General features: G+C 72.8%; 51 protein-coding genes and 1 pseudogene (1 of these 52 cut by a window edge). 30 read left to right on the top strand and 22 right to left on the bottom strand.

All coding sequences use genetic code 11. The features are described from left to right. Positions 1–117 precede the first annotated feature (117 nt). The 3 genes from ACSU6L_RS16540 to ACSU6L_RS16530 all read right to left on the bottom strand — a co-directional run bounded on the left by ACSU6L_RS16540 (position 118) and on the right by ACSU6L_RS16530 (position 3,357). Positions 118–621, bottom strand: coding sequence for a nuclear transport factor 2 family protein (locus ACSU6L_RS16540; RefSeq protein ID WP_437057585.1), 504 nt, complete (start codon positions 619–621; stop codon positions 118–120). Next, entirely contained in the window at positions 618–1,478 is an 861-nt protein-coding gene (gene folP, locus ACSU6L_RS16535; protein WP_437057583.1) for a dihydropteroate synthase, read from the bottom strand. The genes ACSU6L_RS16540 and folP overlap by 4 nt, the downstream gene beginning before the upstream one ends. 67 nt (positions 1,479–1,545) lie before the next feature. Further along, the gene (locus ACSU6L_RS16530; RefSeq protein WP_437057581.1) at positions 1,546–3,357 is read right to left on the bottom strand and encodes a phosphatidylglycerol lysyltransferase domain-containing protein; all 1,812 of its coding nucleotides are present in this window, start codon (positions 3,355–3,357) and stop codon (positions 1,546–1,548) included. 340 nt (positions 3,358–3,697) lie between these two features. On the opposite strand from ACSU6L_RS16530, the gene ACSU6L_RS16525 reads away from it, so the two are divergent. Next, complete coding sequence (locus ACSU6L_RS16525) at positions 3,698–4,972, top strand: hypothetical protein (protein WP_437057579.1); 1,275 nt, start codon at positions 3,698–3,700, stop codon at positions 4,970–4,972. Between the two features lie 57 nt (positions 4,973–5,029). On the opposite strand, the gene ACSU6L_RS16520 is transcribed toward ACSU6L_RS16525, so the two are convergent. Next, positions 5,030–6,364 carry a PH domain-containing protein gene (locus ACSU6L_RS16520; RefSeq protein ID WP_437057577.1) on the bottom strand — a complete coding sequence of 445 codons (1,335 nt, stop codon included), beginning with the start codon at positions 6,362–6,364 and terminating at the stop codon, positions 5,030–5,032. Continuing rightward, the gene (locus tag ACSU6L_RS16515; RefSeq protein ID WP_437057575.1) at positions 6,361–6,864 is read right to left on the bottom strand and encodes a PH domain-containing protein; all 504 of its coding nucleotides are present in this window, start codon (positions 6,862–6,864) and stop codon (positions 6,361–6,363) included. Before ACSU6L_RS16515 ends, ACSU6L_RS16520 begins: the two co-directional genes overlap by 4 nt. A 31-nt stretch (positions 6,865–6,895) precedes the next feature. Here ACSU6L_RS16515 and ACSU6L_RS16510 point away from each other — a divergent pair, with 31 nt between their 5' ends. Further along, positions 6,896–8,047 (top strand): NADH-quinone oxidoreductase subunit D, encoded by a 1,152-nt coding sequence (locus ACSU6L_RS16510; RefSeq protein WP_437057573.1) that lies wholly within the window; start codon positions 6,896–6,898, stop codon positions 8,045–8,047. Positions 8,048–8,076: 29 nt separating this feature from the next. On the opposite strand, the gene ACSU6L_RS16505 is transcribed toward ACSU6L_RS16510, so the two are convergent. Beyond that, on the bottom strand, positions 8,077–9,090 hold the full coding sequence (locus tag ACSU6L_RS16505) for an SAM-dependent methyltransferase (RefSeq protein ID WP_437064923.1): 1,014 nt from the start codon (positions 9,088–9,090) through the stop codon (positions 8,077–8,079). A gap of 199 nt (positions 9,091–9,289) precedes the next feature. Between ACSU6L_RS16505 and ACSU6L_RS16500 the strand changes: the two genes are divergently transcribed. Beyond that, positions 9,290–10,492 (top strand): sensor histidine kinase, encoded by a 1,203-nt coding sequence (locus ACSU6L_RS16500; RefSeq protein ID WP_437057572.1) that lies wholly within the window; start codon positions 9,290–9,292, stop codon positions 10,490–10,492. 72 nt (positions 10,493–10,564) lie between these two features. Continuing rightward, positions 10,565–11,236, top strand: a complete 672-nt coding sequence (locus ACSU6L_RS16495; RefSeq protein WP_437057570.1) for a response regulator — start codon at positions 10,565–10,567, stop codon at positions 11,234–11,236. 54 nt (positions 11,237–11,290) lie between these two features. On the opposite strand, the pseudogene ACSU6L_RS16490 reads toward ACSU6L_RS16495, so the two are convergent. Then, positions 11,291–12,393: pseudogene (locus ACSU6L_RS16490) on the bottom strand (DUF5937 family protein). A gap of 162 nt (positions 12,394–12,555) precedes the next feature. On the opposite strand from ACSU6L_RS16490, the gene ACSU6L_RS16485 reads away from it, so the two are divergent. Continuing rightward, the gene (locus ACSU6L_RS16485; RefSeq protein WP_437057568.1) at positions 12,556–12,765 is read left to right on the top strand and encodes a hypothetical protein; all 210 of its coding nucleotides are present in this window, start codon (positions 12,556–12,558) and stop codon (positions 12,763–12,765) included. A gap of 14 nt (positions 12,766–12,779) precedes the next feature. On the opposite strand, the gene ACSU6L_RS16480 is transcribed toward ACSU6L_RS16485, so the two are convergent. Continuing rightward, positions 12,780–14,012: a threonine aldolase family protein gene (locus ACSU6L_RS16480; RefSeq protein ID WP_437057566.1), complete on the bottom strand. Its 1,233-nt coding sequence runs from the start codon at positions 14,010–14,012 to the stop codon at positions 12,780–12,782. Between the two features lie 276 nt (positions 14,013–14,288). On the opposite strand from ACSU6L_RS16480, the gene ACSU6L_RS16475 reads away from it, so the two are divergent. The 10 genes from ACSU6L_RS16475 to ACSU6L_RS16430 all read left to right on the top strand — a co-directional run bounded on the left by ACSU6L_RS16475 (position 14,289) and on the right by ACSU6L_RS16430 (position 22,963). Continuing rightward, a complete protein-coding gene (locus tag ACSU6L_RS16475) occupies positions 14,289–15,221 on the top strand; it encodes a Rossmann-like and DUF2520 domain-containing protein (RefSeq protein WP_073943313.1) in 933 nt (310 codons plus the stop codon). A gap of 86 nt (positions 15,222–15,307) precedes the next feature. After that, on the top strand, positions 15,308–16,228 hold the full coding sequence (panC, locus tag ACSU6L_RS16470; RefSeq protein ID WP_437064922.1) for a pantoate--beta-alanine ligase: 921 nt from the start codon (positions 15,308–15,310) through the stop codon (positions 16,226–16,228). Beyond that, positions 16,225–17,955 (top strand): L-aspartate oxidase, encoded by a 1,731-nt coding sequence (locus tag ACSU6L_RS16465; RefSeq protein ID WP_437057563.1) that lies wholly within the window; start codon positions 16,225–16,227, stop codon positions 17,953–17,955. Before panC ends, ACSU6L_RS16465 begins: the two co-directional genes overlap by 4 nt. 5 nt (positions 17,956–17,960) lie before the next feature. Then, complete coding sequence (nadC, locus tag ACSU6L_RS16460; protein ID WP_437057561.1) at positions 17,961–18,941, top strand: carboxylating nicotinate-nucleotide diphosphorylase; 981 nt, start codon at positions 17,961–17,963, stop codon at positions 18,939–18,941. Between the two features lie 17 nt (positions 18,942–18,958). Further along, positions 18,959–19,756, top strand: a complete 798-nt coding sequence (locus tag ACSU6L_RS16455) for a type III pantothenate kinase (protein ID WP_073943316.1) — start codon at positions 18,959–18,961, stop codon at positions 19,754–19,756. A 643-nt stretch (positions 19,757–20,399) separates the two neighbouring features. Then, positions 20,400–21,035 (top strand): hypothetical protein, encoded by a 636-nt coding sequence (locus ACSU6L_RS16450; protein ID WP_437064921.1) that lies wholly within the window; start codon positions 20,400–20,402, stop codon positions 21,033–21,035. Between the two features lie 46 nt (positions 21,036–21,081). Continuing rightward, entirely contained in the window at positions 21,082–21,267 is a 186-nt protein-coding gene (locus ACSU6L_RS16445) for a hypothetical protein (protein ID WP_437057559.1), read from the top strand. 139 nt (positions 21,268–21,406) lie between these two features. Beyond that, positions 21,407–21,847, top strand: a complete 441-nt coding sequence (locus ACSU6L_RS16440) for a BlaI/MecI/CopY family transcriptional regulator (protein ID WP_365513750.1) — start codon at positions 21,407–21,409, stop codon at positions 21,845–21,847. Further along, positions 21,844–22,404, top strand: coding sequence for an amino-acid N-acetyltransferase (locus tag ACSU6L_RS16435; RefSeq protein WP_437064919.1), 561 nt, complete (start codon positions 21,844–21,846; stop codon positions 22,402–22,404). Before ACSU6L_RS16440 ends, ACSU6L_RS16435 begins: the two co-directional genes overlap by 4 nt. Positions 22,405–22,627: 223 nt before the next feature. After that, entirely contained in the window at positions 22,628–22,963 is a 336-nt protein-coding gene (locus ACSU6L_RS16430; protein WP_073943321.1) for a histone-like nucleoid-structuring protein Lsr2, read from the top strand. Here the strand turns inward: ACSU6L_RS16430 and ACSU6L_RS16425 are convergent. Next, complete coding sequence (locus ACSU6L_RS16425; RefSeq protein ID WP_437057557.1) at positions 22,942–23,592, bottom strand: SCO3374 family protein; 651 nt, start codon at positions 23,590–23,592, stop codon at positions 22,942–22,944. The genes ACSU6L_RS16430 and ACSU6L_RS16425 overlap by 22 nt on opposite strands. 430 nt (positions 23,593–24,022) lie before the next feature. On the opposite strand from ACSU6L_RS16425, the gene ACSU6L_RS16420 reads away from it, so the two are divergent. After that, positions 24,023–26,551, top strand: a complete 2,529-nt coding sequence (locus ACSU6L_RS16420; protein ID WP_437057555.1) for an ATP-dependent Clp protease ATP-binding subunit — start codon at positions 24,023–24,025, stop codon at positions 26,549–26,551. A gap of 64 nt (positions 26,552–26,615) precedes the next feature. On the opposite strand, the gene ACSU6L_RS16415 is transcribed toward ACSU6L_RS16420, so the two are convergent. Together ACSU6L_RS16415 and ACSU6L_RS16410 are read right to left on the bottom strand one after the other, a co-directional pair. Then, positions 26,616–27,251 (bottom strand): HAD family acid phosphatase, encoded by a 636-nt coding sequence (locus tag ACSU6L_RS16415; protein ID WP_437057553.1) that lies wholly within the window; start codon positions 27,249–27,251, stop codon positions 26,616–26,618. 139 nt (positions 27,252–27,390) lie between these two features. Continuing rightward, complete coding sequence (locus tag ACSU6L_RS16410) at positions 27,391–30,540, bottom strand: NACHT domain-containing protein (protein ID WP_437057551.1); 3,150 nt, start codon at positions 30,538–30,540, stop codon at positions 27,391–27,393. 384 nt (positions 30,541–30,924) lie between these two features. Between ACSU6L_RS16410 and ACSU6L_RS16405 the strand changes: the two genes are divergently transcribed. Beyond that, a complete protein-coding gene (locus ACSU6L_RS16405; protein ID WP_437057549.1) occupies positions 30,925–31,632 on the top strand; it encodes a M23 family metallopeptidase in 708 nt (235 codons plus the stop codon). A gap of 108 nt (positions 31,633–31,740) precedes the next feature. Here ACSU6L_RS16405 and cseC read toward each other — a convergent pair whose 3' ends face one another. From cseC to ACSU6L_RS16380, 5 genes are all read right to left on the bottom strand, one after another. Continuing rightward, positions 31,741–33,177 carry a two-component system sensor histidine kinase CseC gene (cseC, locus tag ACSU6L_RS16400; RefSeq protein ID WP_437057547.1) on the bottom strand — a complete coding sequence of 479 codons (1,437 nt, stop codon included), beginning with the start codon at positions 33,175–33,177 and terminating at the stop codon, positions 31,741–31,743. A gap of 18 nt (positions 33,178–33,195) precedes the next feature. After that, positions 33,196–33,900 carry a two-component system response regulator CseB gene (cseB, locus tag ACSU6L_RS16395; protein WP_437057545.1) on the bottom strand — a complete coding sequence of 235 codons (705 nt, stop codon included), beginning with the start codon at positions 33,898–33,900 and terminating at the stop codon, positions 33,196–33,198. 38 nt (positions 33,901–33,938) lie between these two features. Beyond that, positions 33,939–34,598 (bottom strand): hypothetical protein, encoded by a 660-nt coding sequence (locus ACSU6L_RS16390; RefSeq protein ID WP_437057543.1) that lies wholly within the window; start codon positions 34,596–34,598, stop codon positions 33,939–33,941. Continuing rightward, positions 34,586–35,125: a SigE family RNA polymerase sigma factor gene (locus ACSU6L_RS16385; protein WP_437057541.1), complete on the bottom strand. Its 540-nt coding sequence runs from the start codon at positions 35,123–35,125 to the stop codon at positions 34,586–34,588. Before ACSU6L_RS16385 ends, ACSU6L_RS16390 begins: the two co-directional genes overlap by 13 nt. Before the next feature lie 264 nt (positions 35,126–35,389). Then, complete coding sequence (locus ACSU6L_RS16380) at positions 35,390–36,337, bottom strand: A/G-specific adenine glycosylase (protein ID WP_437057540.1); 948 nt, start codon at positions 36,335–36,337, stop codon at positions 35,390–35,392. Positions 36,338–36,570: 233 nt separating this feature from the next. On the opposite strand from ACSU6L_RS16380, the gene ACSU6L_RS16375 reads away from it, so the two are divergent. Further along, entirely contained in the window at positions 36,571–37,416 is an 846-nt protein-coding gene (locus ACSU6L_RS16375; protein ID WP_437057538.1) for a hypothetical protein, read from the top strand. A 64-nt stretch (positions 37,417–37,480) separates the two neighbouring features. Here ACSU6L_RS16375 and disA read toward each other — a convergent pair whose 3' ends face one another. Beyond that, on the bottom strand, positions 37,481–38,605 hold the full coding sequence (gene disA / locus ACSU6L_RS16370) for a DNA integrity scanning diadenylate cyclase DisA (protein WP_437057536.1): 1,125 nt from the start codon (positions 38,603–38,605) through the stop codon (positions 37,481–37,483). A gap of 81 nt (positions 38,606–38,686) precedes the next feature. Continuing rightward, entirely contained in the window at positions 38,687–40,096 is a 1,410-nt protein-coding gene (gene radA, locus ACSU6L_RS16365) for a DNA repair protein RadA (RefSeq protein ID WP_437057534.1), read from the bottom strand. 216 nt (positions 40,097–40,312) lie between these two features. On the opposite strand from radA, the gene ACSU6L_RS16360 reads away from it, so the two are divergent. Continuing rightward, positions 40,313–42,046 (top strand): BACON domain-containing protein, encoded by a 1,734-nt coding sequence (locus ACSU6L_RS16360; RefSeq protein ID WP_437057532.1) that lies wholly within the window; start codon positions 40,313–40,315, stop codon positions 42,044–42,046. 11 nt (positions 42,047–42,057) lie between these two features. On the opposite strand, the gene ACSU6L_RS16355 is transcribed toward ACSU6L_RS16360, so the two are convergent. Further along, complete coding sequence (locus tag ACSU6L_RS16355) at positions 42,058–42,936, bottom strand: hypothetical protein (RefSeq protein ID WP_437057531.1); 879 nt, start codon at positions 42,934–42,936, stop codon at positions 42,058–42,060. A gap of 95 nt (positions 42,937–43,031) precedes the next feature. On the opposite strand from ACSU6L_RS16355, the gene ACSU6L_RS16350 reads away from it, so the two are divergent. The 4 genes from ACSU6L_RS16350 (at position 43,032) to ilvD (ending at position 47,529) form a co-directional block, all read left to right on the top strand. Continuing rightward, positions 43,032–43,964, top strand: coding sequence for a Ppx/GppA phosphatase family protein (locus ACSU6L_RS16350; protein ID WP_437057529.1), 933 nt, complete (start codon positions 43,032–43,034; stop codon positions 43,962–43,964). Positions 43,965–44,066: 102 nt separating this feature from the next. Beyond that, positions 44,067–44,891: a sugar phosphate isomerase/epimerase family protein gene (locus ACSU6L_RS16345; RefSeq protein ID WP_073943339.1), complete on the top strand. Its 825-nt coding sequence runs from the start codon at positions 44,067–44,069 to the stop codon at positions 44,889–44,891. Beyond that, complete coding sequence (locus ACSU6L_RS16340) at positions 44,888–45,499, top strand: TetR family transcriptional regulator (protein WP_437057528.1); 612 nt, start codon at positions 44,888–44,890, stop codon at positions 45,497–45,499. Before ACSU6L_RS16345 ends, ACSU6L_RS16340 begins: the two co-directional genes overlap by 4 nt. A 176-nt stretch (positions 45,500–45,675) precedes the next feature. Then, positions 45,676–47,529: a dihydroxy-acid dehydratase gene (gene ilvD / locus ACSU6L_RS16335; protein ID WP_437057527.1), complete on the top strand. Its 1,854-nt coding sequence runs from the start codon at positions 45,676–45,678 to the stop codon at positions 47,527–47,529. 64 nt (positions 47,530–47,593) lie between these two features. On the opposite strand, the gene ACSU6L_RS16330 is transcribed toward ilvD, so the two are convergent. Further along, a complete protein-coding gene (locus tag ACSU6L_RS16330) occupies positions 47,594–49,942 on the bottom strand; it encodes a serine/threonine-protein kinase (protein WP_437057525.1) in 2,349 nt (782 codons plus the stop codon). Positions 49,943–50,127: 185 nt separating this feature from the next. On the opposite strand from ACSU6L_RS16330, the gene ACSU6L_RS16325 reads away from it, so the two are divergent. From ACSU6L_RS16325 to proC, 6 genes are all read left to right on the top strand, one after another. Next, a complete protein-coding gene (locus tag ACSU6L_RS16325) occupies positions 50,128–50,469 on the top strand; it encodes an SH3 domain-containing protein (RefSeq protein ID WP_437057523.1) in 342 nt (113 codons plus the stop codon). A 55-nt stretch (positions 50,470–50,524) separates the two neighbouring features. After that, a complete protein-coding gene (locus ACSU6L_RS16320; RefSeq protein ID WP_437057522.1) occupies positions 50,525–51,055 on the top strand; it encodes an EamA/RhaT family transporter in 531 nt (176 codons plus the stop codon). Between the two features lie 66 nt (positions 51,056–51,121). Then, a complete protein-coding gene (locus ACSU6L_RS16315; protein WP_437057521.1) occupies positions 51,122–51,973 on the top strand; it encodes a class I SAM-dependent methyltransferase in 852 nt (283 codons plus the stop codon). A gap of 32 nt (positions 51,974–52,005) precedes the next feature. Then, positions 52,006–52,824 carry an ABC transporter ATP-binding protein gene (locus tag ACSU6L_RS16310; RefSeq protein ID WP_437057520.1) on the top strand — a complete coding sequence of 273 codons (819 nt, stop codon included), beginning with the start codon at positions 52,006–52,008 and terminating at the stop codon, positions 52,822–52,824. Beyond that, positions 52,821–53,606: an ABC transporter permease gene (locus ACSU6L_RS16305; protein WP_437057519.1), complete on the top strand. Its 786-nt coding sequence runs from the start codon at positions 52,821–52,823 to the stop codon at positions 53,604–53,606. Before ACSU6L_RS16310 ends, ACSU6L_RS16305 begins: the two co-directional genes overlap by 4 nt. Positions 53,607–53,702: 96 nt before the next feature. After that, entirely contained in the window at positions 53,703–54,512 is an 810-nt protein-coding gene (proC, locus tag ACSU6L_RS16300; RefSeq protein ID WP_073943348.1) for a pyrroline-5-carboxylate reductase, read from the top strand. A gap of 18 nt (positions 54,513–54,530) precedes the next feature. Here the strand turns inward: proC and ACSU6L_RS16295 are convergent, their stop codons facing one another. Next, positions 54,531–55,115, bottom strand: coding sequence for a cysteine hydrolase family protein (locus ACSU6L_RS16295; RefSeq protein WP_437057518.1), 585 nt, complete (start codon positions 55,113–55,115; stop codon positions 54,531–54,533). 75 nt (positions 55,116–55,190) lie between these two features. Here ACSU6L_RS16295 and ACSU6L_RS16290 point away from each other — a divergent pair, with 75 nt between their 5' ends. Then, positions 55,191–56,198, top strand: coding sequence for a GlxA family transcriptional regulator (locus ACSU6L_RS16290; protein WP_437057517.1), 1,008 nt, complete (start codon positions 55,191–55,193; stop codon positions 56,196–56,198). On the opposite strand, the gene trpS is transcribed toward ACSU6L_RS16290, so the two are convergent. Then, positions 56,120–56,470: the 3' end of a tryptophan--tRNA ligase gene (gene trpS / locus ACSU6L_RS16285; RefSeq protein WP_437057516.1), read on the bottom strand. Its footprint extends 693 nt past the window's final position; 351 of the gene's 1,044 nt are visible here — the last part of the coding sequence; the start codon falls outside the window, past its right edge; it ends in the stop codon at positions 56,120–56,122. The two genes, ACSU6L_RS16290 and trpS, sit on opposite strands and share 79 nt — an antisense overlap.

Genomic DNA, 56,470 nt, shown 5'->3' with positions numbered 1-56,470 from the left:
GGCCGGTGGCCGCCTCTGCCCGGGCGTCCGTGATTCCAACCACTCCTTGGTTCCTTCGGGCCCCTTCCGGTGCGCGAACCGGTGTGGGCACCGGCTTCCGCAGGACCGCCTACCCACTCAGGCGGGGGTGTCGTCGCCTTCTTCGTCGTCGCTTTCGGTCAGGACCGGGGAAGCGTGGTGCGACCAGAGCTTCCACCCCTCGGGCGTGCGCCGGTACACATTGGTGGCGACCACGAGCTGCCCCACGAGCGGGCCCAGCTCGTCGCCCTCCGCCGGGGCGGGGCCGCCGCTGAGGATGTTCTCGGTGCAGGTGACCAGGGCGGTGTCGCCGGTGACGGAGACGTGCACGTCGGTGAGGAAGAACTGGATGTAGTCGGTGTTCGCCATGATCAGCGCGTACGAGCGCAGGACCTCGCCGCGGCCGGTGAGGACCGGCCAGCCGGGGTGCACGCAGGAGACCACGCCGGTGTCCGCCGGGTCGTGGTAGGTCTCGTCGACGCCCAGGTCGGACGGGGTGAGCCAGATCCCGGAGACGGCTTCGAAGTCGCCGCGTTCCAGTGCTTCGTAGAAGGCGGTGTTGGCGAGCTCGACCTGCTCGACGTCGGTGTGCGGGGCGCTCACCGCGCTCCTTCCACGGCGCGCGCGACCCGTACCGCGTCCGCCGTCGCGCGCACCTCGTGCACGCGCACCGCCCACGCGCCGGCGTGCGCCGCGAGCGCCGAGACGGCGGCCGTCGCCGCGTCGCGCTCCCGCGCGGGCGGTGGGGCGGCCTCCGGGCCGGCGAGCACCCGCCCGAGGAACCGCTTGCGGGAGGCGGCGACGAGCAGCGGGTGGCCGAGGTCGCGCAGCCGGTGCAGGTGGGCGAGCAGGGCCAGGTCGTGATCCGCGTCCTTGGAGAACCCGAGGCCCGGGTCGACGACGATCCGGTCGGCGGCGATCCCGCCCTCCATGACGGCCTCCACGCGCGCGTGGAGCTCGTCCACGACCTCGGTGACGACGTCGTCGTAGACGCCCCGGACGTTGCCGCCCTCCAGGAAGCCGCGCCAGTGCATGACGACGAAGGGCGCACCGGCGTCCGCCACGACCGGGATCATCGCCGGGTCGGCGAGGCCGCCGCTGACGTCGTTGACGAGCGCGGCGCCGGCCGCGAGGGACTGCTCGGCGACCGAGGCGCGCATGGTGTCGACGGAGATGACGACGCCCTCGGAGGCCAGGCCGCGGACGACGGGGATGACGCGGCGCAGCTCCTCCTCCTCGTCCACCCGCGTGGCGCCGGGGCGGGTGGACTCGCCGCCGACGTCGACCAGGTCGGCGCCCTGGGCGACCATCTCCAGGCCGTGCTTGACCGCGGCGGTGGTGTCGAACCAGCGGCCGCCGTCGGAGAAGGAGTCGGGCGTCACGTTGACGACGCCCATGACCGCGCAGCGGTCCCATTCCGGAAGGCCCGCGATGTGTCCGCGTCCGCTCTGGTTGCTCATACGTTCAGCGTAGGCCCCGACGGCTCGCGCCTCTCCACGCGGAGTACGGCCGGGCCCGGCCGGGGCGTCACGCCGCGCGGACGTTCCTTTCCGGCAGGGCGTGGGCGCACGGGCGCGGCGCGGGCCGGCGGTGGCGCAGCCGGCGCGGCAGCAGCCGGGCCGGGTCCAGGAAGCCCTCGGCCTGCATGGCCGCGAAGCCGATGCGCGGCAGGTCGGCGGGCGCGCGGTAGACGACGAAACGCGGCTCCCAGCGCGGTCGGAACTTCGCGTTGAACTTGTACAGCGACTCGATCTGGAACCAGCGGGACAGAAACACCAGCAGCCCGCGCCAGGCGCGCAGCACCGGCCCCGCGCCGATCTTCTCGCCGCGCGCCAACGCGGCACGGAACATGGCGAAGTTGAGGGACACGCGCGTGATGCCGAATTTCGGCGCGGCCTGGAGGGCGGCGACGATCAGCAGTTCGTTCATGCCGGGGTCCGCCGCGCGGTCGCGGCGCATCAGGTCCAGGGAGACCCCGTCGGTGCCCCAGGGCACGAAGTGCAGGACGGCCATCAGGTCGCCGTACGCGCCCGGCTCGGCGTCGGCCTTGTGCGCGGTGGCGATCAGGCAGTCGCCGTCGGCGCTGTCGCCGATGCGGCCCAGTGCCATGGAGAAGCCGCGCTCGCTGTCGGTGCCGCGCCAGTCGTCGGCGGCGCGGCGGATCCGCTCCAGCTCGGCCTCGCCGAGGTCACGGACATGTCGTACCCGGGTCTGGTAACCGGCGCGCTCGATGCGCTTGACCATCTGGCGCACGTTGCGCATCGCGCGGCCGGCGAGGGAGAAATCCGCGACGTCCACCACCGCCTCGTCACCCAGTTCGAGGGCGTCGAGGCCGGTCTCGCGGGTCCACACCTCACCGCCCGTCTCGGAGCAGCCCATGACGGCGGGGGTCCAGGAGTGGGCGCGGGCCTCGTCCATGAAGCGCTCGATGGCGCCGGGCCAGGCCTCGACGTCGCCGATCGGGTCACCGCTGGCGAGCATCACGCCGGACACCACGCGGTAGGTGACCGCGGCCTTCCCGCTGGGCGAGAAGACGACGGCCTTGTCGCGGCGCAGCGCGAAGTGGCCGAGCGAGTCGCGGCCGCCGTGCTTCTCCAGCAGGGCCCGCAGCCGGGTCTCGTCCTCCTCGGTCAGCCGCGCGGCGGGGTGTTCGGGCCGCAGGGCGAGATAGACGGTGGTTACGGCGGTGAGCAGACCCAGGGCGCCCAGGGAGAAGGCGACCGTCCAGGAGGTGCTGCCGCGGTAGCCGACGGGGCCCTCCAGGCCGAACAGGCCGTACAGGACGTGGGCGATGCGGTCGGCCAGGCTCGGGTCGCCGACGATACGGCCGGGGTGGGCGCTGACGACGACCAGTCCGAGGGCGAGCGAACCGGCGCCCATGAGGACGAAGTTGGCGAGGGCGCGCCACCGGCTGCGCGGGTCGGGCAGGGCCGCGAACTGGTCGCGGTGCCGCAGCAGGAACGTCAGCAGGGCGAGCGAGATGACCACGCCCAGCAGGGAGTGCCGGTAGGTGAACTGGGCGACCGCGCCGACCGGCAGCAGCCCGACGGCGGCCCGCCAGGCGCGCCGCTTGTGCCGCCTGAGGCCGTGGGCGAGCAGCAGCAACAGCACGCCCGCGCTGAGCGAGAGCGCGGCCGCGAACGGCCCGAGCGCGCCGGGCAGCACTTCGGCGAGGGCGTGCATACGGCTGTGCCTGAAGCGCGGGAACACACCCGCGGCGATGTCCAGGAGCCCCACGAGGGCGCAGGCCCTGGCGACGAGGGCCGGTACGGACTCCGGTCGCGGCCCGCGCGGGAGTCGCCGCGTGCGCTTCGGCCGGCCCGGAACCCGGCCCGGCACTTCCCCATCTTCCCTGACAGACATCGCATCCCGTAGTTCCGCGCGAGACCTCGACTCCGGTGCCGATTCGGGCATCCGGCGACATTGCGCCCTCTAGGACGGTGTCTTGGGGAGGGAGGTTCACTCCTTACGGCAAGCGCGTTCAAAGGACTCCGGGGCGGAAATGATCTTGTGGAATTCGGAGACGGGGGCATTCACTCCCCGCCGGGTTTCCTGATGCGATGTGAACCCTTCCGCTTGGCTTTCTTTTTGCGGCCCAGGGCACCACGATTCGCCTACGCGCGGTAAGTTTCTGGCCATGCCACGTGGACGTCACCGCCATTCCCCTCCTTTGCACAGGATGCTTCCTCCCTCGGCGATCGCAGGCGTCTCCTTCGTCTGCGCCCTCGGCCCCTGGGTGTTCACGGAACCGATGGTGCTGCGAGGGCTTGCCGCGGCCGCCGCGGTGACGGCGGCGGTCGGCGCGGTCGTCATGCGGCGCTGGGACACCCAGGCGGGCAAACGCGTCGCCGACCTCACGCGCGCGCGGGCGAGCGACGAGTGGCGCTTCGAGGAGCGGGTCGCCGAACTGGAGGCCGATCTCGACGAGTCGCGCGAGCTGCGCCGCAAGCTGGAGCAGCGGCTGCGCGCCAAGCGCACCGAACTGGCCGGTCTGCGCAACGAGCACGCCGCCCTGCTGCGTCGGTACGCCACGGCCGAGACCGAGCGGGCGAGCGCCCTCGAAAACCGACGGCTGCTGGAACTGGAGGCCGCGGTGCCCGCGCGGGCGCTGCCGCCGGTGCCGGTGCGCGAGTCGGAGCCGGAGCGGGCGGAGACGGCGGAGCAGGCGGCGGAGGCCGCCGAGGAGAAGCCGGGCGTGCCCGCGCTCTTCTCCCCGGAGGGCTCCCGGCTGTTCGCGCGGGCCGGCGCGGCACTGGCCCGGCTCGACGCCGATGCCGACGTGGCGGCCGAGGACAAGGCCAAGGACGCGCCCAAGGGTGTTGCTGAGGACACGGCCAAGGACGCGGCCAAGGGTGTTGCTGAGGACACGGCCAAGGACGCGGCCAAGGCTGACTCGGCTTCTGATTCCGGTACCAAGACCGACCCGGCGACGGCTTCCGACCGGTCCGGTGCCTCCGTGCCGCGGCAGGCCGCGGCGCCGGACGCCGCGCGCCCCACCGAGACGGAGGCCGCGCCGGAGGACGAGGCACAGGGGAAGCCCGAGGCGGCCGCCGGGCAGGAGCACGCGGCCGCCGCCTCCACGGACCCGGCCGCCGAACCGCCCGCCGGGCAGCAGCCCGCGGGGCACTTCACCGTGCCGACCGCGGTCGCCGTCGTACCGGCCGCTCCCGCGCGGCGGCCCGCGATCGAGGGCGGGTTCGACTTCTTCGGCACCAAGGACAAGGCCGCCGGCTCCGCCGCTCTGGAGGCCGTGCAGAACGAGGACCTGGCCGACGTCGTCGGCCGCGAGGCGCTGGACGAGCACAGGACCGAGGCCGGGGACGCGTCCGAGGACGGTTCCGAGCCGGCCGCTGCCGCCGCCGCCGAGCCCGCCGTCGGTCACGTCATCGACCTCACGGCGCACGACGAGACGGAGCAGATCGACCTGCAGGGGCTGCGCAGCGCGGCCTCCTGAGGTCACCGCCGCCGGAGGGGCGTTCGGGCGCCGACGGAGGGCCGGCCCCGGAGGGCGTTACGCCATCCACCGGTCGGGCCGCGCGTCCTTCCGGCCCGTCCGTGACCTCTCCGCCTGCTCCTGCAGGAGTCGTGTCGCCTCCTCGGCGTCCCTCAGGCGCGCTGTGACGGTGTGCCCGGCGCCGGTGTCCACCCGCACGTCCGCGAGGCCCCACACGCGCTCCCAGGGCCCTTGGGTGAGCCGTACGCTCTGCACCTTCGCGTGCGGGACGAGCGCGAGGCTGCGGCCCAGCAGTCCGCGCCGGGCGGCGAAGACGGCGTCGGTGACCGTGAAGCCGTAGCCCCGCCACCACAGCGGCAGGCAGCGGCCCGCGCGGCGCGGGGAGCCCGACAGCTCCGGCCCGCGCGGAACGGTCACCCCGGGGAGCACGCGTTCGACCAGGGACTCGGCGACCTCGCGCGGGGCCACCGGCAGCAGCGCGGAGTTCGACGACCCGGCCACGTCCAGCTCCACCCGGACCCAGCCGCGCCGCCGCCACAGCAGCGGTTCCACGATCCGCACGGTCTGCACGCGCCCCGGCGGCACCGTCTCGTGGACGCGGTCGAGCAGTCCGCGGTCGACCCGCAGTCCGTCCGGGGACTCGGCGACCGTCCAGTCGTAGTCGGCGACGAACCGCCCCACGCTGGTCGCGCCCGCCGCGCCGAGCAGCGGCAGCGCGGTCGCGAGGACCGTCCACAGGTTGTGGGTGGCGAACCACAGGACCGGCGGAACGACAAGCGCGGCGGCCAGCGAGCCCCAGGTGGCGCCCGTCAGCACCAGGGAGAGCGCGAGGACGCCGGGCGGCACGCGCAGCAGCTGACGCGCCGGCGCCTCGCCGACCTCGTGCGCCGTCTGGGGCGCGAAACCGGCCGCCCGCGCGAGCAGCTCGGCGCGCAGGGCACGCGCCTCGCTCTGGCCCAGGAAGGCGAGTTCGTCCTTCTTGCCGGTCCCGACGACGTCGAGTTTGAGCTTCGCGACGCCCGCCACGCGCGCGAGGAGCGGCTGGGTGACGTCGACGGCCTGGACGCGCTCCAGCCGGATGTGCGCGGTGCGCCGGAAAATCAGGCCGGTGCGTATGCGCAGCTCCGTCTCGGTGACCGCGAAGTGCGTGAACCACCAGGTGAGGAAGCCGTACAGGGCGGCGGCCGGGATGAGCACGGCGAGCGCGATCAGCAGCGTGGTCGTGGTCAGCCGGGCCAGCTGGCGCTGCGCCTGGTCCGGGTCGTGCGCCGCCCAGCCGAGCAGCACGGCGACCGGCGCCCACGCCCGCCGCAACGGCGTCACGGGGTGCAGCCGCCGCTCGCTCACGGTCTGGTCGCGGCGTACGGCGTCGTCGGTGTCCGGCGTGCTCACAGCCCCGCCGATCGGGCCTCGCCCAGCTCGGTGAGCCGGTCGCGCAGCCGTTCCGCCTCGGCCGGGTCCAGGCCGGGGATGGTCGCGTCGGTGGCGGCGGCCGCAGTGTGCAGTTGCACGCTGGCCAGCCCGAAGTGCCGCTCCAGCGGGCCGGAGGTGACCTCCACGAGCTGCATGCGCCCGTACGGCACGACCGTCTCCTCACGCCACAGCACGCCCCGGCTGATCAGCAGGTCGTCGGCGCGCTCGGCGTACCGCCAGGAGCGCCAGTTGCGGGCGGCCAGGTCCCAGCCCCACGCCATCAGGGCCAGCGGCAGCAGCGCGAACGCCGCCCACGCGGGCCCCACCAGCAGCCAGAGCGTCAGTCCGCCGCCCAGCGCCAGCACTCCCAGCCACACCACCAGCAACAGGCGCCGCATCCGCAGCAGCCCCGGAGGCAGACCGGTCCACACCGGCTCGGCCCCCGTCACCTCCGTGCCCCGTGGGCTCCCCGTTTCCATGAGGCCAGCGTACGTAGGGGAGACTGGGGCCATGACTCCTACGACGGAGACCACGGTCGGGATCGGCGGCGCCGCGGAGAGCACCGACATGGTGCTCAACATCGGGCCTCAGCACCCGTCCACGCACGGTGTGCTGCGACTGCGGCTGCTCCTGGACGGCGAGCGCATCACGAGCGCGGAGCCGGTGATCGGCTACATGCACCGGGGCGCGGAGAAGCTGTTCGAGGCGCGCGACTACCGCCAGATCATCATGCTCGCCAACCGCCACGACTGGCTGTCGGCGTTCTCCAACGAGCTGGGCGTGGTCCTGGCCGTCGAGCGGATGCTCGGCATGGAGGTGCCTGCGCGCGCGGTGTGGACGCGCACGCTGCTCGCCGAGCTGAACCGGGTGCTCAACCACCTGATGTTCCTCGGCTCCTACCCCCTGGAGCTGGGCGGCATCACGCCGGTCTTCTACGCGTTCCGGGAGCGCGAGGTCCTCCAGAACGTCATGGAGGAGGTGTCCGGCGGGCGTATGCACTACATGTTCAACCGCGTCGGCGGCCTCAAGGAGGACCTGCCGGCCGGCTGGACCGCACGCGCGCGTGCCGCCGTCGCCGCGGTGCGCTCACGCATGGACGTCTACGACGACCTGGTGCTCGGCAACGAGATCTTCCGGGGGCGCACGCGGGGCGTGGGCGCGCTCACCCCCGAGGCCGTGCACGCCTACGGCGTGAGCGGCCCCATCGCGCGCGCCTCGGGCGTCGACTTCGACCTGCGCCGCGACGAGCCGTACCTGGCCTACGGCGAGCTCCAGGACACCCTCAAGGTCGTCACCCGGCGGGAGGGCGACTGCCTCGCCCGCTTCGAGTGCCTGCTGGAGCAGACCCACAACGCGCTCGACCTCGCCGACGCCTGTCTCGACCGGCTCGCCGAGCTGCCGCCCGGGCCGATCAACCAGCGCCTGCCCAAGGTGCTGAAGGCGCCCGAGGGGCACACCTACGCGTGGACCGAGAACCCGCTCGGCATCAACGGCTACTACCTCGTCAGCAAGGGCGAGAAGACGCCGTACCGGCTGAAGCTGCGCTCGGCCTCGTACAACAACATCCAGGCGCTCACCGAGCTGCTGCCGGGCACGCTGGTGGCGGACATGGTGGCGATCCTGGGGTCGATGTTCTTCGTGGTCGGGGACATCGACAAGTAGGCACGCAGGACGGGCGGGACGGTGGACGGTCAGCGCTCGTCCGCCGCCGTCCCGGTCAGTGGGTCCGGGATCCCGACCGGCTGCACCAGCCAGCCGAAGTCGCCGAGGCCGCCCGGCGCGGTGAGCTCCGCCGCCTCGCCGGCGCTCGTGAGGGCGCGCACGTAGGCCGCGGGGTCCGTGGAGGCGAGCGTGAGCGGGGGGCGTGCGCCTGCGACCCCCAGGGCGTGCAAGGCGTCGCGTTGTCGCAGTACGCGCCCCCCGGGGAGCGTGCACGCGTCCAGCGCCACATGCGCCGTGATGTCGCACGACCCGTCCGGCACCGGCGCCGTCTCCCGTCCCTCCCGGAAGCCGGTGAGCGTCCCGAACGGGGGGCGCGTGTCCGCCGTGTGCGCGTAGTCCACGGCCACCGCGAGCCCCCGCTCCACACAGGAGACGGCCGACGCCCACGCAGTGTCCCTGGGGAGCCCGATCTCCGCCCGCAGCCCCTCCTCGCCCGGCAGCGGCCACCACCGCTCCAGCCACGCCGCCTCCGCGCCCGCGACCGGCTCCCCGAGCCGTTCCGTCCCGTCCGCCCGCACCAGCACCCGCCGCGGCACCCCCGCGCGGTCGGTCTCGACGACCTCCACGGGCACGTTGTCCAGCCACTCGTTGGCGAACAGCAGCCCGGTGAGCCCCGCGGGCGGCTCGGACCGCCACTCGATGCGGTGATCGAGCCCGTCCGGACGGTCGGCGATCTCGACGGCGTACGCGCGCGTGCGGGCGGCCACCTCGGCGGGCAGCGCGGCCAGCACACCGGTGACGAGTTCGCCGCGCCCCGCCGCCATGTCCACGAAACCGAGCGCCGCCGGGCGGCCCAGCGCATCGTCGACCCGGCACAGCAGCGCGGCCACCGCCCGCGCGAACAGCGGCGACGCGTGCACGGACGTACGGAAGTGCCCGGCGGGGCCCTCGGGCCTGCGATAGAAGCCGCCCGGCCCGTACAGCGCCGCCTCGGCCGTCGCCCGCCACCCCTGCCGGCCGTCACCCGGCGCCCCGGCCGTCACGCCGGTCGCATCGCCAGTCACAAAGCGGGGCTCGTCGCCGGTCGTATCGCGGGGCTCGTCACCGGTCACATCGTGCGTCACATCGCCAGGCTAGGCGCACAGGAGAACGGCTCCTCCACCTTGGGGAGTACGCGGGCCCGCTCCGTATCGATCCTCCGGTTGACCCCCGCACGCATCACGCTTCCCTACGCTGGGTTACGTGCAGCGCCTCTATGACTTCCTCCGCAGGCACCCGACATGGGTCGACGGCTTCTGGGCCGTGATCCTCCTCGGGATCTCCCTTGTGGGCGGACAGGTCGAGCAGGAGAACCGGGGCACGGATCTGCCGGTCCTGTGGGTGCCCGTCGTGGTGCTGCTCAGCATGGTGGTCGCGCTGCGTCGCCGGATGCCGGAGAAGATGCTGCTGCTGGCGGCCGCGGTGGGCGTGGCGCAGCTGGTGCTGGACGTCGCCACGACACCCGCGAACTTCGCCATGCTGGTGATCGTCTTCACGGTGGCCGCGACGGGGGCGCGCTGGGCCTCCCGGTTCGCGCTGATCGCCGCGCTGGTCGCGGCGCCGCTCGCGCAGCTGCGCTGGCCGTCCCCCGACGGCGGCACGGCGGGACACATCGTGGGCACGGTCTTCACGACCGTGCCGTTCGCGCTCGCCTGGGTGCTCGGCGACTCGATCCGCACCCGCCGCGCCTACTTCGCGCAGCTCGAGGAGCGCGCCGCCCGCCTGGAGAAGGAGCGCGAGGCACAGTCCAAGGTCGCCGTCGCCGCCGAGCGCGCCCGGATCGCCCGCGAGCTGCACGACGTCGTCGCGCACAACGTGTCGGTGATGGTGGTGCAGGCCGACGGCGCCGCCTACGTCCTCGACGCCGCGCCCGACCAGGCGAAGAAGGCCCTGGAGACCATCTCCTCCACCGGCCGGCAGGCGCTCGCCGAGATGCGCCGGCTGCTCGGCGTGCTGCGCACCGGCGAGCACCAGGAGGGCGGGGAGTACGTCCCGCAGCCCGACGTCGAGCAGATCGAGGACCTGGTCGAGCAGTGCCGGGTGTCCGGGCTGCCGGTCGACTTCAAGGTCGAGGGCACCCCGCGCCCGCTGCCCAGCGGCGTGGAGCTGACCGCCTACCGCATCGTGCAGGAGGCGCTGACCAACACCCGCAAGCACGGCGGCCCGAACGCGGGCGCCAGTGTGCGTCTGGTCTACTTCGACGACGGCCTCGGCCTGCTGGTGGAGGACGACGGCAAGGGTGCCCCGCACGAGCTGTACGAGGAGGGCGGCGCCGACGGACAGGGCCACGGCCTGATCGGCATGCGCGAGCGGGTCGGCATGGTCGGCGGCACCCTGGACGCCGGGCCCCGCCCCGGCGGAGGATTCCGCATCAGCGCCCTGCTGCCGCTCAAACCGGCGCACTGACGCCCGCGCACGCCCCCTGTTGACACCTGTCACACCCCCCCCGCAACGACCATGGACACGGAAGAGGCCCCGATGACGATCCGCGTGATGCTCGTCGACGACCAGGTGCTGCTGCGCACCGGGTTCCGGATGGTGCTCGCCGCCCAGCCGGACATGGAGGTCGTCGCGGAGGCGGGGGACGGCGTCGAGGCCCTTCAGGCGGTGCGCTCGACCGCGGTCGACGTCGTGCTGATGGACGTCCGCATGCCCAAGCTCGACGGCGTGGAGGCCACCCGGCGCATCTGCTCGGAGCCGGACCCGCCGAAGGTGCTGATCCTGACCACCTTCGACCTCGACGAGTACGCCTTCTCCGGGCTGAAGGCGGGCGCCTCCGGGTTCATGCTCAAGGACGTGCCGCCCGGCGAGCTGCTCGCCGCGATCCGCTCGGTGCACAGCGGCGACGCCGTGGTGGCGCCCTCGACCACCCGGCGGCTGCTGGACCGGTTCGCGCCGATGCTGCCCAGCGCCGGCAAGGAGCCCCAGCACAAGGAGCTGGAGCGGCTGACCGACCGGGAGCGCGAGGTCATGATGCTGGTGGCGCAGGGCCTGTCCAACGGCGAGATCGCCGCCCGGCTGGTGCTGTCGGAGGCGACCGTGAAGACGCACGTCGGACGCATCCTGACCAAGCTCGGGCTGCGGGACCGGGTGCAGGTCGTCGTCCTGGCGTACGAGACGGGACTTGTACGGGCCGGCGGACACGGCTGACGGAGCCCAGGACTCGCTCGCCTGGGCCGGCCCCGGCACGGGCTCCCCGCGCGGTCAGCGCAGGACGCCCTCGATGAAGTCGCTGCCCAGGCGGGCCACCGCCGACAGGTCCAGCTGGTGCTGCGCGTAACGGCCGCGGCGGCGCGTGGTGATCAGACCGGCCTTCTTCAGCACGCTCAGGTGCCGGGATATCTCGGGCGCCGACATGCCGTGCGCGTCGGCCAGCTCGCTGGTGGTGTGCGGGGCGCGGGCCAGATGACGGCACAGCCGCATCCGCACCGGGTGCGCCAGCGCGTCCAGCCGGCGGGTGAGCTGTTCGACGGACGGGGCCTGCGGCGCGGAACCGCTGACCGGGTAGGTGATCGCGGGCTGCCAGCCGTACCGGTGCAGCACCATCACATGCGGCCAGCCCAGGCTCGTCGGGACCAGGACCAGGCCGCCGTCCCCCGTGGCGGTGCGGCCCACGATCAGCTTGTCGACCGTGACGAGCCCGGCCTCCTCGTCCAGCGACACCGCCGAGGACACCGCGGCCAGGGCGTCGCCGAGACCCTTGTGGCGCAGCAGCTCCGTCTTGTGCCGGGCGTCGGCGGCCAGCTGCGGCTGGACCCGGGCCCAGACGTCCGCGAAGAAGGCCTCGTCGCAGTCCAGCATCAGCTGGCGGAACCAGGCGCGCACGGCCGGCGGGTCATCGAGCAGCCGCCGGGTGAACCGCTCCTGCACACAGCCCCGCGCGGCGGCCATGTCCAGTGCGCGCCGGCGCACGGTCTCGTCCTGCAGCGGGCCGGCGCTCTCGGTGTCGTAGCTGATCTGGCAGGTGAACTCCAGGGCCGCGTGCACGAACTGCTGGTCGGTCAGCTTGTCCAGCAGGTCCAGTTCCTCGGCGAGCGTGCCGCCCGGAAGCGTGTGCGTGCCGGGGAGACCGGCGAAGGGCGCGAAGACGTCGGAGAACGTCGTGCGCCAGAGGAAGTCCGCCTCGCACAGCCGGTCCGCGAGGCCCGGATCGAGCTGCGAGGAGACCGCCGTCGCCCAGCCCTGGAGCCCCGGATGGTGCCCGGGCTCGGCGAGCGCGTGCAGGGCCATGCCGAGTCGGCCAGCGGCGACGGCACGAAGGAGATCCGCTCCTGGGGCAGCCCGGTGATGTCGATGCTCACGCTCATGCCCCCATGGTGCACCCGGCCACCGACAACGCCCCGTCGATTGACGGGAGCTGCCAATCGGCGGGACACGCCGCCCCGCCGGGCGCAGGCTGAGCACACCGGGGCAGCCGCGGAGCCTTCCGGAATCCCCTCTGTCCCGACGTCCCGAAGAGGCGAACCGTCATGAGCGTCACCCAGCAGTACTTCCTCGACACCTACCGCGCCCAGCGCCTCGGCGAGACCTTCCCGCCGCAGCCCGGCGCCCACGACTGGCAGGTCGTGCGCGAGTGGCGCGACCGCCGCGAGTTCCGGGCCGTCCTCGCGGGCCGCCCCGTCCACGGGCGGACACGGCGGGTCCTCGGCAGGTGGCTGCGGCTGCGGCCGCGCTTCTAGTCCCGCCCTGCCGTTCAGGTCCGGGCCTGGGCGCCCGCCCCGCCGGCGGCCTCCTCGGCCAGCCGTGCCGCGAAGTCCGCGACCGCGGACCGCACGTCGGCCGCCGTCCACTCCAGGCCGGTGGCGCGGACGTAGACCTCCGTCATGGCCAGGCCGGGGCCCTTCCGGTCCCAGGCGTTGGCGAAGAGGACCGTGCCGGTCTCCTCGGCCGCGCGCACCGCCGCCTCGGCGACGACATCGGCGTCGTACGGCAGCCAGACCTGGAACTCGTTGGTGTGCGGCACCTCGGGGTGGACGCGCGACCACGGCACCCCGGCCGCCGCGAGGCCCTCGCGCAGCGCGGCGGCCACCACGCGCGCGTGGGTCACGTACGCGGGCAGCCGGGGCAGTTCCCGCTCCAGGCCGACGAGTGCCGACAGCACGGTGGGGAACTGCTGGAAGACCGTGCCGCCGTACCGGTGCCGCCAGGTCTTCGCCTCCTCCACCAGCGTCGCAGGCCCGGCCAGCGCGGCACCGCCGAAGCCGTCGAGGGACTTGTAGAACGAGACGTACACGCTGTCCGCGAGGCCCGCGATCTCCTCCAGGGGGCGGCCGAAGTGGACGGTGGACTCCCACAGGCGCGCGCCGTCGAAGTGCACCACCGCCTCGCGTTCGCGCGCCGCCGCCACGGTCTCGGTCAGCTCCTCCCACGAGGGCAGCACGAAACCGGCGTCCCTGAGGGGCAGTTCCACCATCAGCGCGCCGAACGGTTCCGCGAGCCCGCGCACCTCGTCGGCGCTCGGCAGTCGCGGCTCGCCGGTCACATGGACCGGTCGCAACCCGCCGACCTGGCTGAACGCGTGGCGTTCATGCACTTCGGGGTGGGCGAGCGGATGCAGGGCGACGGCCGTGTTCCCGGTGCGGCCCGCCCAGCAGCGCAGCGCCACCTGCTGCGCCATCGTGCCGGTCGGGAAGAACGCGGCGGCCTCGGTGCCGAGCAGTCCGGCGACCTTCTCCTCCAAGGCCTCGACCACGCCGTTGCCGTAGAGGTCGACCGGCTCGTCCAGGTCGTACACCTCTGCCGCGGTGTCCAGCAGCGCGAGGCGCTCGCGGAGGGTGAGCAGATAGCTCGGGCGCGCGAGTATGCGCCGGGCGCTCCGGCTCGCGCCGAGGCGCCGCTCCCGGCGCCGCTTGCGCTGCTCTTCGTCCGTCAGGATGTCCTCGTCCGTCAGGGTGTCCGGTGTGCCTCGGTCGGCCGTGTCGCTCATGGACGCGATGATCGCGCGCGGCGCCCCGCGCGGGCACACGCTTTTCCCTCACGCGCCGTCTGGGAACCCCGAGTCCGCGGGGACCCCCGGAGACACTGCGAGACCCTCGGAACCGGTCGGGGAGCCTCTGGTCCGCCGGGCCCCCGGCCCCCGTCCGAACCCCGGACGGAAACCCACAGCCTGTGGGCAACCGGACGCCCCTCGAACCGATCGCGTTAACATGACGAGAAATCGTCCGGTACCCAGAGCGGACTGGAACGGGAAGGCCGCCGTCGCGTGAGTACAAGCCAACAGCCAGATCCCAGGGACCGCCCCGCGCGGCTCACCGTCGGCGTCGTCGGCGCCGGCCGCGTGGGACCCGCGCTCGCCGCGTCCCTCCAGCTCGCCGGGCACCGCCCGGTGGCCGTCTCCGCGGTCTCCGACGCCTCCCGGCGCCGGGCCGCGACGCTGCTGCCCGACGTACCGGTGGTGCCGCCCGCCGAGGTGCTGGAGCGCTCCGACCTGGTGCTGCTGACCGTCCCCGACGACACCCTGCCCGGCCTGGTGACCGGCCTCGCCGAGACCGGCGCCGTCCGGCCGGGCCAGCTCCTCGTGCACACCTCCGGACGCTACGGCGCGAAGGTCCTGGACCCCGCCCTCCGCGCGGGCGCCCTCCCGCTGGCCCTGCATCCGGCGATGACCTTCACCGGCACCCCCGTGGACGTCCAGCGGCTCGCCGGCTGCTCCTTCGGCGTCACCGCCCCCGACGAACTGCGCCTCGCGGCGGAGGCCCTCGTCATCGAGATGGGCGGCGAACCCGAGTGGATCGCCGAGCGGAACCGGCCGCTCTACCACGCGGCCCTCGCCCTCGGCGCCAACCACCTGGTCACCCTCGTCGCCCAGTCCATGGAACTGCTGCGCACGGCCGGCGTAGAGGCCCCCGACCGGATGCTCGGCCCGCTGCTCGGCGCCGCCCTCGACAACGCCCTGCGCTCCGGCGACGCCGCCCTGACCGGCCCCGTCGCGCGCGGGGACGCGGGCACCGTCGCCGCGCACGTGGCCGAGCTGCGCGCCCACGCCCCGCAGACCGTCGCCGGCTACCTGGCGATGGCCCGCGCCACCGCCGACCGGGCCCTCGCCCACGGCCTGCTGAAGCCGGAACTCGCCGAAGACCTGCTGGGTGTGCTCGCCGACGGCGCGGCCCTGCCCGAGAACGGGGAAGACCAATGAGCCGCGACTTCGAACTCGTCCCCACCCTGGACGACCTCGGCTACGCCCTGGACCACTTCTCGGTGCCCGGCCGCACCGCCGTCGTGATGACCATGGGCGCGCTGCACGAGGGGCACGCCACGCTGATCCGGGCCGCGCGGGAGCGCGTGGGCCGCGACGGCTACGTGGTCGTCACCGTCTTCGTGAACCCCCTCCAGTTCGGCGCCGGCGAGGACCTGGACCGCTATCCGCGCACCCTGGAAGCCGACCTGAAGACCGCCGAGCAGGCCGGCGCGGACATCGTGTTCGCCCCGTCCGTCGACGAGGTCTACCCGGCGGGCAAGCCCGAGATCACCCTCCACGCGGGAGCCATGGGAGAGCGCCTGGAGGGCGCCTCCCGCCCCGGCCACTTCGACGGCATGCTCACCGTCGTCGCCAAGCTGCTCCACCTCACCCGCCCCGATGTCGCGTTCTTCGGGCAGAAGGACGCCCAGCAGCTCGCCCTGATCCGGCGCATGGTGCGGGACCTGAACTTCGGCGTGGAGATCGTCGGCGTGCCGACCGTCCGCGAGGAGGACGGCCTGGCCCTGTCCAGCCGCAACCGCTACCTCGCCCCCCAGGAGCGGCGCACCGCCCTCGCGCTGTCCCGCGCCCTGTTCGCGGCACAGGACCGGCACGTGGCACTGGAGGCACTGCGCGCACGTGCCCGGGAAGTGCCCTCCACGCGGGCGCGCGCCGAGGCGCTGAGCGCCATAGGGGAGTCCCGCGCGGCCGCCGACGCGCACGCCGTCGCCAAGGCCGCCCCCGGCGGCCCGGCGGAGGTCCGCGCGGCGGCCCGGCTCGTCCTCGACGAGGCCGCCCGCCTCGACCCGCCGCTCGCCCTGGACTACCTCGCGCTGGTCGACCCCTCCGACTTCACGGAGGTCCCGGACGACTTCACCGGCGAGGCCGTCCTCGCCGTCGCGGCCCGGGTCGGCGCGACCCGGCTGATCGACAACGTCACCCTCACCTTCGGAGCCGCCTCGTGACCAGCACAGGCATACGACTGCACGCGCCCGCTCCGGGCTGGTCCATCGACGCGGACGTGGTGGTCGTCGGCTCCGGCGTCGCCGGCCTGACCGCTGCCCTGCGCTGCGAGGCCGCCGGCCTGAACACGGTCGTCGTCACCAAGGCCCGCCTCGACGACGGCTCCACCCGCTGGGCCCAGGGCGGCATCGCCGCGGCCCTCGGCGAGGGCGACACCCCGGAGCAGCACCTCGACGACACCCTGGTGGCGGGCGCGGGCCTGTGCGACGAGGAGGCGGTACGGATCCTCGTCACCGAGGGACCCGACGCCGTACGCCGGCTCATCGAGACCGGCGCCCAGTTCGACGAGTCCGTCGAAGGGGGCCTCGCGCTCACCCGTGAGGGCGGCCACCACCGCCGCCGCATCGCCCACGCGGGCGGTGACGCGACCGGCGCGGAGATCTCCCGCGCGCTGGTGGAGGCGGTCCGCGCGCGGGGCGTGCGCACCATCGAGAACGCACTCGTACTGGACCTGCTGTCGGACGCCGACGGCCGTACCGCGGGCGTGACCCTGCACGTGATGGGGGAGGGCCAGCACGACGGCGTGGGCGCCGTGCACGCCCCCGCGGTGGTGCTCGCCACCGGCGGCATGGGCCAGGTCTTCTCCGCCACCACCAACCCCTCGGTCTCCACCGGCGACGGCGTGGCCCTCGCGCTCCGCGCGGGCGCCGAGGTGAGCGACCTGGAGTTCGTCCAGTTCCACCCGACCGTGCTGTTCCTCGGCCCCGACGCGGAGGGCCAGCAGCCGCTGGTCTCCGAGGCGGTCCGCGGCGAGGGCGCCCACCTGGTCGACGCCGACGGCGTGCGCTTCATGGCCGGCCAGCACGAGCTGGGCGAACTCGCGCCCCGCGACATCGTCGCCAAGGGCATCACGCGGCGGATGCAGGAGCAGGACGCCGAGCACATGTTCCTCGACGCCCGGCACTTCGGCGCCGAGATGTGGGAGCAGCGCTTCCCGACGATCCTCGCCGCCTGCCGCGCCAACGGCATCGACCCCGTCCAGGAGCCCATCCCGGTCGCCCCGGCCGCCCACTACGCCTCCGGCGGCATTCGCACCGACTCCCACGGCCGGACCACCGTCCCCGGCCTGTACGCGTGCGGCGAGGTCGCCTGCACGGGCGTGCACGGCGCCAACCGGCTCGCCTCCAACAGCCTCCTCGAAGGCCTGGTCTACGCCGAGCGCATCGCCGCCGACATCGCGGCGGCCCACGCCGAGAGCGGCCTCCACGCGCGTGTGCCCGAACCGGTGCCCTACCCGGAGGTGCCCGCCCACCCGCTGCTCGCCCCCGAGGCCCGCTTCACCATCCAGCGGATCATGACCGAGGGCGCCGGCGTACTGCGCTCCGCCGACTCCCTCACCCAGGCCGCCGACAGGCTCCAGCAGCTGCACGCCGAGGCCCGGGACGCGCTCACCGAGAACGGCAAGACCGCCGAGCCCGGCGTCGACACCTGGGAGGCCACCAACCTGCTGTGCGTGGCCCGCGTCCTGGTCGCCGCCGCCCGGCTGCGCGACGAGACCCGCGGCTGCCACTGGCGCGAGGACCACGCCGACCGCGACGACACCGCGTGGCGCCGCCACATCGTCGTACGGCTGAATCCGGACCGCACGCTCGCCGTGCGCACCACGGACACCCCACACTTTCCCCCGACCCGGCCGAACCCGCCGGCGTACCGTCCCCAGGAGCAGTGAGAGCAGTGAGCACCCCCGACCTTCCCCTTGCCGGCAACGGCGGCTGCGGCGACGGCTGCGCCTGCGGCGCGGACACCGACGGCGACGCCTACCTGGAGTGCGGCCTCGACCCCGCGCTCGCCCAGCTGCTGGCCGAGGCCGGCCTCGACCCCGTGGAGGTCGAGGACATCGCCAACGTCGCCATCCAGGAGGACCTGGCGGGCGGCGTGGACGTGACGACGGTCGCGACCATCCCCGAGGACGCCGTGGCCACCGCCGACTTCGTCGCCCGCGAGGCGGGCGTGGTGGCCGGCCTGCGGATCGCCGAGGCGGTCGTGTCGATCGTCTGCGAGGACGAGTTCGAGGTGGACCGCCACGTCGAGGACGGCGACCGCGTGGAGGCGGGCCAGAAGCTCCTCTCCGTCACCACCCGCACCCGCGACCTCCTCACCGCCGAGCGCAGCGCCCTGAACCTGCTGTGCCGTCTCTCCGGCATCGCCACCGCCACGCGCGCGTGGGCGGACGTTCTGGAGGGTACGAAGGCACGCGTGCGTGACACCCGTAAGACGACCCCCGGTCTGCGCTCGCTGGAGAAGTTCGCGGTCCGCTGCGGCGGCGGCGTCAACCACCGCATGTCGCTCTCCGACGCGGCCCTCGTCAAGGACAACCACGTGGTCGCCGCGGGCGGCGTCGCCCCGGCCTTCCAGGCGGTCCGCGAGCGCTTCCCCGACGTGCCCATCGAGGTCGAGGTCGACACGCTGCACCAGCTGCGCGAGGTCGTCGACGCGGGCGCCGACCTGATCCTGCTGGACAACTTCACGCCGGGCGAGTGCGCGGAGGCGGTGGCCCTCGTGCACGGCCGCGCGGCGCTGGAGGCCTCCGGCCGGCTCACCCTCGAGAACGCCAAGGCGTACGCGGACACGGGTGTCGACTACCTCGCCGTGGGGGCCCTGACCCACTCCTCGCGGATCCTGGACATCGGCCTGGACCTGCGAGCGGCGGAGTAGGGGGACGGGGGCCGGCCATGCTGCTGACGATCGACGTAGGCAACACGCACACCGTGCTCGGACTGTTCGACGGTGAGGACATCGTCGAACACTGGCGCATCTCCACCGACGCCCGCCGCACCGCCGACGAGATGGCGGTGCTGCTCCAGGGCCTGATGGGCATGCACCCGCTCCTCGGGGAGGAACTGGGCGACGGCATCGACGGCATCGCGATCTGCGCGACCGTGCCGTCCGTCCTGCACGAGCTGCGCGAGGTGACCCGCCGCTACTACGGCGACGTCCCCGCCGTCCTCGTCGAACCCGGCGTCAAGACGGGTGTGCCGATCCTCACCGACAACCCCAAGGAGGTCGGCGCGGACCGCATCATCAACGCGGTCGCCGCGGTCGAGCTCTACGGAGGCCCCGCGATCGTCGTGGACTTCGGTACGGCGACGACGTTCGACGCGGTGTCCGCGCGGGGCGAGTACGTCGGCGGCGTCATCGCCCCCGGCATCGAGATCTCCGTCGAGGCGCTCGGCGTCAAGGGCGCCCAGCTGCGCAAGATCGAGGTGGCCCGGCCGCGCAGCGTCATCGGCAAGAACACGGTCGAGGCGATGCAGGCGGGCATCGTCTACGGCTTCGCCGGCCAGGTCGACGGCGTCGTCAACCGCATGGCCCGCGAGCTCGCCGACGACCCCGACGACGTCACGGTCATCGCGACGGGCGGCCTCGCACCGATGGTCCTGGGCGAGTCATCGGTGATCGACGAGCACGAGCCGTGGCTGACACTGATCGGGCTCCGCCTGGTCTACGAGCGGAACGTGGCGCGCATGTAGCACGGCCCGGCTCGGGCTGGGCGCGGTTGCCCGGAGCGGGCCTGATGCGGGTGTGCGCGTCGGCTGGGGTGCGCCACGGTGTGGCTGCCCGGAGCCGGGGCCGACGCAGGCGGGTGCGTGGGCCTGGTGTGCTGGGCGCGACCGCCTGCCTCGCCGACCGCGACGCACAGCGCCGCGCGCGGGGGCGGCACCAGCCCGCAGCCGCGTCGGCTCCGGGGCGCCGGGAGGGCCTGACCGCAGCCCCGCCACAGGCGGGTGCGTCGGCCGCGGTGCGGCGGGGCGCGACTCCCGCATCCGCCCCGGCGCAGCCGCACACGCCCGCGCAGTGCAGCCAGCACGCCCCGCCCGCAGCAGGTCGGCGCAGGCACGCCCGCCCCAGGCGCCTACGTCCGCCGCCGTGCACCCCGGACGCCCCGCCCGCCACCAGTACGATCGTCACCGCGAACGGACCCGCCGCGGTCGGCCCCGTGACGCTGGCCAGCCCAGCCCAGCCCAGCCGAGCCCAGCCCCGGCCGCGCCCCCGCCCCGCGACGCACGCGCATACGGGTGGCTCCCCCCACGCCACACCCATTCGCTATGCGAAGTTTGTCCGATTAGCGCGTATCGTCGCCGCATGCCCACGCCATACGGATCCCGCGGCGGCATGGCGTTCGGCGTGGAGGAGCTGCGTGTGCTCCGCCGCGCCCTCGCCCTCGCCCTTCACCCCGGCCAGGCCCGCACCGAGGACGTCCAGGACTGTCTTCGCCTGGCCGACTCGCTCGACGAGGCGATGCGCGAGGGTGCCCGCCTGCGGGCCTTCCTCGTGGCCGACCTCGCCCGCTACCGCGCCGCCCTCCCCGGGACCGCGGCCGGCTACCTCCCGCTGCTGGAGGAGGCCTTGAGTGCCGGCCACCGACCCACCCCGGACGACCTCGCGGCGCTGCGCGCCCTGCGCGGCAACCCGGCGGCAGCGGCCCTCCTCGACCGCTGCCAGGCCCTCGCCGAGCAGGACGTCCGCGCCGGCCTCGCCGGCCGCGCCCCCGAGGCCGCGCGGGCCAACCCCCTCGTCCCGGTGTCCCGCACCCGCCTCCTCGCCATTCCCGGCGGCCGCGGCGCCGACGAGCGGCCCGCAGGGCAGCCGGAGCGGAAGCCCGCGGAGAAGCCCGCCGGGCCGGCGCCCTCGCCGTCCGCCCCGCAGCCCCCGTCCCGCCGCCCGATCCCGACCCCGGGCGAGGTCTTCCCCCGCCGCAAGCCGCCACAGGACCCCGCGAACCCCCCGCAGCAGCTGGCCGTCGGCTGAGGCCCCCCGCCCCGGGTCCGCGTTCCCCCACGATTACCCTGGAGCCATGGACTACGTCTCCGCGCTTCTGCCCCCGGTGGTCATGGCCGTGTTCTTCATCAGCGTGATCAGGGTGATCGTGAAGACCCAGGGCGGGGCCAACAAGGCCAAGGAGGACGCGGCCGTCGACGCGGCGCTCGCCCGCGCGGAGGCCGCCCGCCAGCCTTCCACGTCGCCCTCCGCGGAGGCCTGAGCCGCCGCTCGCCCCGCTGCTTCATCATTCGCCCGCGCACACGCGCGGGCGTCCTTTTTGCTCCTGTTTGCAGGGAAAGGGCCAGTCCGGCACGCCAATGCCGGGATCTCCCACTATTGTTCAAGCTGTGCCTCGCCCATTGGGAGAACTCGAAGACGCGGTCATGACGCGGGTGTGGAAGTGGAACCGCCCGGTGACCGTTCGAGAAGTCCTGGAAGACCTTCAGCAGGAACGGTCCATCGCCTACACCACGGTGATGACCGTTTTGGACAATCTCCATCAGAAGGGCTGGGTCCGCCGTGAGGCGGAAGGCCGCGCCTATCGATATGAGGCGGTCTCCACCCGCGCCGCCTACGCCGCCGCCCTGATGAACGACGCCTGGTCGCAGAGCGACAACCCCGCCGCCGCACTCGTCGCCTTCTTCGGCATGATGAGCGAGGAACAGCGACATGCCCTGCGGGACGCCGTACGGATCGTGCAGGGCCCGGAAACACCCGAACCGGAACCGGAGCGGCGGCGAGAAGAACCGGACGCCGCACCCGACAACCCCGGCTCGGCGCCGGAGCGCGGCGGGCGATAGCGTCCGCACATGTCAGCAGAGAGCCATCCGCCGAGAACCCCGAAGTCACCGCTAAAGCCCTCACCGTCCGACGGGCCCGGACCAGCGATGTCCCCGCCGTCCGCCGACTCCTTGACGCGTACGTCCGGCACGGCATCCTGCTCGACAAAGCGATGGTGACCCTTTACGAGGACATCCAGGAGTTCTGGGTCGCGGAACGTGACGACAACGCCGAGGTGGTCGGCTGTGGCGCACTGCACGTGATGTGGGAAGACCTCGCGGAAGTCCGCACTCTCGCGGTGAAGCCCGGCCTGAAGGGCGCCGGCGTCGGTCACCAGTTGCTGGAGAAGTTGCTGCAGACCGCGCGCTGGCTCGGCGTTCGCCGGGTTTTCTGCCTCACCTTCGAAGTGGACTTCTTCGGCAGGCACGGCTTCGTGGAGATCGGCGAGACACCGGTCGACACCGATGTCTACGCGGAGCTGATGCGCTCCTATGACGAGGGCGTCGCTGAGTTCCTGGGTCTCGAACGAGTGAAACCGAACACCTTGGGCAACAGCCGGATGCTTCTGCATCTGTGATCGACGTTATTCCGCCGCGGTGACCCTGCCCGGGTGCCCTATGTCCGAAACGCGTACGTTTCCGGGCCGGAGGCGGGCTGTAGGTCTCTCCCAGGGGTTTGTGTTTTTCCAGCAAAAGCGGTTTGCTTTCCGACGTACTGCAGTACTGCATATAACAGGGGGCGGCGAAACGGCGGGACGCCGCGGACCCCAGGTCCTCACGTTATCGATGAAAGGAAATCCGGTGGCACAGAAGGTTCAGGTCCTTCTTGTCGACGACCTCGACGGCGGCGAGGCGGACGAGACGGTGACGTTCGCACTGGACGGTAAGACGTACGAGATCGATCTGACGACTGCCAATGCGGACAAGCTTCGCGGCCTTCTCGAGCCCTATGTGAAGGGCGGTCGTCGTACCGGGGGCCGTGCTTCGGGCGGGCGTGGAAAGGCGCGGGCCGCTTCCGGCGGCAGCCAGGACACCGCCGCGATCCGTGCCTGGGCGAAGGAGAACGGTTACGAGGTCAACGACCGCGGCCGTGTTCCGGCGACCATTCGCGAGGCCTACGAGAAGGTCAACGGCTGAGCGCACGCGTGCAGCCGGATCCGGTGGCACTGGGTCGCCACCGTGTCCACGACCCGTACGAGATCGGGGGCGCCCCCACCGCCCCCCAGCGCCGACAGTGTCGGCAGCGAGGCCTCGACCTCGCGCACCGGCCCGGGGGGCCGCACCCACACGGCGGCCCCCTGCACAGAGCCGACGCCGCCGGCGGTGACCGGCGGCCCACCCTCCCCCCACCGCGCGGTCACCGGCGGACCACCGGGTGACCACTCCGCGCCCATGTCCGGCGCATCAGTCAGCGCCCCCTCGCCGAGGACCGTGAGGTCCAGCTCCAGCGAGCCCCACTCCAGCCAGTCGAGCAGCCCCGGCAGCTCCTGCGCGCTGCCCGGGGCCATCAGGATCCGCATCCGGTCCCCCTGGGCGGCCACCGGAGAGGCGGGGGCGAGATGCCGCAGCGCGGCGCGCCCTGCGGCGGCGGGGACGTCCAGGACGTCGAAGCGCGGGCCCACGACCAGCCGAAGCGGCCTGCCGGGCACTGTGGGCCACCCCAGGTCGTTCTCGTACCAGGCCCGGAGCCGATCGCTCGGGACGGGCGGCCGACGGGGGACCGGCAGGGCGACGGGGGGAGGGAGCTGTGGGGGAGCGCCGACCATGCCCAGCGCAACCGCTGAAACACCTCCGGGGTTACGTTGCGTGCTCGAACCATCGCGAAGAGTTTCAGTTCGGGGGGCGTACGAGAGCACGGGGAGGCGCAAGGTTGTTCGCCCGTAGCGGAGGGAAAGGGTGCGCGCGGCATGGACTGTCAGTGCGGGCGGGTAAGACATCCCTAGTGGGAGGGGGCGACACGGAGGCAAGGCCGTCTCGCGTTCGCCATCGGCGTACTGATGGTGAGGGTAACTGCCTGGCCTGCGGGAACATCGTCTCGCACCATCGGGTTGGAGCAGATGTCGGCGTTCGGGGTCAGGAGGCCAAGGACGGTGTCGGCAGTTGGAATGAGCGGTCCCCGCTTGCGGGACTAAGCTGCGGAAGGACAGGGAGGGGAAGTTCCCCTTACTGCCTGACCGCTCTGAGGAGCGATTAACGATGTTCGAGAGGTTCACCGACCGCGCGCGGCGGGTTGTCGTCCTGGCTCAGGAAGAAGCCCGGATGCTCAACCACAACTACATCGGCACCGAGCACATCCTCCTGGGCCTGATCCACGAGGGTGAGGGTGTCGCCGCCAAGGCCCTTGAGAGCCTCGGGATTTCGCTCGAGGCGGTCCGCCAGCAGGTGGAGGAGATCATCGGCCAGGGCCAGCAGGCGCCCTCGGGTCACATCCCCTTCACCCCCCGTGCCAAGAAGGTCCTGGAGCTGTCGCTCCGGGAGGCCCTTCAGCTGGGCCACAACTACATCGGCACGGAGCACATCCTGCTCGGCCTGATCCGCGAGGGTGAGGGTGTCGCCGCCCAGGTCCTCGTCAAGCTGGGCGCAGATCTCAACCGGGTGCGGCAGCAGGTCATCCAGCTGCTCTCCGGTTACTCCGGGGGCAAGGAGGCCGCCACCGCCGGCGGTCCCGCCGAGGGCACTCCCTCCACGTCCCTGGTCCTCGACCAGTTCGGCCGGAACCTCACCCAGGCCGCTCGTGAGTCCAAGCTCGACCCGGTCATCGGGCGCGAGAAGGAGATCGAGCGGGTCATGCAGGTGCTGTCCCGCCGTACCAAGAACAACCCGGTCCTGATCGGTGAGCCCGGCGTCGGCAAGACCGCCGTCGTCGAGGGCCTCGCCCAGGCCATCGTCAAGGGCGAGGTGCCCGAGACCCTCAAGGACAAGCACCTCTACACCCTGGACCTCGGCGCGCTGGTCGCCGGCTCCCGCTACCGCGGTGACTTCGAGGAGCGCCTGAAGAAGGTGCTCAAGGAGATCCGCACCCGCGGCGACATCATCCTGTTCATCGACGAGCTGCACACGCTGGTCGGTGCGGGTGCCGCCGAGGGCGCCATCGACGCCGCTTCCATCCTGAAGCCGATGCTGGCCCGCGGTGAGCTGCAGACCATCGGTGCGACCACGCTGGACGAGTACCGCAAGCACCTGGAGAAGGACGCGGCCCTCGAGCGCCGCTTCCAGCCCATCCAGGTCGCGGAGCCGTCGCTGCCGCACACGATCGAGATCCTCAAGGGTCTGCGCGACCGGTACGAGGCCCACCACCGCGTCTCCATCACCGACGAGGCGCTGGTCCAGGCCGCCACCCTGGCCGACCGGTACATCTCGGACCGCTTCCTGCCGGACAAGGCGATCGACCTGATCGACGAGGCCGGTTCCCGGATGCGCATCCGCCGGATGACCGCGCCGCCGGACCTGCGCGAGTTCGACGAGAAGATCGCCGCCGTCCGCCGGGACAAGGAGTCCGCGATCGACTCGCAGGACTTCGAGAAGGCCGCCTCCCTCCGCGACAAGGAGAAGCAGCTCCTGGCCGCGAAGGCCAAGCGGGAGAAGGAGTGGAAGGCCGGCGACATGGACGTCGTCGCCGAGGTCGACGGCGAGCTGATCGCCGAGGTGCTGGCCACGGCCACGGGCATCCCGGTCTTCAAGCTCACCGAGGAGGAGTCCAGCCGCCTGCTCCGCATGGAGGAGGAGCTGCACAAGCGGGTCATCGGCCAGGACGACGCCGTCAAGGCGCTGTCGAAGGCGATCCGCCGTACGCGCGCCGGTCTGAAGGACCCGAAGCGTCCGGGTGGCTCGTTCATCTTCGCCGGTCCGTCCGGTGTCGGTAAGACCGAGCTGTCCAAGGCGCTCGCCGAGTTCCTGTTCGGCGACGAGGACGCGCTGATCTCCCTCGACATGTCGGAGTTCAGCGAGAAGCACACGGTGTCGCGGCTCTTCGGTTCGCCCCCCGGCTACGTGGGCTACGAAGAGGGCGGCCAGCTGACCGAGAAGGTCCGCCGCAAGCCGTTCTCCGTCGTCCTCTTCGACGAGGTCGAGAAGGCCCACCCGGACATCTTCAACTCGCTGCTGCAGATCCTGGAGGACGGTCGCCTGACCGACTCCCAGGGCCGGGTCGTGGACTTCAAGAACACGGTCATCATCATGACGACCAACCTCGGCACCCGGGACATCTCCAAGGGCTTCAACCTGGGCTTCGCCGCCGCGGGCGACACGAAGACCAACTACGAGCGCATGAAGAACAAGGTGTCGGACGAGCTGAAGCAGCACTTCCGTCCCGAGTTCCTCAACCGCGTCGACGACGTGGTCGTCTTCCCGCAGCTGACGCAGAACGACATCCTCCGGATCGTCGACCTGATGATCAGCAAGGTGGACGAGCGCCTGAAGGACCGGGACATGGGCATCGAGCTCTCCCAGTCCGCCAAGGAGCTGCTGTCGAGGAAGGGCTACGACCCGGTGCTGGGTGCGCGTCCGCTGCGCCGCACCATCCAGCGCGAGATCGAGGACACGCTGTCGGAGAAGATCCTCTTCGGCGAGCTGCGCCCCGGTCACATCGTGGTCGTGGACACCGAGGGCGAGGGCGAGTCCCAGACCTTCACCTTCCGCGGTGAGGAGAAGTCCGCGCTGCCGGACGTCCCCCCGATCGAGCAGGCGGCCGGCGGTGCCGGGCCGAACCTGAGCAAGGACGCGTAAGCGCCACGGCATGTGAAAGGGCCGGTGCCTCCCAGGGCACCGGCCCTTTCGCGTGGCCGCGGTGCTACGACAGCTGCCCGTCGTAGTCCGGCAGCTTGTACGCCTTCTCGGCGTGGCCGCCCGACAGGTCGGTGGTGTTGTTGCCGATGTTGGCGATGATCGTGTAGCCCTTCGACTCGATGGCGGCCCGCTGGGCCGTCTTGTAGTCGGCGACGTTCTTGAAGAGGTCGAGGAAGCCGCGGACGTGCAGCCCGGCGACCTCGTAGCCGACCTTCTCCAGGTTGTACTCGGTGGGCGCGTAGATGACCCCCGGCCGGGCCGTCACGAAGAAGAGCGCGACGCCGTGCTCCTGGGCGTACTCGGCGACGTCCAGGACCGGCTGGTTGGCCGGCTGCGGGTAGCTGAAGCCGAAGTCGGTCTCCAGGGTGGTGTTGTCGATGTCGAAGACGATCGCCTGCTTCTCGCCCGGCTTCTGCTGGGCGATCCGCTGCTTGAGGTACGGCAGTGCCTGGTCCATCACGGCCTGGCAGTCCTTCTGCCAGGTGGCGTAGTCGACGTCCGCCGCGGCGGTGGCGGTCGCGGTGGCGACCGTGGTGGTCGTGGTGCCGGTCGCGGCCTCTGCGGGGGCGGCGACGGTCACGAGGGCGGCCGCGGCGACGGCAAGGGTGGCCGTACGGCGGATCCCGGCTCTGCTCGTCATGGGTGTGGGGGTCCTCTCACATCGGTGCTGCCACGTGTCGTGTGCATGTTCGTAGGTGAGGGTGACGCGAGGAGAACCGTAGGGTTACCGGACGGTAGGTGGCTAGAGGTGTGCGCGGACGAACATGGCAGCACGTGCCTCACACCACCGCGCGGACCCTCAGCACGCTGGGCGTGCCGGGCAGCTGGGCGAGGACGTCGTCCGGGATCTCGGAGACGTCCGGCGCCGGGACGATCACGACCGTGCGCAGGCCGGGGAACAGCTCCGGGACGCGGGAGAGGTCCTCGCTGCCGTGGAAGTCGTTCAGCCGCAGGCTCGTCACACCGGGCAGCGGCGGGCCCTGCCAGCCGACGACCCGCCAGTTGATCCGCAGGTCAGTCAGCTCGGGCAGCCGGGCGATCTCCTCGTAGTCCCGCGGGGCGAGCTCGCCGTACAGCGAGGCGAGGCTCAGCTGCCGCAGCGAGCGGAACCGGTGCAGGCCGCGCAGCCCGGTGTGCCACAGCGCCTTCTTGGTGAACCGCAGATAGCGCAGCGGAAGGCTGGGCGGGATCGCCTCGTCGAGGCTGTTGGCCTCCAGCGGCACCCCCAGGTCGAGCTGGTCCAGCGTCCGTGACCCGGCGAGGACGGCCAGCGCGCCCGGCCGTTCCAGGCCCGGCAGCAGGTCCAGCGACAGCCAGGACAGCGGCAGCCCGGCGAGCGGCGCGAGGTCGTCCACGTACGGGCATCTGCTCAGGTCGAGGTAGCTCAGCCGGTGCAGGCCGGCGAGGCAGTTCAGGTCCCGCAGCTCGTCGTTGTCCCGGATGACCAGCTCCTTGGTGCGCTCCGGAACAAGCCCCTCCGCGATCGCGTCCGCCGGGATGTCCCCAGCCAGCTGGAGTGCCCGGCGCCCGCCCAGCTCGCGCAGGAAGCGCAGCTGGTCGGCGGAGTGAGCGGCGAAGAACAGCCCGTACTCGTTCAGGTGCACGATGACCTCCTCCCCGTACCGCCGCACCGGGAAGCGGTGCCAGGTCCAGGTGAGCTGGGCCCGTACGTCCAGGCGGGGGTGGTCGCGGAACCTGGCCAGCACGGGAAGCGCCGCGTCCGTCCCGATCAGCGACGCCGTGACGACGACCGCCCGCGCCTCCTCCGCGCTGAGCCCGTCCGGCCCGGGCAGCAGCTCCAGGGCGAGCGGCCCGGCCTCGGCCAGGGCGCGGGCCTCCTGGGTGGTGCGGGGCGGGATCAGTACGGCGGCCCGCCGCTCGACCTCGGCGCGGACCCGGGGGTCGAGTTCCGTGGCGTGCTCCAGCGAGGCCAGCGCCAGCAGGCGTACCCGGGTGCTCGCGGCCCCCTCCAGCCGGTCCGCCGTCTCTGTCAGGCCGCGCAGCAGGTCGGCGCGTTCGCGGGGCCGGGCGTGGGCGACGGCCATGCGGATCACGTCCGCCCACTGCTCGTCCGCCGCGCCCCGCACGAGCAGCCCGAAGTCGCCGTCCTCCACGGCGGCCCGCGCGCCGAGGTAGTCCTGGAACGTGCGGTGCACGAACTCCACGGTCCCGGCGGACGGTTCGCGCAGCAGGCCGCTGCGCAGCAGCAGATGGCCGAGGATCCGCTCGGCGTCGCCCTGCGCGGCGGCGGCCGGGAGGGCGGGGAGGACGTCGGCGACGATACGGACGGCGCGTTCGCGGTCCATCTCCGACTGGTTGTTGCGGATCAGCCAGTAGGCGAGGCGCTGGAGGAGCTGGATCTGCGGCAGCTCGGTGAGGTGGACGCCCTCACCGGGGGTGATCATGTCGCGTTCCTCGTCCCGGCGGGCGAGCAGCATCGACAGTGCCGCGTCGTACAGCTCCTGGCGGCCGTGCGGGAGGTAGCCGCGCCGGTCGCGGTGGAGGGCGCAGATCAGACCGCACATCAGCGGGTTGGTGGCGAGGCGTCCGAGGTCGGGCTTGGTGCGGACGGCGTCGAGGAGGGAGCGCTCGTAGCCGTCGAGGACCTCCGGTTCGCGGGCGCCGGCCCGCGCGGCGGTGTGCCAGCGGGTGACGAAGGCGGCCACGTCGTCGTCGCTCATGGGGCTGAGGGCGAGTTCCGTGAAGCCGTCGGCGGCGAGCCAGTCCGCGCGGACGGCGGAGGGCCGGGAGGTGACCAGCCACCGGTTCCCGGGATAGACGTCCAGCAGGTCGCGCAGCCAGCGCCGGGTGCGCTCGCGTTCGCGCTCGGGGATCTCGTCGATGCCGTCGACGAGCAGCAGCCCGCGGCCGTCGCGCAGGACCCGGTCGGCCCAGCCGTCCGGCTGGGTGTCGTGGAAGGGGACGCGTACGGCGGCCAGGAAGGCGCCGGGCGCGGGCAGCCCGTCGGGGCGGCGGACCAGGGTGCGCAGCGGGAGCACGAACGGGATCCGGCCGCCGGGGAGGTCCCGGCCCGGGTCGTCGCGTTCGCCGCGGGCCGTGCTGACCGCGAGCCACTGCACCAGCGTGGTCTTTCCGGAGCCGGCCACTCCGCGCAGCAGCACCCGGTCGTGCTCGGCGAGCGCCCGGTCGGCGGGCAGGGCGGTGGCGGCGGAGGCGACCGGCTGCCCGTCCGGGTCGTCGGCGGGCTCGTCCGCGGCGTCGGGGTGCAGGGCCGTCAGACTCAGGTAGGCCGCGTCCAGGGGCCAGCGGTCGGGGGAGTCGACCAGGTCGATGCCGTAGATCGTGAGATGGGCGTGGTGGGTGGCGACGTAGGCGAGGTAGCGCTGTTCGAAGGCCGGGTCGGGGCCGTCGGGCGGCGGGGTGCGGGCGATCAGCGTGTCGACCTTGGTCAGCAGCTCGCGCTGGCGGCGGGTCTGCTCGACCAGGGTGCGCGGTACGAAGGCCGAGCGCTGGGTGAAGAAGTGCAGGATGTGCAGGCAGGCGGTGGTGAGCAGCCGGTCGAGGAAGAGGCTCGCGTCGCGGGAGAGGTGCCGGGCCGGGTCGCCGGCGGCGGCGCGCAGCCGGGCGGCCAGGGCCTCGGGGCCCAGTTCCACGGCCTGGACGTCGGTCATGGTGAGGTCGCCGAGGGCGTACAGGGTGTCGGCGAGGGCGTGTACGACGGCCTGCTCCTCGTCGGCGGGCAGTGGGCGCTCGCCGACCCTGAGGGCCTGCCGGACCAGCTCGGCGGCGAGCCGTGCGACGTCCGTCCGGCCGAGCCGCCGCTTCTCGCCCCGGAACGAGACGTGGCCGGAGATCCGCACCGGCCGGTCGACGAGCCCGGCGCCCGGCCCCTCCGTAACGAAGAGCTTTCGTATGAGCGGCGTCACAACGCCGGTCGCCAGCCTGACCCCGATGGCGGTCGGTTCCACCCCGGCCTCCCCCGAAAACCGTCGACACCCCGTCTGACCAGCAGCGTAGCGCCCGTCACATTCCAGGGTCCGTGGATCTCGTCCTCCGGTGACATGCCGCACAGGCGATTTGTCCGGTACTAGCCGGAATAGTGGATACGCCGATCCGGACAAAAAGGGACTTACGTCCCTGAACCCTTTGGCGGCAATCGACCTTATGGGGTGGTTCGTCCCGAATGAGGGCTCTGTCAAGAGTCAGGCGGTTTCAGGGTCAATTACTAGCTTGGGTCGTAGAAGGGGGGTTTGAGGCTTTGCGGAGCCGCGGGTTACCAAGGACTGGCCATCCGGGGCCGATGCCCAGTGCGCCGGGTGGTTCTCTCTGTCCCCGACCTTCCGAGGTAGCGAATGTCCCCGCGTGTCACGTCCCGTTCTTCCCGTACGGCCCTGCTCCGCACCCGCGCGGCCGTCCTGGCCGCCGGCCTGGGTGCCTCGGCTGTGCTGGGGGCCGGGGTCGCGGCCGCCGCCACCCCCACCGCCACGACCGCCGCCACCACCGCCGTCTCCGGCTCCGCCCACGCCGTCCAGGCGCAGGCCGCCGCCCAGGCGAAGGCCGCCGAGCTGGCCAAGAAGGCGGCGACCGCGAAGGCGGCGCAGGCCAAGCAGGCCAAGCCGGCCGCCGCCAAGAAGAAGGCCGCTTCCTGGGTCGCCCCGGTGAAGGGCTACACCAAGACCGCCAGCTTCGCCCAGAACGGCGCCCGCTGGCAGTCCACCCACAGCGGCCAGGACTTCGCCGTGCCGGTCGGCACCAAGGTCGTCGCCGCCCACGGTGGCACCGTCGTCAAGGCCGGCGGCAACGGCGCCGGTGACGGTCCCGCTTACGGCAACGCCGTCGTCATCAAGCACGGCAACGGCTCGTACTCCCAGTACGCCCACCTTTCCAAGGTGAACGTGCGCATCGGCCAGGTCGTCGCGGCCGGCCAGCAGATCGCCCTGTCCGGCAACACCGGCAACTCCAGCGGTCCGCACCTGCACTTCGAGATCCGCACCACCCCGAACTACGGCACTGCCGTCGACCCGATCGCCTTCCTCCGCGGTCAGGGCCTCTCCCTCTGACGCCACACCGGCTGACCTTCACGACCCCGGGCGCACCCCAGCGCCCGGGGTCGTTGTCCGCACCCCCTTAGGCCCGCACCGGCCGCACCTGCTCGGCGGCCCGGGGTGTCACCCCTCCGACGGCAGCGGCAGCATCGGATAGCTGCCCGTGTTCGTCGGCGCGTGCTCCGGCAGCCACAGCACCGCGACCGCGCCCTCGGCGGGCACGTGCTCGGGCGCGCCCGGCGGCCGGACGTTGCGGAAGGTCAGCCGGGCGCCCAGGACCCGCGCCTGACCCGCGGCGATGGTCAGCCCCAGGCCGTGGCCGCGCCCGGCGCGGTCCTTGCTGCCGGTGCGGAACCGGCTCGGACCCTCGGCGAGCAGGTCCGCGGGGAAACCCGGCCCGTGGTCGCGGACCCGGATGACCCGGCCCTCGACGGTCACCTCGACCGGCGGCCGGCCGTGCCGGGCCGCGTTGGCGAGCAGGTTGAACAGCACCCGCTCCAGGCGCCGCGGGTCGGTGGTGACCTCCGACTCGTGCACCACCCGCATCAGGATGTCCGGGTCCTTCGCCGCCACCCGCCGGGCGACGAACTCGCCCAGCATGATGTCCTGCAGCTCGGCCCGCTCGGACGCGCCGTCCAGCCGCGCCACCTCCAGGACGTCCTCGACCAGCGTGCGCATGGCCTTCGCCCGGTCCAGCACCAGCTCGGTCGGGCGGCCTGGCGGCAGCAGTTCGGCGGCGGTGAGCAGCCCGGTCACCGGGGTGCGCAGCTCGTGCGCGATGTCGGCGGTGACCCGCCGCTCGGCCTCCAGCCGCTGCTGGAGCGCGTCCGCCATCGCGTCCACGGCCCGCGCGAGATCGTCGGTCTCGTCCCGGACGACCCCGCCGATCGCCTCCCGCACCCGTACCTCCGTCTCGCCCTTGGCGACCCGGTTGGCGGCGGCCGCCGCCTTGCGCAGCCGGCCCGACAGCTGCCCGCCGATCAGCACACCGAGCGCGCTGCCGCCGAGGACGACCGCGATGGAGCCGATGACGAGCGCCTGGTCGAGGTCGTTGAGGATGTCGGTGCTGCGCTCGGTCAGTCCGGTGTGCAGGGACAGCACATGCCCGTCGGCCAGCGGTACGGCGGCCCATATGTCCGGCGTGCCGCCGGGGCTGTCGGCCACGTACGTCGCCCGGCGCCCCGCGCCCACCTTCGCCCGCAGCTCGGCCGGCAGGTTCGGGTCGTCGATCCTGACGTTGGCGAAGTCGGCCCGGTTGGACAGGTCGAAGGTGTGCTGGGCGATCTGCACGTCCGCGAGGTCGCGCTGGGCGATCTGGATGCGCTCGTCCGCGAGGTCGCGCGCGTTGTCGAGCATCGACACCCGGGCGGCGTTGTGCACCACCAAACTCAGCGCCACCGCGACCAGCGCGCCGACCAGCGCGATCGCCGCGCTCAGCTTCCAGCGCAGACCGGTGCGCAGTCCCGAGTCGCCGAGCCGCGCGACACCGGCGTCCAGCGTCCCGCCGAGGCGCGCGCGGACGCCGCCGCGCCCCGCGGCGAGGCGTGTGATCCCCCGCATGACGTCGACCGCCCCCGCTCAGGCCTTCAGCTTGTAGCCGAAGCCGCGGACCGTCTCGATCCGGTCCTGGCCGATCTTGTGCCGCAGCCGCTGCACATGGACGTCGACGACACGGGTGTCACCGCCCCAGCCGTAGTCCCAGACCCGCTCCAGCAGCTTGTCGCGCGACAGCACGGTGCCCGGCGCGGCGGAGAACTCCAGCAGCAGCCGCATCTCGGTCGGGGTCAGCCCCACCGGCTGCCCGGCCCGGCGCACCTCCATGCCCTCGGTGTCGACCTCCAGCTCGCCGAAGGTCAGCACCCCGCCGGGCGCCGCGGCACCCGGCTCCTCGCCCCGGTCGCCGCCGCTCGCGTGGCCGAAGCGGCGCAGCACCGCGCGGATCCGGGCGACCAGCACGGCACCGTCGAACGGCTTGGTCACGTAGTCGTCGGCGCCCGCCTCCAGGCCGAGGACGACGTCGATGGCGTCGGCCCGCGCGGACAGCATGATCACCGGCACGGTCGACTCGTCGCGGATCCGGCGGCACAGGCTGACCCCGTCGAGGCCCGGCACCATCACGTCGAGCAGGGCGATGTCGGGGCGGTTCGCGCGGAACGCCTCCAGACCGGACAGCCCGTCGGGCATGGCTGTGACCGCGAAGCCGTCCCGCTCCAGGGCGAGCTGGGTGGCCTCGCGGATGACGTCGTCGTCCTCGACGAACAGGACGTGGGTCTGGTCTGCCATCCGGATGCTCCGTCGATGCTGATCAGTGGCTGCTGGGGTCAGTTGCTCTCGGGCGCCGGGGCGGGCTCCCCGCCTCCGACGGCGCCGCCGTACTCGTTGTGCGCGCGGTACTCCTCGGCGAAGCGGCTCCCCGCCCAGCGGTAGGTGATCACCACTTCGCCGGAGGGGTTCGAGACGGGGTCGCCCTCGTCGTAGACCTGCTTGGTCACCACCAGATCGCCGCGGTCGATCTCCGCGTACACCGGGGACTCCTCGGCCCCGAAGACATTCTCGTACCGCCCGTCCACGCGGTGGTACACGTACGACCCGACCCCGACCGCGTCACCGCAGGTCAGGACATTGACCACGAGGTCGTCCGCGGAGCCGCCGGTCAGGTCGCCGTACGACACGTCGACCGGGTACTCGTCGGGCACGCACGGCTTCAGCTCGCGCTTGACCGCCGCCGAGACCCGCGGATCGCTGCGCACCAGCCGGACCGTGTCCATCCGGTCCGGGGTGGCGGAGGGCGACGGCTGGGCCGACGGCGCGGTGCCCGCGCCCGCCCCCGCTCCGACGTGCGCCGGTCCCTCGTCCCGCGCTCCGGTGCCGCCTGTGGCGCAGGCGGTCAGGAACAGGCCGAGGGCGGCGAGTAAGACCACCGCCTTGCTCACCGCCTGGAAGCTCTGATCACTCGATCCCGCGCCGGTCAGGCCGCGCACCGCTCCCGCTCCTCACGCTCCAGCGCGCGTGCGTCCAGATCGCGGGCCTCCAGCTCCTCGCGGAGCCGGGCGAGCGCCCGGTGCAGCGTGCTCTTGACCGTTCCGGCCGACATGCCGAGGGCGGCGGCCGTCTCCTCCGTGGACATCTGCTCCCAGTGTCGCAGCACGACCACGCTCCGCTGCTTCGGGGCGAGCACCTTCAGGACGTCCATCAGCAGGGCGCGGTCCGCGTGCTGCTCGGTGGAGTCGTCGACCGAGGCGTCCGGCAGCTGCTCGGTCGGCACCTCCTCCAGCTTCCGCGCCCGCCACCACTCGGTCCGCGTGTTGATCATGACCCGGCGCAGGTAGGCGTCCGCCAGCCGCTTGTCCGAGATGCCGTCCCAGCGGCCGTACGTCCGGGCCAGCGCCGTCTGCAGCAGGTCCTGCGCGTCGACCGGGTCCGGGACCAGGCGCCGGGCGCTGCGCAGCAGCGCGTCCTGCCGGGTGCGGACGTACTCCTCGAACTCGAGCACCTCGCCCTGCGCCATGATCAACCGCCTCCGAATTCCCCGTTGTTCCGTGCTCAGTCCCGCCCCTGTCGGGCACGGCAATGAAGCTACGGAGGCGTTGTCACGGGGCTGTCCGAAGCAGCCTGCGGCTATCAATCGGCTGTCCGTCGGTTGTGTAACGAAAGTAGGAACGGGGTAAAGCGACGGCCCTGTTGGTTCAGGTATGGGGTGATTCGGCCCGTTGTTCTCGGCGGCCCTCTCTGTCGCGATCCCCGTGCCGGCACGGCTGTTCCGTTACGGCCGTCAGCTCAGCGGCAGCCGGTACATCCCGTCCGGCAGCGGCTCCACCAGGCCGTCGGCGACCAGGCCGTCCAGCGCCCGGGCGCGCTGCACCGGCTCGTGCCACACACCGTCCAGCACGGCCTGCGGCACCGGCGCGTGCGCCTCGCGGAGCACGGCGAGCAGCTTGCCGCGGACCTGGCGGTCGGTGCCGGCGTACGTCTGGCCGCGGCGCGGCGGGCCGTCGTGCTCGGGCTTGCCCGCGAGCCGCCACGCGCACTGCGCGGTGATCGGGCAGCGATGGCAGGTCTCGTTCTTGGCGGTGCACACCAGCGCGCCCAGCTCCATCGAGGCGGCGGCCCACCGTGCGGCGGTCCCCTCGTCCTCGGGCAGCAGCGCGCGGGCCAGCCGGCGCTCGGCGGCGGTGGTGGCGTTCGGCGGGTACTGCACACCGGTGACCGCGCGGGCGAACACCCGGCGCACATTGGTGTCCAGCACCGCGTGCCGTCGGCCGTACGCGAACGAGGCCACCGCGGCGGCCGTGTACTCGCCGATGCCGGGCAGTGCGAGCAGCTGGGCGTGATCGGACGGTACGTCGCCGCCGTGCCGTTCCGTTATGGCGACCGCGGCGCCGTGCAACCGCAGGGCGCGGCGCGGATAGCCGAGCCGGCCCCAGGCGCGCACGGCCTCGCCGGGCGGTTCCGCGGCGAGGTCGGCGGGACGGGGCCAGCGCGCCATCCACTGCTCGTAGACGGGCAGGACGCGGCTCACCGGCGTCTGCTGGAGCATGAACTCGCTGACCATCACGCCCCACGGCCCGGCCTCCGGGCGCCGCCAGGGCAGGTCGCGCGCGTGCTCGTCGAACCACGCGATGACGGGGGCGTGCAGATGCTCGCCGGGGGCGGTGTCGGCGGTGCGGTCGGGGTCGCCGGGGGCGGGGCTGCCGGGCAGGGGTTTCGTGGGCGCAGTCATGACGGTTCCGATCCTGCCACGCCGAGGGGTGGCGACGGGGTTCCCGGCGTACCGGGGTGTGGCGGAGCCGCCCGTCGACCCATGGCCAGAGGTGCAAGGCGTGCGAATGCGAACGCCTGACCGGCGCGCGGGAGATCGGAACGGCAGGTTCCGTGATGATGATCCGGAAAAGTTGTGGCTCAGGGCGGCGGGTGGGGCCAGTTAATGCGCTGATCTCTCGTACAGTTTGCGCCGTGGGATCTCTGCGCAATCCGGTCGGGCCGCTTCCCTCCTCCATCTACTGGCGACGGAGGGTCATCCTGGTGTCCGTGGTCGCCGTGCTGGCGTTGCTGATCACCTGGGTGGTCACCTCGGGCGACGGCGGCGGCACCAACGGCGCGGACGGATCCAACGACAAGAACCCGGCACCCTCGACCATCACCCCCGGACCGTCCGGCTCCGGCCCGGCGATCACCGAACACCCGGGCGGACGCGACGAGTCGGGCGACGGAGACTCCAGCGGAGCGGGCGGCTCCGGCGGCACCGGCGACGGATCGGACGACGGCCCCGGGACGGGTTCGGGCTCCGGCGGATCGGGCGGCACGGACGGGTCGGACGGTACGGCGGGCGGGTCCGGCTCCGGTGCCCCCGCCACCGTCGTGGGCGCGAGCGACGCGCTGCCCGAGGGCTCTGCACTGCCCAAGTGCACCGCGAACGCAGTCACGTTGAGCGTGCGCAGCGTCCGCAACTCCTACTCGCCGGACCAGACCCCGGCCTTCCGGATCATCGCGAGGAACACCTCGGGAAGCGACTGCAAGGTCGATCTCGGCCCGCGCGGCGCGGTGTTGACGATCACTCAGGCCGACGGCGACGACGCGTACTGGTCGTCCGCGGACTGCCCCAAGGGCGCGGCCAGCCTGCTGTACCGGGTGCCGGCCGGCAGCAGCATCGGCTACACCGTGAAGTGGGACCGCAAGCCCAGCGCCCCGGAGTGCGGGACGCCCCCGGCGGGCTCGGCCAAGGCGGGCACGTACCTGCTGGAGGCCAAGGCGGCGGGCTTTGCGAAGGTGCAGACGTCGTTCGTGCTGAACGCCGACTGAGAAGACGAAAGGAGGGCCGCACCCGGCAGGGGTGCGGCCCTCCTCCTTTCGCCTGGGCCGTCGGTCAGACGTACCGCTCCAGGATCGAGCTCTCGGCCAGCCGCGACAACCCCTCGCGCACGCTCCGCGCCCGGGCCTCGCCCACACCGTCCACGGTCTGCAGGTCGTCCACGCTCGCGGCGAGCAGCTTCTGCAGCCCGCCGAAGTGCTCCACGAGCCGGTCGATGATCGCGCCGGGCAGCCGCGGCACCTTGGCCAGCAGCCGGAAGCCGCGCGGCGACACCGCGGAGTCCAGGGTCTCCGGCGAGCCGGTGTAACCCAACGCACGTGCCACCGTGGGCATTTCCAGCAGCTCGGCGTGGGTGAGCGCGTCCAGCTCCGACAGGGCCTCGTCGACCGTGCGGGAACGCTTGGCGGTCGGCTCGGGCACGTAGTCCCGCACGACCAGTTCGCGCTCCGGCTCCACGCCGGCGATCAACTCGTCCAACTGGAGGGCGAGCAGCCGGCCGTCGGTGCCCAGCTCCACCACGTACTCGGCGATCTCGGTGGCGATCCGGCGCACCATCTCCAGCCGCTGGGCGACCGCGGAGACGTCCCGGACCGTCACCAGGTCCTCGATCTCCAGCGCCGACAGCGTGCCCGCGACCTCGTCGAGGCGGAGCTTGTAGCGCTCCAGGGTCGCGAGGGCCTGGTTGGCGCGGGAGAGGATCGCCGCCGAGTCCTCCAGGACGCGGCGCTGGCCGTCGACGTAGAGGGCGATCAGGCGCATCGACTGGGAGACGGAGACGACGGGGAAGCCGACCTGCTTGGAGACCCGGTCCGCGGTGCGGTGCCGGGTGCCGGTCTCCTCCGTCGGGATCGTCGCGTCGGGCACGAACTGCACACCCGCCCGCAGGATCTTCGACAGGTCGGAGGAGAGCACGATGCCGCCGTCCAGCTTGCACAGCTCGCGCAGCCGGGTCGCGGTGAACTCGACGTCGAGGACGAAACCGCCCGTGCACATCGACTCGACGGTCTTGTCGGAGCCGAGCACGATCAGGCCGCCGGTGTTGCCGCGCAGCACCCGCTCTAGGCCGTCACGCAGGGCCGTACCGGGTGCCACGGCGCTCAGTGAGGCGCGCATCAGGCCATCGGCGCCGGAACTCCCACCGGACTTTCCGGGAGCTGCTGCCCGGTCGTTGGCTGCCACTGCACTCCTCCGGTCGCAGGTTCTGGGGCGCTCCCGCAACGCGCACTCGGTTCGTACGGACGGGCGAGACCAGGGCAAAGTCTACCGGCGGTCCTCCGCCTCCCGGGGGGCCTCTCGGCGACGGGAGCGCGGGAGGACCCTCAGGGCGTCCCCCATGTCGGCCACTTCCAGGACCTTCATGCCCGCGGGGATCTTGCCCGGGTCGCCCGGCACCAGGGCGTGCGTGAAGCCCAGGCGGTGCGCCTCGGCGAGCCTGCGCTGCACCCCCGTGACCCGTCTGACCTCGCCCGCGAGGCCCACCTCGCCGATCGCGACGAGGTTCTTCGGCAGCGGGGTGTCGCTCGCGGCCGACGCCAGGGCGAGCGCGATCGCGAGGTCGGCGGCCGGCTCGGAGAGCTTCACGCCGCCCACCGTGGCGGAGTAGATGTCCCTCTTGCCCAGGGCGCTGATACGGCCCCGCTGTTCCAGCACGGCCAGCATCATCGAGACGCGGGACGTCTCCAGGCCGGAGGTGGTGCGGCGAGGGGAGGGGATCTGGGAGTCGACGGTGAGCGCCTGGACCTCCGCGACCAGGGGGCGGCGGCCCTCCAGGGTGACGGTCAGACAGGTACCGGGGACCGGTTCGTCACGACGTGTCAGGAAAAGTCCGCTCGGGTCGGCGAGGCCCGTGATGCCCTCGTCGTGCAGTTCGAAGCAGCCGACCTCGTCCGTCGCGCCGTAGCGGTTCTTGACGCCCCGGACGAGACGCAGGCGGGCATGCCGGTCGCCCTCGAAGTGCAGGACGACGTCCACCAGGTGCTCCAGCAGACGCGGGCCGGCGATCGCGCCGTCCTTGGTGACATGGCCCACCAGGAGCGTGGACATGCCGCGCTCCTTGGAGGCGCGGATCAGGGCGCCGGCGACCTCGCGGACCTGGGCCATGCCGCCCGGCGCCCCGTCGATCTCCGGGGACGCCACCGTCTGCACCGAGTCGAGGATCAGCAGCGAGGGCTTCACCGCGTCCAGGTGGCCGAGGACGGCGGACAGGTCCGTCTCCGCCGCGAGGTAGAGGTTCTCGTCGAGGGCGCCGATCCGGTCGGCGCGCAGCCGGACCTGGCTCGCCGACTCCTCGCCCGTCACATAGAGGGTCCGGTGCTCCTCGCTCGCCGCCTTGGCCGCCACGTCCAGCAGCAGCGTGGACTTGCCGACGCCGGGCTCGCCCGCGAGCAGCACGACCGCGCCGGGCACCAGCCCGCCGCCGAGCACCCGGTCCAGCTCCGGCACGCCGGTGGAGCGGGCGGTGGCCTGGCGGCCGTCGACCTGGCCGATGGGCAGGGCGGAGGTGGTGACGCGGCCCGGCGTCGTGGTCCGCACCGCGGGCGCGCCGTACTCCTCGACCGTCCCCCACGCCTGGCACTCGGGGCAGCGGCCGAGCCACTTCGCCGTCTGCCAGCCGCACTCCGTGCAGCGGTAGGACGGACGGTCCTTGGTGGTCTTCGTACGGGCAGCCATGGACGAAACGGTAACCGGCGGCACTGACAACGCGGGACGGACCGGCCTCACACCCCAGGCGAACCGGCCCGAACCGGCGCGAACCGGCCGGTTCCATCGGGAACGAGACGCGGAACGAACCGCTCCTGTCCCCTTATGAGGGATCGTTTCACCCGTACGGATTAAAAGCGCTCAAGCGGGCGGAAGGCGCCGCGCCCGGCCCCCTACCGTCGCCGGATGATGAGCAGCAGCCCGGACACCTCGACCCGCACCGCCGGCGCACATCGTGCGCACCGTGATGCGCGAGACCGCGCTGCGGCGCGCACGCTCGCGCAACGACCGCCCGCGCGCTACGAGCCCTACCTCGACGGACTGTTCACCTACTGCCTCTCCGTCCTCTGCGACCACGACGCCGCGACCGCCGCCCTCGGCGAGGTGCTGGTCGTCGCCGAGCGGCGCGGCCAGCGGGCCCCGGAGGCCGCCGCGGACCGCCGGGCCTGGCTGTACGCGCTGGCCCGCTGGGCCTGCCTGTGCAAGCTGGCCGAGGCCAAGCAGAAACGTCAGGCCACACACGCGGCGGGCCGTCACAGCCCCGGCCGCCAGCGGTCCGAGCCGCCCGCCCCGCCCGCCGTCCCCGACGACGTCCAGGAGCGGCGCCGGCGAGAACTCGCCCTGCTGGCGTGGCCGGAGGCCGCCGGCACCACCCCGGAACAGCGCGAGGCGCTGGAACTCGCCGTACGCCACCACCTGGCCGCCCACGAGGTCGCCGCCGTGCTCGGCATGGCCCCCGCCGCCGCCCGCGACCTGCTGGCCGTCGCCGCCTGCGAGGTGGAACGCACCCGCGCGGCCCTCGCCGTCGTCGAGACCGGCACCTGCCCGAGCGTCGCCCGCCTCACCGGCGACCACCAGCTCGTGCTCAGCCCCGCCCTGCGCCGCGAACTGGTCAGGCACGTCGACGACTGTCCGCGCTGCCGCCGCGGCGCCGAACGCGCGGTCCCCGGCCGCTGGCCCGGCGCCTCCGTCACCCCGGCCGCGCTGCCTGTCCTGAAGGCGCCCCGCGCGGCCCTGCACACGGCCATGGCGCATCACCCGCGCGTGCGGGGTGCCGCCGCGCCCCGCTTCGACCGGCGCGGCTTCCCCCTCGACCCCAAGGACCGCGTCGCCCGCCGGGACCGGCTACGCGCGCGTGCCGTCACCACGACGGTCGTCGCCACCGTCGTCGCCGCACCCGTGATCGCCCTGTGGTCGGCTTACCAGGGAGCGCCCGTCACCGGCGAGGGCGAGGACGGCCGCGGGGCCGCCGCCAGCCGCGACGACAGCGCGGGCGGCATCGCCGGCGAGGCGGCGGGCAACGGCTACGAGAACACCGGCAACGCCAGCACCCGGCCCGGCGGCCGCTTCTCCCAGGGCAACACGCCCGACGTCTCCGTGGAGGTCGTCAGCGTCGCCGGAGCCGGGCGGCAGGGCACGGGCCGCCTGGAGGTCACCGCCGGCCACAGCGGCGACACCACGCTCGTCACCCTCACCGCCTCCGGCGCGTCCCCGGTGCGCTGGTCCGCCTCGACCGGCGCGCCCTGGCTGTACCTCAGCCAGTCCTCGGGAACCCTGCGGCCCGGCGAGTCGTCGACGATCAAGGTGTACGTCGACCATCTGCGCGAGCCGTCCGGGTACTGGACCGCGCGGGTGGCGATCTCACCCGCCGGCGCCGTCGTCTCCATCGCGGGCTACGGCACCGCGCCCGCCCCGTCCCGCCCCGGACCGGCCCCGTCGGCCGGCACGCCCACGACCCCGGTTCCGTCCGACCCCGACCCGACGCCGACGCCCACCGCGCCGACCGAGCCCCCGGCCGGCAGCAGCCCGCCGCCGTCACCCGACCCGGAACCCACGCCCAGCGCGTCCACCCCGACCGACCCCGCGGGCTCGACGCCGCCGTCCGGTGACAGCGGCGAACCGAGCCCCGGCACGTCCTGACCGCGTCGCCGTCAGGCCACCGGGTCCGCGGGGTGGGGTGCGACCAGGGGCAGCTGCGAGGCCAGCCGCTGCTCGCACAGCTCGACCAGACGGTCATAGCCCGCCTTGCCCATCAGCTCGGTCAGCTCCGCGCGGTAGGAGACGTACACCGGCTCGCCCGCGCCGTGCGCCGACGTCGCCGAGGTGCACCACCAGTGCAGGTCGTGACCGCCCGGACCCCAGCCGCGGCGGTCGTACTCACCGATCGAGATCTGCAGCACCCGGGTGTCGTCGGGCCGGTCGATCCAGTCGTAGGTCCGGCGGACCGGCAGCTGCCAGCAGACGTCCGGCTTGGTCTCCAGCGGCTCGCGGCCCTCCTTGAGTGCGAGGATGTGCAGCGAGCAGCCCGCGCCGCCCGCGAAGCCGGGCCGGTTCTGGAAGATGCACGACCCCTGGTACGGCCGGGTCTGCCGGGAGCCCTCGTCGTCCTCGGAGATCCAGCCGGTCTGCGTGCCCACGTCGTGGTGCTGCCAGATCTCCGGCGTGAGCCTCGCCACATGCTCGGCGACCCGCTTCTCGTCGTCCTCGTCGGAGAAGTGCGCGCCCAGTGTGCAGCAGCCGTCGGCCGCGCGGCCCGCCTGGATGCCCTGGCAGCCGCTTCCGAAGATGCAGTTCCAGCGAGAGGTCAGCCATGTCAGATCACACCGGAAGACCTGCTCGTCGTCTGCCGGATCAGGAAACTCCACCCACGCGCGGGCGAAGTCGAGGCCCTTCTCGTCGGCCGTCAGGTCCTCCCGCGCCCGCTCCGGGGCGCCCTTCGGTGCTGACGCCTGCGAAGGACCCAGGACCTTTTTGTCCTTCTTGGCCTTCTTGGTCGTCTTTTCGTCCTTCGCCTTTTTCGTCTTTGGCACGGATCCAGAGTAAGTCGCCCGCGGCCGGTGCCGGGACCGGATCGAGCCCGGCACCGGGGGCGGCCGACGGTCCCGCTGGCAGTAGCGTGCCGTACATGAGACTCGGTGTCCTGGACGTGGGATCGAACACGGTGCATCTGCTGGTGGTGGACGCGCACCCCGGCGCGCGCCCGCTGCCCGCGCACTCGCACAAGGTCGAGCTCCGGCTCGCCCAGCTCCTCGACGACGCCGGGGCCATAGGGCCCGAAGGGGTCGACAAGCTGATCGCCGTCGTCCACGACGCCCTCCAGGCCGCCGAGGACAAGGGCGTCGAGGAACTGCTGCCGTTCGCGACCTCCGCCGTGCGCGAGGCCAGCAACGCCGACGACGTCCTCGCGCGCGTGAAGGCCGAGACCGGGGTCGAGCTCCAGGTCCTCACCGGCGCCGAAGAGGCCCGGCTGACCTTCCTCGCCGCCCGCCGCTGGTTCGGCTGGTCCGCCGGGAAGCTGCTCGTCCTGGACATCGGCGGCGGCTCCCTGGAGATCGCCTACGGCATCGACGAGGAGCCCGACGCGGCCGTCTCCCTGCCGCTCGGCGCCGGCCGGCTCACCTCCGGCTGGCTCCCCGGCGACCCGCCCGACGCCGAGGACGTCCGGGCCCTGCGCCGCCACGTCCGCGCGCGGATCGCCCGCACGGTCGGCGAGTTCAGCCGGTTCGGCGCGCCCGACCACGTGGTCGCCACGTCGAAGACGTTCAAGCAGCTCGCCCGCATCGGCGGCGCCGCCCGCTCCGCCGACGGCCTCTACGTCCAGCGCGAGCTCAAGCGCGCGTCGCTGGAGTCCTGGGTCCCCCGCCTCGCCGCCATGACCACCGACGAACGCTCCGAACTCCCCGGCGTCTCCGAGGGCCGCGCGAACCAGCTCCTCGCGGGCGCCCTGGTCGCCGAGGGCGCGATGGACCTGTTCGGCGTGGAGACGCTGGAGATCTGCCCCTGGGCGCTGCGCGAGGGGATCATCCTGCGTCGGCTGGATCACATGCCGGGGGAGTGAGCGGTCCGCCGGGGCGGCGACCTGGCCGAATGCCATGCCCTCACAGGGGGCGCACAGCGGCTCACACAACAGTGCCGAGCGGCGCCCCGTACCCTGTCCCTCGTGGCAGAACCAGTGGTGCGCATCCCGGATGCGAAGGTCGCCCTGTCGACGGCCTCGGTCTATCCGGAGTCGACGGCGACGGCCTTCGAGATCGCCGCGCGCCTCGGTTACGACGGGGTCGAGGTCATGGTGTGGAACGACCCGGTCAGCCAGGACATCGAGGCGCTGCGCCGGCTCAGTGACTACCACCACGTCCCGATCCTCGCCGTCCACGCCCCCTGCCTGCTCATCACCCAGCGCGTCTGGTCCACAGACCCCTGGACCAAGCTCCAGCGCGCCCGCGTGGCCGCCGAGAAGCTGGGCGCGAGCACGGTCGTCGTGCACCCCCCGTTCCGCTGGCAGCGCCAGTACGCCCGGGACTTCGTCGCCGGGATCTGGCGGATGGCGAACGAGACGGATGTGCGCTTCGCCGTCGAGAACATGTACCCCTGGCGCTACCGCGACCGCGAGATGCTCGCGTACGCCCCCGACTGGGACGTCACCAAGGACGACTACCGTCACTTCACGATCGATCTCAGCCACACCGCCACCGCCCGGACGGACGCCCTCCAGATGATCGACCGGATGGGCGACCGCCTCGGCCACATCCACCTCGCCGACGGCGGCGGCTCGGGCAAGGACGAGCACCTGGTCCCCGGCCGCGGCACCCAGCCCTGCGCCGAGCTGCTGGAACGTCTCGCCACGACCGGCTTCGACGGCCATGTCGTCATCGAGGTCAACACCCGCCGCGCCATGTCCAGCGCCGAGCGCGAGGCCGACCTGGCGGAGGCCCTGGCCTTCACGCGCCTGCATCTGGCGTCCGGGGCGCGGGTGCCGCGGCGATGACCGACGAGACCGCCCGCCGCCGGGGCCGCCCCCGCCGTACGGAGGCCGGATCCGCCGACACCCGCGACCGAATCCTGGCCGCGGCCCGCGAGGAGTTCTCCGAGCGCGGCTACGAGAAGACCTCGGTGCGCGGCATCGCCAAGACGGCCGGTGTGGACCCGGCGCTGGTGCACCACTACTTCGGCACGAAGGAGCAGGTCTTCCAGGCGGCCGTCGAGACCGTCTTCGCACCCGCCCTCAGCGCGCCGGACGTGATCTTCGAAGGGCCGGACGACGAGATCGGCGAGCGGTTCGCACGGTTCCTGTTCGGGGTCTGGGAGAACCCGGCGACCCGGACGCCGCTGCTGGCCGTGCTGCGGTCCGCCTTCACCAACGAGATCGCCGCCGCCGTCTTCCGCCGCCTGATCGCCGGCCAGCTGCTGCGCAGGGTCGCCAGCCGGCTCGGCCTGCCCGACGCCGAACTGCGCGCCGAGCTGGCGGCGGCGCAGCTCGTCGGCGTCGCCGTGATGCGGTACGTGATCAAGCTGGAGCCGCTGGCGTCGACGGACGTCGAAGTAATCGTCAAGCGGGTCGCGCCGGTGGTGCAGGGGCATCTGACCGGCCCCTGAGGCGGTTCGGTGACCCTTGGTCCGCCGGTTAGGCCACCCTTGGTTCCTGAGACGCCCGTCCCGCATTCCGGACAGCCTGCCCGGGCTGTCGTACCCCCGGCGTACGCTCGACTCATCCAGAACTCTCTGTTTCATCCAGAACTCTCTGGCAGAGATCATTGAAGGAGCGAGCGACGATGCCCGAGCTGAGGTCCCGCACAGTCACCCACGGCCGCAACATGGCGGGCGCCCGCGCCCTTATGCGCGCCTCCGGTGTACCCGGTGCGGACATCGGCCGGAAGCCGATCATCGCGGTCGCCAACAGCTTCACCGAGTTCGTGCCGGGCCACACCCACCTCCAGCCGGTCGGCCGGATCGTCAGCGAGGCGATCAAGGAGGCGGGCGGCATCCCGCGCGAGTTCAACACCATCGCCGTCGACGACGGCATCGCGATGGGCCACGGCGGCATGCTCTACAGCCTGCCCTCCCGCGACCTGATCGCGGACAGCGTGGAGTACATGGTCGAGGCGCACTGCGCCGACGCCCTGATCTGCATCTCCAACTGCGACAAGATCACCCCGGGCATGCTGAACGCCGCGCTGCGGCTCAACATCCCCACGGTCTTCGTCTCCGGCGGCCCCATGGAGTCCGGCCGCGCCACCCTGGTCGACGGCACCGTCCGTACGCTCGACCTGGTCGACGCGATCTCCGACGCCGTGAACGACAAGATCTCGGACGAGGACATCCTCCGCATCGAGGAGAACGCCTGCCCGACCTGCGGCTCCTGTTCCGGCATGTTCACCGCCAACTCGATGAACTGCCTGACCGAGGCCATCGGCCTCTCCCTCCCCGGCAACGGCTCCACCCTGGCCACCCACACGGCCCGCCGCGCGCTCTACGAGAACGCCGCCCGCACGGTCATGGACATCACCCGCCGCTACTACGAGCAGGACGACGACTCGGTCCTGCCCCGCAACGTGGCCACCTTCGCGGCCTTCGAGAACGCGATGGCCCTGGACATCGCGATGGGCGGCTCCACCAACACGATCCTGCACCTGCTGGCCGCCGCGCAGGAGGCCGGCGTCCCGTTCGGCCTCGAGGAGATCGACGCGGTCTCGCGCCGGGTCCCCTGCCTGGCGAAGGTCGCGCCGAACGTCGCCAAGGACCGCACGTACTACATGGAGGACGTGCACCGCGCGGGCGGCATCCCCGCCCTGCTCGGCGAACTGCACCGCGCGGGCCTGCTCAACGAGGACGTGCACGCCGTGCACAGCCCGTCCCTCGCGGACTGGCTGAAGACCTGGGACGTGCGCGGCGGCTCCCCGTCCGCGGAGGCCGTCGAACTGTGGCACGCGGCCCCCGGCTGCGTCCGCTCCGCCGAGGCCTTCTCCCAGTCCGAGCGCTGGGAAGCCCTGGACACCGACGCCGAGGGCGGCTGCATCCGCTCCGCCGAGCACGCCTACTCCAAGGACGGCGGTCTCGCCGTCCTCAAGGGCAACCTGGCGGTCGACGGCTGCGTCGTGAAGACGGCCGGAGTCGACGAGTCGATCTGGACCTTCGAGGGTCCGGCCGTCGTCTGCGAGTCGCAGGAGGAGGCCGTCGAGAAGATCCTGAACAAGCAGGTCACCGACGGCGACGTGGTCGTCATCCGCTACGAGGGCCCCAAGGGCGGCCCCGGTATGCAGGAGATGCTGTACCCGACGTCCTTCCTCAAGGGCCGCGGCCTCGGCAAGACCTGCGCGCTGGTCACCGACGGCCGGTTCTCCGGCGGCACCTCCGGCCTGTCCATCGGCCACGCGTCCCCCGAGGCGGCGTCCGGCGGCACCATCGCGCTCGTCGAGGACGGCGACCGCATCCGCATCGACATCCCGAACCGCTCGATCGAGCTGCTGGTCGACGACGCCGAACTGGCCCGCCGCGAGCAGGCCCTGAACGGCGTCTACGCGCCGAAGAACCGCGACCGCAAGGTCTCGGCCGCCCTGCGCGCGTACGCCGCGATGGCGACCAGCGCGGACAAGGGCGCGGTACGGGACGTCAGCAAGCTGGGCTGAACTCGCACGCCTCGCCCTCGTGACTGTGAGCGGCCGCCTCCTTCAGGGGGCGGCCGCTCACTGCTCACCAGTCGCCCGGAGCCCGCCCGTCCACTCCGAAGACCGTGCCGTCCGGCGCGGCCGCGTACACCCGCGTGCCCACCAGCACCGGCGCGGGCACGTCACCGCTGACCTTGCCGGAATCCGTGCCCAGCCGGGCGGGCGTCTGCCCGACGAGCCGCCCGCTGCGGGCGTCGACGGCCATCAGCCGCCCGTCCGCGGCGGTGAAGTACACCTGCCGGCCGTCCGCCACCGGTGCCGAGCCCCGGCTCACGGACGTCTCCAGATGCCACAGCCGCTTCCCCCGCGCCAGGTCGAAGGCCTCCAGGGAACCGCCGGCCGCCAGCACGTACACGACGTCGCCGTGCACGGCGGCCTGGGTGTCCTGGCGGGGCACGGGCAACGCCACCCGCTCCACCGAGAGGGACGCCGGGTCGTACCGGACGACGGCGTCCGTGTCGCCGTAGACGGCGTCGACGGCGGTGAAGTAGACGGCCCCGGAGCCGGCCCCGGACGCCGACCCGGACCCTGATCCGGATTCGGATCCGGACCCTGATGCGGATCCGCCGCCCGCCGAGCCGACCGGCTCCAGCGTGCCCTCCAGCAGCGCCGTCCACCGCACCTCGCCGGTGGCCGGGTCCACCGCGCTGACCCGGGTGCCCGAGCCGTCGTCGGACGGGGTGGCCGCGTAGGCCAGCGAGTCCCCGGCGAAGGCCGTGAAGTACGGCATGGCATGGCCCGGAATCCGCCGCTCCCAGCTCGTCTCGCCGGTCGCGCTGTCCACACCGGTGACCGTTCCGTCGGCCCCGGTGACCAGCAGCGTGCCCCCGGCGTACCGGGTCGCGGCGTGCCGGGGCAGATCCCGGTGCCAGACCTCGGCGCCCGAAGCGGGGTCGAGGGCCGCGAGCCGCCGTCCGCCGTCCGTGTCGGGTTGTACCAGCCCGCCCGAGACGACGGGCGGTCCGCTCGTCTGGCCGGTCGCGGCGGAACGCGTCCACGCGCGCGTGCCGTCGGCCGGGTCGAGGGCGAAGACCTGCCCGGGCCGCGAACACAGCAGCAGCTCCGCGCCGTACGCGCACTGCGGTACCGCGCCACCCGCCGTCGTGGGCTTCGCCGCCCACGCGCTGAACCCGGCCGTCGCCGTACGGGGTGTGGCGTCCTCCGGCGCCCCGTCGGCTCCGCCGAGCAGCCGTACCGACGCGAGCGCACCGCCCACGAGGACGGCGGCGGCGAGTCCGGCGAGCACGAGACGCCGACGGCGCGCCCGCCGCACGACGGACGCCGGTTCGCCGGCAGCCCCCTCGGCACGCCCGCCGGCCCGCCCCTTCGACCGAAGCCGCTTGACGACCGCACCGGCCCCGGACGCACTGCCCTCGGACCCGCTACCCGCGGACCCGCCGCCTTCGGCTTCCGGGCCCTCGGCTTCCGGGCCCTCGGACCCCGTGCCCTCGGACCCCGTGCCCTGGGCACCGCCCGGCTCCTGTCCGCCCCACGCCTCCTCCGCCAGCGTCCGCTGTGCCGGTATGAACGCCTGCGTGTCGTAGGACGCCGCGACCGACCGCAGCTCCCGCATCAACTCGTCCGGACTGGGACGCTGTTCGGGCTCCTTCGCCAGACAGCGCAGCACCAGCGGAGCAAGCCCCTCCGGTACGCCGGTCAGGTCCGGCTCGTCATGGACGACCTGGTAGGCGACGACGTACGGACTGTCGGAGTCGAACGGCCCGCGCCCCGTGGCCGCGTGCACCATGACCGAACCGAGCGCGAAGATGTCGGCGGCGGGCCCCACCTCGCGCGGCCGCCGGAACTGCTCCGGCGCCATGAACGGCGGCGTCCCGATCAACTTCCCGGTCTCGGTGCGCAGTTCGCTGTCCTTCGGCCGGGAGATGCCGAAGTCGATGACCTTCGGCCCGTCCTCGGCGAGCAGCACGTTGCTCGGCTTCAGATCGCGGTGCACCACACCCACCCGGTGGATGTCGCGCAGCGCCTCCGCCAGCCCGGCCATCAGCCGCCGCAACTGGGCGGCGGGCATGGGCCCGTTCCGCTTCACCTGCTGGGCCAGGGTGGGGCCGGGGATGAACAGCGTGGCCATCCAGGGCCGCTCGGCCTCCGGGTCGGCGTCGACGACCGGCGCCGTGAACGCGCCGCTGACCCGCCGCGCCGCCGCCACCTCCTGCCGGAACCGGCCCCTGAACTCGGGGTCCCGGGCGAACTCCGCGTGGACGACCTTCACCGCGAGCTTCATCCCGGAGGCACTGCGGGCCAGGTGCACGACGCCCATGCCGCCGGAGCCCAGACAGGACTCCAGACGGTAGTGGCCGACGTATGCGGGAAGTTCCGCTTCCGCGCCCGCTCCGGTGTTGCGCTGTGGCGCCATGGACCACCCCCGTGCTCTCGTCCGCGCGCGCGACGCACGGAGCCTAGTCGATGACTCGTACGAGACCGAGGCGGCTTGCTAGCCTCCGTGTGCGAGTCGCGCACATATGTTTCGCCGCGCGATTCCGGGGAATGAAGGCGACCCCATGGCCGTCCGGGCCATGGGTCAACGGGGGAGGTTCGGCCATGGCCGTGAACCATGTGGAAGAGACCGAGGGCGTCGACGGCGCCGGGGACGGCGCGGCCGTGACGGCGGCGGACGGCGTCACGACGATGGCCCTGCGCTACTACGCGGTCGCCCCGGGCGTCCGGCTCAATGTGCGACGGGGGCCCGGCACCAACTACGACATCGTCCGCGTACTGGCCGAGGGCGCGCGCGTCCCGATCTACTGCCAGCGACCCGGCGAGACGATCAGCGGTCCGTACGGCACCTCGAACATCTGGGACAACATCAGCAACGGCGAGTACGTCGCCGACGCGTTCGTGAACACGGGCAGCGACGGTTACGTCGCCTCCCGCTGCCTCTGACACCACCGGGAGCCCGCGACCCGGGCCGTCGGCACACGGGAGCCATAATCGACGCGTGAGCGACGAATCCGGCACCCCGACGACCCTCGCGGGCTCCCAGCCCACCTCGGGCTCCCAGCCCACCTCGGGCCCGCGCCCCGAGCCCATCCGTTTCTTCGGCACCACCTGGCTGCACCACGACAACGGCTACGCCTGGCGCCGCATCGGCGTCTCCGCCGGCTCCCTGGCCACCGCCGTCGCCGCCTGCCTGGTGCTGCGCTTCGCCTACGAGGGCCTGACACTCGCCAACACCGGCAACCTGGTCTCCCTGCTCGTCGTCGTCATGTTCGCGGTGTGCAGCGCGCTCGCCTTCCGGCACACCTGGGACGGCTTCGGCAAGCGGCCCGACCCCGAGCGCCAGTCCTCCCTGCGCGGCCTGCTCACCATCGGCTTCGTCGGCTCCCTCCTCGCCTACTTCTTCCGCTCCCTCACCGAGGCCCCGGGCGAGAAACTGCACCGCGAGGAGTACGAGACCGCCCGCGAGCAGCACGAGAAGCGCACCGCCCGCCGCACCGGCAACCCGTCGAAGAAGCGCCGCCGCGGCTGACCCGCCCCACCGGGCTCCCCCGGAAATCCCTGTCACCGCTCACCCCCCGGCGGCCACCATGGCCGTATGCCGACTCCACGACGCCCACTCCCGCCGCCCGCCTCCGCCGGCCCCGCCCAGCCCGGCTCCCCCCTGGCCCGTCGCGCCCGGTCCTTCGACGCCGTCGCCGCCCAGTACGCCGCGAACCGCCCCTCCTACCCGCCCGCCCTCTTCGACACGATCGAGCGGATCGCCGACCGCCCCCTCGCGGGCGCCCGCGTCGCGGACATCGGCGCCGGGACCGGCATAGCGTCCGCCCTGCTGCACCAGCGCGGCGCCGATGTCGTCGCCGTCGAACCCGGTGACGGCATGGCGGCCGAGTTCCGCCGCGCCCACCCCGGCATCCCGCTCGTCCGCGGCGACGGAAACTCCCTCCCCCTCGCCGACTCCTGCGCCGACTTCGTCACCTACGCCCAGGCCTGGCACTGGACCGACCCCGCACGCGCCCTGCCCGAGGCCTTCCGGGTGCTGCGGCCGGGCGGCACGCTCGCGCTGTGGTGGAACCGCGACGCCCAGGACATCCCCTGGATCGCCGAGCAGACCGACCGCGTCAAACGGCACTACGGCGAGGGAGTGATCGTCTCCTGGGGCGTCCGCGGCCCCCACACCACCTCCCTCCCCGATTTCACGGCCGCGGCCGACGCGGCCGACGGCATCACCCTGAACTGCGTCCGCGAGGTCGTCCGCTGGAGCCGCCGCATCCCGCTCGACACCCACCTCGCCAACCTCGGCAGCCACTCGATCTTCCTGGTCCACGGCCCGGAACGCAGCGCCGCCTTCCTCGCCGAGGAGCGGTACCACCTCCTGAGCCGCTTCCCCGACGCGGTCGTCGAGGAGGTCTACGACGTGGAACTCCTGATCGCCACCGCCGTCGCTTGACGCACCCCGACTCCGGGAGGATTATTCATCACGTGATGAATAATCCTTCCAAGCCTCCCGACGGACCCGCCCCACGGCCCTCCGACCCCACCGCGGAACCCGCCGTCCACGCCGCCGGCCTCACCGTCACCCGCGGCCCCCGCACCGTCCTGCGCGACCTCGCCTTCACCGTCCCCCGAGGCCAGATCACCGGCCTCCTCGGCCCCTCCGGCTGCGGCAAATCGACCCTCATGCGCGCCATCGTCGGCACCCAGGCCAAAGTCACCGGCACCCTCGACGTCCTCGGCCACCCCGCCGGCCACCCCACCCTGCGCACCCGCATCGGCTATGTCACCCAAGCCCCCTCCGTCTACGACGACCTGACCGTCCGCCAGAACCTCGCCTACTTCGCCGCGATACTCAGCCCCGGCCGCGCCGCAGCCGGACACCGCCACCGCGACGTCACCCGAGCCATCGCCGACGTCGACCTCACCAGCCACGCGGACGCCCTAGCCGGCACCCTCTCCGGCGGCCAGCGCAGCCGCGTCTCCCTCGCCGTCGCCCTGCTCGGCACCCCCGAACTCCTCGTCCTCGACGAACCCACCGTCGGCCTCGACCCCGTCCTGCGCCGCGACCTGTGGAACCTCTTCCACGACATCGCCGCCACCCGCGGCGCCACCCTCCTCATCTCCTCCCACGTCATGGACGAGGCCGAGCGCTGCCACCGCCTCCTGCTCATGCGCGACGGCGAGATCCTCGCCGACGACACCCCGGACGCCCTGCGCGCCCGCACCGGCGCCGACACCGTCGAAGCCGCCTTCCTGCACCTGGTCGACGAGGCAGCCGACCGCGCGAAGGAGACCACCCGATGAGCACCACCACGACCCCGGCACCCCGGCCGACCCCCACCAGCGCCCTGAACATCTCCCGCACCACCGCCACCGCGGCCCGCGTCCTGCGCCAGCTCGCCCACGACCCGCGCACGATCGCGCTGATGATCCTCATCCCCTGCGTGATGCTGTTCCTGCTGCGCTACGTCTTCGACGGCAGCCCGCGCACCTTCGACAACATCGGCGCCTCACTCCTCGGGATCTTCCCGCTGATCACCATGTTCCTGGTGACATCCATCGCCACCCTGCGCGAACGCACCTCGGGCACCCTCGAACGCCTCCTCGCCATGCCCCTCGGCAAAGGCGACCTCATCGCGGGCTACGCCCTCGCCTTCGGCACCCTGGCGATCATCCAGTCCGCCCTCGCCACCGCCCTCGCCCTGTGGGCCCTCGGCCTCGACGTCACCGGCTCCCCCTGGCTCCTCCTGCTGGTCGCCCTCCTCGACGCCCTGCTCGGCACCGCCCTCGGCCTCTTCGTCTCCGCCTTCGCGGCCTCCGAGTTCCAAGCCGTCCAGTTCATGCCCGCCGTGATCTTCCCCCAGCTCCTCCTCTGCGGCCTGTTCACCCCGAGGGACAACATGCACCCCGTCCTCGAAGCCATCTCCGACGTCCTGCCCATGTCCTACGCCGTCGACGGCATGAACGAGGTCCTCGAACACACCGACATGACCGCCGCCTTCGTCCGCGACGCCCTGATCGTCGCCGGCTGCGCCCTCCTCGTCCTCACCCTGGGCGCCGCCACCCTGCGACGCCGTACGACCTGACGACACGGCGTCCGCCCACCGGACACCAGCCCCCTCCCCGCACCCCGAGTGCGAGGATGGCCCTGGACGACGCACAACCCGGAGGGCACCGCAGTCATGAGCCAGAAAGTCGCAGTCCTCGGCACCGGCAAGATCGGCGAAGCCCTGCTCAGCGGAATGATCCGCGGCGGCTGGACCCCCGCCGACCTCCTGGTCACCGCCCGCCGCCCCGAGCGGGCCGAAGAACTCCGCACCCGCTACGGAGTCACCCCGGTCACCAACCCGGAAGCCGCCAAGACCGCCGACACCCTGATCCTCACGGTCAAGCCCCAGGACATGGGCACCCTCCTCGACGAACTCGCCCCCCACATCCCCGCCGACCGACTGGTCATCAGCGGCGCCGCCGGTATTCCCACCTCCTTCTTCGAGGACCGCCTCACCGCCGGCACCCCCGTCGTCCGCGTCATGACGAACACCCCCGCCCTCGTCGACGAGGCCATGTCCGTCATCTCCGGCGGCAGCCACGCCACCGCCGACCACCTCGCCCACACCGAGGAGATCTTCGGCGCCGTCGGCAAGACGCTCCGCGTCCCCGAGTCCCAGCAGGACGCCTGCACCGCCCTCTCCGGCTCCGGCCCGGCCTACTTCTTCTACCTGGTCGAAGCCATGACCGACGCCGGCATTCTCCTCGGCCTGCCCCGCGACAAGGCCCACGACCTGATCGTCCAGTCCGCGATCGGCGCCGCGACCATGCTCCGCGACAGCGGCGAACACCCGGTCAAGCTCCGCGAGAACGTCACGTCCCCCGCGGGCACGACCATCAACGCCATCCGCGAACTCGAGAACCACGGCGTACGCGCCGCCCTCATCGCCGCCCTCGAAGCCGCCCGCGACCGCAGCCGCGAACTCGCCTCCGGCAACAGCTGACCCGCCCGCCGGGGGCGGTCACCGCGCCGCGTCCACGACCTCCTTCGTGAGCACCACCCGCGCGAACCCGCCCCCGTGCAGCGACACCGCCGACGCCTGCGCCACCTCGTCCGCACTCCGCCGCCAGCCGAACGGCCCGGCCAGGTCGAACGTGTACGTCGCGTCGTACGCCACCACCACGTCGAACCCCAGGTTCCCGCCCATCCGCGCGGTCGTCTCCACACACATGTTGGTCTGGACACCGACCACCACGACCTGCGAGATCCCCTCCGCCTTCAGCCTGGCGCCCAGATCCGGCATCCCCAGGAAGGCCGAGTTCACGGTCTTCGTCACCAGCAGCTCCCTCCCGGCCCCCTTCCCAAGCCGCTCCCGCACGTACTCCTTGAAGTCATTGCCCGAGTAACCCCGCCGCAGCGGCGACTCCGGCTTCACCGAGTCATGCCGCACGAAGACGACCGGCCGCCCCGTCGTCTGCCAGGTGTCGATGAGCGAGGCGATGTTCTCGTCGGCCCCGGGATTGTTGCGCCGCCCCCAGAACCCGGACTCCTCGAAGCCCTGCTGCACATCGACGACCACCAACGCTGCGTTCTCCGCGATCTCCATGCCCACGAGCATCCCGCCACCGGACCACCCACCCCAGAGGCGAGAAAGTCATCGATCGATGGTTTACTGCCACCCATGGACCGCGTGGCCCTCGTCGCCTTCCCCGGCATCCGCGCCTTCGACGTCTCCGTCATCACCGAGGTCTGGGGGGCCGACCGCACCGACCGTGGAGCGCCTGCCTTCGACCTGCGCCGGGTCGCCACCGACACGACCACCCCCATCCCCATGCGCGGCGGCCTCTCCCTGCTTCCCGACCGCACCCTCACCTGGCTGTCCCGAGCCGACCTGATCCTGATTCCCGGCCTCGACGACCACATCACGCCCGCACCAGGCCCCGTCCTCGACGCCCTCCGCCGGGCCCACGCCCGCGGCACCACCATCGCCGCCCTCTGCGGCGGCGCCTTCACCCTCGCCCAGGCCGGCCTCCTCGACGGCCGCCGCGCCATCACCCACTGGAACCTCGTCGACCACCTCCGCACCCTCCACCCCCACGTCACCGTCGTCCCCGACACCCTGTTCATCGAGGACGACAACGTCTGGACCGCCGCCGGAACCGCCGCCGGCATCGACCTCTGCCTCCACCTCGTCCGCCGCACCCACGGGGCCGAGGCCGCCGCCACCATCGCCCGCTCCATGGTCACCGCCCCCTTCCGCACCGGAACCCAGGCACAGTTCATCGAGCACCCCACCCCACGCGCGGACCGTGACGCCGACACCCTCGCCGCCGTACGCGAACACGCCCTCCGCCACCTGCACGAACCGCTCACGGTCGGCGACCTGGCCGCCCACGCCGGCATGTCCCCGCGCAGCTTCGCCCGCCACTTCACCGCGGAGACCGGCACGACCCCCCTGCGCTGGCTCCTCGACCAGCGCATCGCCGCCGCCCAGAGACTCCTCGAGCGCACCGACCTCCCCATGCCCGAGGTCGCCCGCCGTGCCGGCTTCGGCAGCGAGGTCACGATGCGCCAGCACTTCGCATCGCGCCTCGCCACCAGCCCACGCGCCTACCGCGCCGCGTTCAGCACGGCCTCCGCCTCGGCCCCCGTATCAGAGGAGGCCGGCAGCAACCCGATCGCGCGATAAGCGGCATCCACCGTCGGCCGGGCCATCGCCCGAGCCCTCTCCGCACCGTCCCGCAGCACCCCCTCCACATAGCCGGGATCGGCAACCAACTCCTTGTGCCTCTGCTGCACGGGCCTCAGCACCTCGACCACGGCCTCCGCCGTGTCCTTCTTCAAGGCGCCGTACGACTCGTATACACCGCTCAGCGTCTCCGGGTTCCCACCCGTACAAGCCGCGAGGATCTCCAGCAGATTCGCGACGCCCGGCCGGGCCTCCCGGTCGTAGACGACGTC

It is taken from the genome of Streptomyces sp. enrichment culture (assembly GCF_964272855.1).
In the GTDB taxonomy this organism is placed as follows: domain Bacteria; phylum Actinomycetota; class Actinomycetes; order Streptomycetales; family Streptomycetaceae; genus Streptomyces.
This window is presented reverse-complemented; position numbering and strand designations above follow the sequence as displayed.

Bases quoted from the DNA above. Each gene is read 5' to 3' on its own strand.
- panC (WP_437064922.1), top strand. From the start codon at position 15,308: ATGACCATGGGCGCGCTGCACGAGGGGCACGCCACGCTGATCCGGGCC.
- cseB (WP_437057545.1), bottom strand. From the start codon at position 33,900: ATGGCAGACCAGACCCACGTCCTGTTCGTCGAGGACGACGACGTCATC.
- ACSU6L_RS16330 (WP_437057525.1), bottom strand. From the start codon at position 49,942: ATGGCGCCACAGCGCAACACCGGAGCGGGCGCGGAAGCGGAACTTCCC.
- ACSU6L_RS16360 (WP_437057532.1), top strand. From the start codon at position 40,313: ATGATGAGCAGCAGCCCGGACACCTCGACCCGCACCGCCGGCGCACAT.
- ACSU6L_RS16450 (WP_437064921.1), top strand. From the start codon at position 20,400: ATGGCGTTCGGCGTGGAGGAGCTGCGTGTGCTCCGCCGCGCCCTCGCC.
- ACSU6L_RS16295 (WP_437057518.1), bottom strand. From the start codon at position 55,115: ATGGAGATCGCGGAGAACGCAGCGTTGGTGGTCGTCGATGTGCAGCAG.
- ACSU6L_RS16305 (WP_437057519.1), top strand. From the start codon at position 52,821: ATGAGCACCACCACGACCCCGGCACCCCGGCCGACCCCCACCAGCGCC.
- ACSU6L_RS16350 (WP_437057529.1), top strand. From the start codon at position 43,032: ATGAGACTCGGTGTCCTGGACGTGGGATCGAACACGGTGCATCTGCTG.
- ACSU6L_RS16525 (WP_437057579.1), top strand. From the start codon at position 3,698: ATGCTTCCTCCCTCGGCGATCGCAGGCGTCTCCTTCGTCTGCGCCCTC.
- ACSU6L_RS16445 (WP_437057559.1), top strand. From the start codon at position 21,082: ATGGACTACGTCTCCGCGCTTCTGCCCCCGGTGGTCATGGCCGTGTTC.
- proC (WP_073943348.1), top strand. From the start codon at position 53,703: ATGAGCCAGAAAGTCGCAGTCCTCGGCACCGGCAAGATCGGCGAAGCC.
- ACSU6L_RS16290 (WP_437057517.1), top strand. From the start codon at position 55,191: ATGGACCGCGTGGCCCTCGTCGCCTTCCCCGGCATCCGCGCCTTCGAC.
- ACSU6L_RS16385 (WP_437057541.1), bottom strand. From the start codon at position 35,125: ATGGCGCAGGGCGAGGTGCTCGAGTTCGAGGAGTACGTCCGCACCCGG.
- ACSU6L_RS16340 (WP_437057528.1), top strand. From the start codon at position 44,888: ATGACCGACGAGACCGCCCGCCGCCGGGGCCGCCCCCGCCGTACGGAG.
- ACSU6L_RS16515 (WP_437057575.1), bottom strand. From the start codon at position 6,864: ATGGAAACGGGGAGCCCACGGGGCACGGAGGTGACGGGGGCCGAGCCG.
- ACSU6L_RS16420 (WP_437057555.1), top strand. From the start codon at position 24,023: ATGTTCGAGAGGTTCACCGACCGCGCGCGGCGGGTTGTCGTCCTGGCT.
- ACSU6L_RS16455 (WP_073943316.1), top strand. From the start codon at position 18,959: ATGCTGCTGACGATCGACGTAGGCAACACGCACACCGTGCTCGGACTG.
- ACSU6L_RS16325 (WP_437057523.1), top strand. From the start codon at position 50,128: ATGGCCGTGAACCATGTGGAAGAGACCGAGGGCGTCGACGGCGCCGGG.
- ACSU6L_RS16380 (WP_437057540.1), bottom strand. From the start codon at position 36,337: ATGACTGCGCCCACGAAACCCCTGCCCGGCAGCCCCGCCCCCGGCGAC.
- ACSU6L_RS16415 (WP_437057553.1), bottom strand. From the start codon at position 27,251: ATGACGAGCAGAGCCGGGATCCGCCGTACGGCCACCCTTGCCGTCGCC.
- ACSU6L_RS16480 (WP_437057566.1), bottom strand. From the start codon at position 14,012: ATGAGCGACACGGCCGACCGAGGCACACCGGACACCCTGACGGACGAG.
- ACSU6L_RS16495 (WP_437057570.1), top strand. From the start codon at position 10,565: ATGACGATCCGCGTGATGCTCGTCGACGACCAGGTGCTGCTGCGCACC.
- ACSU6L_RS16315 (WP_437057521.1), top strand. From the start codon at position 51,122: ATGCCGACTCCACGACGCCCACTCCCGCCGCCCGCCTCCGCCGGCCCC.
- radA (WP_437057534.1), bottom strand. From the start codon at position 40,096: ATGGCTGCCCGTACGAAGACCACCAAGGACCGTCCGTCCTACCGCTGC.
- folP (WP_437057583.1), bottom strand. From the start codon at position 1,478: ATGAGCAACCAGAGCGGACGCGGACACATCGCGGGCCTTCCGGAATGG.
- ilvD (WP_437057527.1), top strand. From the start codon at position 45,676: ATGCCCGAGCTGAGGTCCCGCACAGTCACCCACGGCCGCAACATGGCG.
- ACSU6L_RS16405 (WP_437057549.1), top strand. From the start codon at position 30,925: ATGTCCCCGCGTGTCACGTCCCGTTCTTCCCGTACGGCCCTGCTCCGC.
- ACSU6L_RS16485 (WP_437057568.1), top strand. From the start codon at position 12,556: ATGAGCGTCACCCAGCAGTACTTCCTCGACACCTACCGCGCCCAGCGC.
- cseC (WP_437057547.1), bottom strand. From the start codon at position 33,177: ATGCGGGGGATCACACGCCTCGCCGCGGGGCGCGGCGGCGTCCGCGCG.
- ACSU6L_RS16510 (WP_437057573.1), top strand. From the start codon at position 6,896: ATGACTCCTACGACGGAGACCACGGTCGGGATCGGCGGCGCCGCGGAG.
- ACSU6L_RS16425 (WP_437057557.1), bottom strand. From the start codon at position 23,592: ATGGTCGGCGCTCCCCCACAGCTCCCTCCCCCCGTCGCCCTGCCGGTC.